Origin of the sequence: Nocardiopsis valliformis DSM 45023, from assembly GCF_000340985.1 — a bacterium.
GTDB lineage: Bacteria > Actinomycetota > Actinomycetes > Streptosporangiales > Streptosporangiaceae > Nocardiopsis > Nocardiopsis exhalans.
On the sequence record NZ_ANAZ01000007.1, the window covers coordinates 57,672 to 115,342 of the forward strand.

The 57,671-nt window shown below is 71.4% G+C and carries 44 protein-coding genes (2 of these 44 cut by a window edge); 16 read left to right on the plus strand and 28 right to left on the minus strand.

Going from position 1 to position 57,671, the window contains the following annotated elements; all coding sequences use genetic code 11:
• Nucleotides 1-148 carry the 5' end (the start) of a PH domain-containing protein gene (locus D457_RS0107610; protein WP_017580054.1) on the minus strand. 1,769 nt of this gene lie to the left of the window's left edge, so only the first 148 of its 1,917 coding nucleotides appear in the window; it begins with the start codon at nucleotides 146-148; its stop codon lies beyond the left edge, outside the window.
• Nucleotides 145-642, minus strand: coding sequence for a PH domain-containing protein (locus tag D457_RS0107615; RefSeq protein WP_017580055.1), 498 nt, complete (start codon nucleotides 640-642; stop codon nucleotides 145-147). The genes D457_RS0107610 and D457_RS0107615 overlap by 4 nt, the downstream gene beginning before the upstream one ends.
• A gap of 136 nt (nucleotides 643-778) precedes the next feature.
• Here D457_RS0107615 and D457_RS0107620 point away from each other — a divergent pair, with 136 nt between their 5' ends.
• Together D457_RS0107620 and D457_RS0107625 are read left to right on the plus strand one after the other, a co-directional pair.
• Nucleotides 779-1,687, plus strand: a complete 909-nt coding sequence (locus D457_RS0107620; RefSeq protein ID WP_017580056.1) for an SPFH domain-containing protein — start codon at nucleotides 779-781, stop codon at nucleotides 1,685-1,687.
• Between the two features lie 17 nt (nucleotides 1,688-1,704).
• Complete coding sequence (locus D457_RS0107625) at nucleotides 1,705-1,962, plus strand: hypothetical protein (RefSeq protein ID WP_017580057.1); 258 nt, start codon at nucleotides 1,705-1,707, stop codon at nucleotides 1,960-1,962.
• A gap of 52 nt (nucleotides 1,963-2,014) precedes the next feature.
• On the opposite strand, the gene D457_RS0107630 is transcribed toward D457_RS0107625, so the two are convergent.
• Together D457_RS0107630 and D457_RS0107635 are read right to left on the minus strand one after the other, a co-directional pair.
• Nucleotides 2,015-2,674 carry a Uma2 family endonuclease gene (locus tag D457_RS0107630; protein ID WP_017580058.1) on the minus strand — a complete coding sequence of 220 codons (660 nt, stop codon included), beginning with the start codon at nucleotides 2,672-2,674 and terminating at the stop codon, nucleotides 2,015-2,017.
• Between the two features lie 170 nt (nucleotides 2,675-2,844).
• Entirely contained in the window at nucleotides 2,845-4,509 is a 1,665-nt protein-coding gene (locus D457_RS0107635) for an FAD-binding dehydrogenase (protein ID WP_017580059.1), read from the minus strand.
• Nucleotides 4,510-4,796: 287 nt separating this feature from the next.
• On the opposite strand from D457_RS0107635, the gene D457_RS0107640 reads away from it, so the two are divergent.
• A complete protein-coding gene (locus D457_RS0107640; RefSeq protein ID WP_017580060.1) occupies nucleotides 4,797-5,663 on the plus strand; it encodes a hypothetical protein in 867 nt (288 codons plus the stop codon).
• A 26-nt stretch (nucleotides 5,664-5,689) separates the two neighbouring features.
• On the opposite strand, the gene D457_RS0107645 is transcribed toward D457_RS0107640, so the two are convergent.
• Nucleotides 5,690-6,784 carry a zinc-binding dehydrogenase gene (locus tag D457_RS0107645; RefSeq protein ID WP_017580061.1) on the minus strand — a complete coding sequence of 365 codons (1,095 nt, stop codon included), beginning with the start codon at nucleotides 6,782-6,784 and terminating at the stop codon, nucleotides 5,690-5,692.
• A gap of 249 nt (nucleotides 6,785-7,033) precedes the next feature.
• On the opposite strand from D457_RS0107645, the gene ddaH reads away from it, so the two are divergent.
• Both ddaH and D457_RS0107655 read left to right on the plus strand, forming a co-directional pair.
• Nucleotides 7,034-7,870 (plus strand): dimethylargininase, encoded by an 837-nt coding sequence (ddaH, locus tag D457_RS0107650; protein ID WP_026116438.1) that lies wholly within the window; start codon nucleotides 7,034-7,036, stop codon nucleotides 7,868-7,870.
• 206 nt (nucleotides 7,871-8,076) lie between these two features.
• On the plus strand, nucleotides 8,077-8,700 hold the full coding sequence (locus D457_RS0107655) for a TetR/AcrR family transcriptional regulator (protein WP_017580063.1): 624 nt from the start codon (nucleotides 8,077-8,079) through the stop codon (nucleotides 8,698-8,700).
• A gap of 26 nt (nucleotides 8,701-8,726) precedes the next feature.
• On the opposite strand, the gene D457_RS0107660 is transcribed toward D457_RS0107655, so the two are convergent.
• The 5 genes from D457_RS0107660 to D457_RS0107680 all read right to left on the minus strand — a co-directional run bounded on the left by D457_RS0107660 (nucleotide 8,727) and on the right by D457_RS0107680 (nucleotide 15,995).
• Nucleotides 8,727-10,160 carry an aminobutyraldehyde dehydrogenase gene (locus tag D457_RS0107660; RefSeq protein WP_017580064.1) on the minus strand — a complete coding sequence of 478 codons (1,434 nt, stop codon included), beginning with the start codon at nucleotides 10,158-10,160 and terminating at the stop codon, nucleotides 8,727-8,729.
• Nucleotides 10,161-10,222: 62 nt separating this feature from the next.
• Nucleotides 10,223-11,719 (minus strand): purine-cytosine permease family protein, encoded by a 1,497-nt coding sequence (locus D457_RS0107665; RefSeq protein ID WP_039831065.1) that lies wholly within the window; start codon nucleotides 11,717-11,719, stop codon nucleotides 10,223-10,225.
• Between the two features lie 107 nt (nucleotides 11,720-11,826).
• Entirely contained in the window at nucleotides 11,827-13,458 is a 1,632-nt protein-coding gene (locus D457_RS0107670; protein WP_017580066.1) for a thiamine pyrophosphate-binding protein, read from the minus strand.
• A 4-nt stretch (nucleotides 13,459-13,462) separates the two neighbouring features.
• Nucleotides 13,463-14,422 carry an agmatinase gene (speB, locus tag D457_RS0107675; protein WP_017580067.1) on the minus strand — a complete coding sequence of 320 codons (960 nt, stop codon included), beginning with the start codon at nucleotides 14,420-14,422 and terminating at the stop codon, nucleotides 13,463-13,465.
• A gap of 49 nt (nucleotides 14,423-14,471) precedes the next feature.
• The gene (locus D457_RS0107680) at nucleotides 14,472-15,995 is read right to left on the minus strand and encodes a sodium:solute symporter (protein WP_017580068.1); all 1,524 of its coding nucleotides are present in this window, start codon (nucleotides 15,993-15,995) and stop codon (nucleotides 14,472-14,474) included.
• Nucleotides 15,996-16,262: 267 nt separating this feature from the next.
• On the opposite strand from D457_RS0107680, the gene D457_RS0107685 reads away from it, so the two are divergent.
• Both D457_RS0107685 and D457_RS0107690 read left to right on the plus strand, forming a co-directional pair.
• Nucleotides 16,263-17,810, plus strand: a complete 1,548-nt coding sequence (locus D457_RS0107685) for a PucR family transcriptional regulator (protein WP_017580069.1) — start codon at nucleotides 16,263-16,265, stop codon at nucleotides 17,808-17,810.
• 278 nt (nucleotides 17,811-18,088) lie between these two features.
• Nucleotides 18,089-19,396, plus strand: coding sequence for a GAF domain-containing protein (locus D457_RS0107690; RefSeq protein ID WP_039831066.1), 1,308 nt, complete (start codon nucleotides 18,089-18,091; stop codon nucleotides 19,394-19,396).
• Between the two features lie 322 nt (nucleotides 19,397-19,718).
• Here D457_RS0107690 and D457_RS0107695 read toward each other — a convergent pair whose 3' ends face one another.
• A complete protein-coding gene (locus D457_RS0107695) occupies nucleotides 19,719-20,366 on the minus strand; it encodes a hypothetical protein (protein ID WP_017580071.1) in 648 nt (215 codons plus the stop codon).
• A gap of 556 nt (nucleotides 20,367-20,922) precedes the next feature.
• Here D457_RS0107695 and D457_RS0107700 point away from each other — a divergent pair.
• The 3 genes from D457_RS0107700 to D457_RS0107710 all read left to right on the plus strand — a co-directional run bounded on the left by D457_RS0107700 (nucleotide 20,923) and on the right by D457_RS0107710 (nucleotide 25,543).
• Nucleotides 20,923-22,155 (plus strand): aminotransferase class I/II-fold pyridoxal phosphate-dependent enzyme, encoded by a 1,233-nt coding sequence (locus D457_RS0107700; RefSeq protein WP_017580072.1) that lies wholly within the window; start codon nucleotides 20,923-20,925, stop codon nucleotides 22,153-22,155.
• 56 nt (nucleotides 22,156-22,211) lie between these two features.
• Entirely contained in the window at nucleotides 22,212-23,162 is a 951-nt protein-coding gene (locus tag D457_RS0107705) for a D-alanine--D-alanine ligase family protein (protein ID WP_017580073.1), read from the plus strand.
• Between the two features lie 161 nt (nucleotides 23,163-23,323).
• Nucleotides 23,324-25,543, plus strand: coding sequence for a molybdopterin oxidoreductase family protein (locus tag D457_RS0107710; RefSeq protein ID WP_017580074.1), 2,220 nt, complete (start codon nucleotides 23,324-23,326; stop codon nucleotides 25,541-25,543).
• 78 nt (nucleotides 25,544-25,621) lie between these two features.
• Here the strand turns inward: D457_RS0107710 and D457_RS0107715 are convergent, their stop codons facing one another.
• The 3 genes from D457_RS0107715 to D457_RS34015 all read right to left on the minus strand — a co-directional run bounded on the left by D457_RS0107715 (nucleotide 25,622) and on the right by D457_RS34015 (nucleotide 31,357).
• On the minus strand, nucleotides 25,622-26,629 hold the full coding sequence (locus D457_RS0107715; RefSeq protein WP_017580075.1) for an FAD binding domain-containing protein: 1,008 nt from the start codon (nucleotides 26,627-26,629) through the stop codon (nucleotides 25,622-25,624).
• A gap of 17 nt (nucleotides 26,630-26,646) precedes the next feature.
• Nucleotides 26,647-29,274, minus strand: coding sequence for a molybdopterin-dependent oxidoreductase (locus D457_RS0107720; protein WP_017580076.1), 2,628 nt, complete (start codon nucleotides 29,272-29,274; stop codon nucleotides 26,647-26,649).
• A gap of 106 nt (nucleotides 29,275-29,380) precedes the next feature.
• A complete protein-coding gene (locus tag D457_RS34015) occupies nucleotides 29,381-31,357 on the minus strand; it encodes a serine/threonine-protein kinase (protein WP_051072884.1) in 1,977 nt (658 codons plus the stop codon).
• Nucleotides 31,358-31,515: 158 nt separating this feature from the next.
• On the opposite strand from D457_RS34015, the gene D457_RS0107730 reads away from it, so the two are divergent.
• Nucleotides 31,516-32,733, plus strand: a complete 1,218-nt coding sequence (locus tag D457_RS0107730) for a serine hydrolase domain-containing protein (protein ID WP_017580077.1) — start codon at nucleotides 31,516-31,518, stop codon at nucleotides 32,731-32,733.
• A 39-nt stretch (nucleotides 32,734-32,772) separates the two neighbouring features.
• Here D457_RS0107730 and D457_RS34020 read toward each other — a convergent pair whose 3' ends face one another.
• The 6 genes from D457_RS34020 to D457_RS0107760 all read right to left on the minus strand — a co-directional run bounded on the left by D457_RS34020 (nucleotide 32,773) and on the right by D457_RS0107760 (nucleotide 41,869).
• Nucleotides 32,773-34,752: a serine/threonine-protein kinase gene (locus tag D457_RS34020; protein WP_051072885.1), complete on the minus strand. Its 1,980-nt coding sequence runs from the start codon at nucleotides 34,750-34,752 to the stop codon at nucleotides 32,773-32,775.
• Nucleotides 34,753-34,968: 216 nt separating this feature from the next.
• Nucleotides 34,969-36,411 (minus strand): NCS2 family permease, encoded by a 1,443-nt coding sequence (locus tag D457_RS0107740; RefSeq protein ID WP_017580078.1) that lies wholly within the window; start codon nucleotides 36,409-36,411, stop codon nucleotides 34,969-34,971.
• Nucleotides 36,412-36,700: 289 nt separating this feature from the next.
• Nucleotides 36,701-39,136, minus strand: a complete 2,436-nt coding sequence (locus tag D457_RS0107745) for a xanthine dehydrogenase family protein molybdopterin-binding subunit (protein ID WP_017580079.1) — start codon at nucleotides 39,134-39,136, stop codon at nucleotides 36,701-36,703.
• The gene (locus D457_RS0107750; RefSeq protein WP_017580080.1) at nucleotides 39,136-40,494 is read right to left on the minus strand and encodes an 8-oxoguanine deaminase; all 1,359 of its coding nucleotides are present in this window, start codon (nucleotides 40,492-40,494) and stop codon (nucleotides 39,136-39,138) included. Before D457_RS0107750 ends, D457_RS0107745 begins: the two co-directional genes overlap by 1 nt.
• Nucleotides 40,491-41,009: a (2Fe-2S)-binding protein gene (locus tag D457_RS0107755; protein ID WP_017580081.1), complete on the minus strand. Its 519-nt coding sequence runs from the start codon at nucleotides 41,007-41,009 to the stop codon at nucleotides 40,491-40,493. The genes D457_RS0107750 and D457_RS0107755 overlap by 4 nt, the downstream gene beginning before the upstream one ends.
• On the minus strand, nucleotides 41,000-41,869 hold the full coding sequence (locus D457_RS0107760) for an FAD binding domain-containing protein (RefSeq protein ID WP_017580082.1): 870 nt from the start codon (nucleotides 41,867-41,869) through the stop codon (nucleotides 41,000-41,002). Before D457_RS0107760 ends, D457_RS0107755 begins: the two co-directional genes overlap by 10 nt.
• Nucleotides 41,870-42,181: 312 nt before the next feature.
• On the opposite strand from D457_RS0107760, the gene D457_RS0107765 reads away from it, so the two are divergent.
• On the plus strand, nucleotides 42,182-43,765 hold the full coding sequence (locus D457_RS0107765) for a PucR family transcriptional regulator (protein WP_017580083.1): 1,584 nt from the start codon (nucleotides 42,182-42,184) through the stop codon (nucleotides 43,763-43,765).
• Nucleotides 43,766-43,813: 48 nt separating this feature from the next.
• A complete protein-coding gene (locus D457_RS0107770) occupies nucleotides 43,814-44,518 on the plus strand; it encodes a pentapeptide repeat-containing protein (RefSeq protein ID WP_017580084.1) in 705 nt (234 codons plus the stop codon).
• A gap of 194 nt (nucleotides 44,519-44,712) precedes the next feature.
• Here D457_RS0107770 and D457_RS37435 read toward each other — a convergent pair whose 3' ends face one another.
• From D457_RS37435 to D457_RS0107785, 3 genes are all read right to left on the minus strand, one after another.
• Complete coding sequence (locus D457_RS37435) at nucleotides 44,713-45,690, minus strand: helix-turn-helix domain-containing protein (RefSeq protein WP_026116442.1); 978 nt, start codon at nucleotides 45,688-45,690, stop codon at nucleotides 44,713-44,715.
• A 39-nt stretch (nucleotides 45,691-45,729) separates the two neighbouring features.
• Nucleotides 45,730-46,713, minus strand: a complete 984-nt coding sequence (locus tag D457_RS0107780) for an alpha/beta hydrolase (RefSeq protein WP_017580086.1) — start codon at nucleotides 46,711-46,713, stop codon at nucleotides 45,730-45,732.
• A 453-nt stretch (nucleotides 46,714-47,166) separates the two neighbouring features.
• Nucleotides 47,167-48,024 carry an SDR family oxidoreductase gene (locus D457_RS0107785; protein WP_017580087.1) on the minus strand — a complete coding sequence of 286 codons (858 nt, stop codon included), beginning with the start codon at nucleotides 48,022-48,024 and terminating at the stop codon, nucleotides 47,167-47,169.
• Between the two features lie 82 nt (nucleotides 48,025-48,106).
• On the opposite strand from D457_RS0107785, the gene D457_RS0107790 reads away from it, so the two are divergent.
• Nucleotides 48,107-49,063 (plus strand): AraC family transcriptional regulator, encoded by a 957-nt coding sequence (locus D457_RS0107790; protein WP_017580088.1) that lies wholly within the window; start codon nucleotides 48,107-48,109, stop codon nucleotides 49,061-49,063.
• Between the two features lies 1 nt (nucleotide 49,064).
• Here D457_RS0107790 and D457_RS0107795 read toward each other — a convergent pair whose 3' ends face one another.
• From D457_RS0107795 to D457_RS0107810, 4 genes are all read right to left on the minus strand, one after another.
• Nucleotides 49,065-50,054 (minus strand): alpha/beta hydrolase, encoded by a 990-nt coding sequence (locus D457_RS0107795; protein WP_017580089.1) that lies wholly within the window; start codon nucleotides 50,052-50,054, stop codon nucleotides 49,065-49,067.
• 132 nt (nucleotides 50,055-50,186) lie between these two features.
• Complete coding sequence (locus tag D457_RS0107800; RefSeq protein WP_017580090.1) at nucleotides 50,187-51,116, minus strand: aminoglycoside phosphotransferase family protein; 930 nt, start codon at nucleotides 51,114-51,116, stop codon at nucleotides 50,187-50,189.
• Nucleotides 51,117-51,231: 115 nt separating this feature from the next.
• Nucleotides 51,232-52,347 carry an endo-1,4-beta-xylanase gene (locus D457_RS0107805; RefSeq protein ID WP_017580091.1) on the minus strand — a complete coding sequence of 372 codons (1,116 nt, stop codon included), beginning with the start codon at nucleotides 52,345-52,347 and terminating at the stop codon, nucleotides 51,232-51,234.
• Nucleotides 52,348-52,364: 17 nt separating this feature from the next.
• A complete protein-coding gene (locus tag D457_RS0107810) occupies nucleotides 52,365-53,618 on the minus strand; it encodes a cytochrome P450 (RefSeq protein ID WP_017580092.1) in 1,254 nt (417 codons plus the stop codon).
• 287 nt (nucleotides 53,619-53,905) lie between these two features.
• On the opposite strand from D457_RS0107810, the gene D457_RS0107815 reads away from it, so the two are divergent.
• Nucleotides 53,906-55,747, plus strand: a complete 1,842-nt coding sequence (locus D457_RS0107815) for a serine/threonine protein kinase (protein WP_026116444.1) — start codon at nucleotides 53,906-53,908, stop codon at nucleotides 55,745-55,747.
• 188 nt (nucleotides 55,748-55,935) lie between these two features.
• Here D457_RS0107815 and D457_RS0107820 read toward each other — a convergent pair whose 3' ends face one another.
• Nucleotides 55,936-56,880, minus strand: a complete 945-nt coding sequence (locus D457_RS0107820; RefSeq protein WP_017580093.1) for a sucrase ferredoxin — start codon at nucleotides 56,878-56,880, stop codon at nucleotides 55,936-55,938.
• A 349-nt stretch (nucleotides 56,881-57,229) separates the two neighbouring features.
• Between D457_RS0107820 and D457_RS0107825 the strand changes: the two genes are divergently transcribed.
• Nucleotides 57,230-57,671 carry the beginning of an ABC transporter substrate-binding protein gene (locus D457_RS0107825; RefSeq protein WP_017580094.1) on the plus strand. Its footprint extends 509 nt past the window's final position, so the window shows 442 of its 951 coding nt (coding positions 1-442); the start codon lies at nucleotides 57,230-57,232; its stop codon lies beyond the right edge, outside the window.

Below are 57,671 nucleotides of genomic sequence, written 5' to 3' on the forward strand. Positions count from 1 at the left end.
CCGGCTCGGCGTTCGGCCGCACGTCCGGTTCCGGGTTCGGCTCCGGGTTCAGCTCGGCCTTCGGGCCCTGGTCCGGCGCCTGGTGCGGCTCCCTGTCGGGGGCCTCACGCGGCTCCTCGTCCGGGCGGTGGTCGTCGTGGGAGGTCATGTCGCATCCCCCGGAACCGCCTCGGTGCTGTCTGTGAGCTGGTCGGCCACCTCGGTCGCCAACTCGTGGTCCAGGCCGCTGATCTCGATGGGCCCGGCCGCCGAAGCGGTCGTCACCGTCACGCTGGACAGACCGAAAGCCCTCTGCAGCGGTCCGCGCGCGGTGTCCACGGTCTGGATGCGCGACATCGGGGCCACCCGCCACTCCTGCCAGATCCACCCGCTGGAGGTGTAGACGGCGGTCTCGGTGACCTCCCAGCGGTGGACGCGGTAGCGCCACTGGGGCATCACCACCGTGATCAGCAGCCCGAGCCCGCCGAGGACCCCGGCGGCGACCAGGAACCAGAAGCGCACCGGCTCCCAGATCAGGGCGGGGATCACGGGGATGACCGTGAGGACGACCGTCACCGCGAGGGACCGGGTCGTCCACCACCAAATGGCGCGCCGGTCCACGCGGTGGTGGGGCGGTCGCAGTCGCAGAGCGTCGGTGCTCATCGCGTCCACGTCTCCTCTCAGTCGGTGGCCCCGGGGGCGGGCCGTCTGTTAAAAGTGATATCACAATGCTATTCTCAAGTCATCACCTAAAAGGACGGGCGCCCCAGAGCATGGAAGACAAGAGGATGGAACACAGATGAGCGAGACACCGAGTGTCACCAGGCCGGCGCCGCAGTACCGGGAACGCGAGGCCTTCGGTTCCAGCGGAATCCCCATGTTCGCGGTGTCCGTTGTACTGTTCCTCGCCGGTGCCGGAATCGCCTCCCTGCCCCTGATCGGCCTGCACGCGTCACTGGTCGCGGTCGGGATCGTGATCGCCGCCGCCGGAGTGGTCCTGGCCGTCGGACTGACGATGGTCGCGCCCAACGAGGCCCAGGTCGTCCAGTTCTTCGGACGCTACGTCGGCACCATCCGCACCGACGGCCTGCGCTGGGTCAACCCGCTGACCGTGCGCAACGCGATCTCCACCCGTATCCGCAACCACGAGACCTCGGTCATGAAGGTCAACGACGCCGCGGGCAGCCCCATCGAGATCGCCGCGGTTGTCGTCTGGCAGGTGGAGGACACCGCGCGGGCCTCCTTCGAGGTGGACGACTTCATCCAGTTCGTCTCCACCCAGACCGAGGCGGCCGTGCGCCACATCGCGGGCAAGTACCCCTACGACTCCTACGGCGACGACGCCGTCCCGTCCCTGCGCGACAGCGCCGACGCCATCACCGAGCAGCTGTCCAAGGAGGTCGCCGAACGCGTCGACGCCGCGGGCGTGAAGATCGTGGAGTCCCGCTTCACCCACCTGGCCTACGCGCCCGAGATCGCCCAGGCCATGCTGCAGCGCCAGCAGGCCAGCGCCATGATCGCCGCCCGCGCGGAGATCGTCGAGGGCGCCGTCACCCTGGTCGACCGCGCCCTGGAGCGGCTCTCGGACGAGGACGTGGTGGACCTGGACGAGGAGCGCAAGGCGGCCATGGTCAGCAACCTGCTCGTGGTGCTGTGCTCGGACCGCCCCGCCAGCCCGGTCGTGAACACCGGGACGCTCTACCAGTAGATCCGGGTGAGGTTGCCGTGCCCGAGCGCAAGAAGGTGCTGCTGCGGCTCGACCCCGCCGTCCATGACGCGCTCGCGCGCTGGGCAGGGCAGGAGCTGCGCAGCACCAACGCCCAGATCGAGTTCCTCCTGCGCCGCGCCCTGGACGAGGCGGGGCGGATGCCCAAGGAGGCCGGGGACATGCCCAGGAGGGGGCGACCCCGCAAACCCAAGGCCGACGAACCCACCGCCGAGAGCGACGGCGAGGAGGCGTCGGAAGAACCAGAGCAGACATGACGGAGCCGGGTGCCCGAGGGGGACACCCGGCTCCGCGCCGTCGAGGTGAGAGCTACGCGTCGCTCTCCCACTTCTCCGTTTCCTCGACCGTCTTCGCATCGTCTGCCTCCTTCGGCCCGCCTATGTGCAGACGCCAGTCACCACCGGTACGCAACAGCCACTGGGGCACGACCTTCACCGGGAAGGGCAGCTCGGTGTCCAGCACTTCTTTGTCGAAGGCCGCGGCGACCTCGGTGTACTCACCGTCCTTCAACCGCATCTCGATAATGCTCGGGCCGTCGGGGTCGGGGGTGATCACCCAGTACGAGGGGATGCCGAAGGCCGCGTACTCGTGCTTCTTGGTGTGGTGGTCCCGGAGGACGCTCTCGGGGGAGACCACCTCCACCGCCAGGAGCGGGGGTTTGGTCAAGTACGGGCTCTCCGCCTCGTCGGCGCTGATGACCACCAGGTCCGGGATGCGGTGATGCGTCCTGTCCCCGTTGAAGTTGATGCCGGGTCCGGTGATGACCTCGCACTCCACCGGAGCCATAACGCCCAGGTGAATGCTGAGTCGGGATTCGACGCGACTGTGCAGGAACACGGGTGCGGGAGACACGTCAAGCCTCCCGTCGACGAGCTCGTAGCGCCGCCCGTCGTCCGGCATGCGTTGCAGGTCGTCCACGGTGAGCGGTGCCGGTCCCAGATCCGTCTTGCCGGTAGTCATGACACTCATGATGCCTCCTCGATCGCATGGGGACCAGCGTGTCGGAACCTTTGGGCGCCTCGGGCGGGAATCGCAGAACTCGCGAGTAAGTGCCCACATCATTCGCTTCTTGAGCCTGCCCGGAACTAGGTAGGGGCAGGGCACGCGTTAGTGCCTTGCCCCTACACGGCCGGTCAGCCCTACCCCAGGGCGGCCGCCGCGGCCCTTCCCGCGGTACGTCCCGAGAAGATGCAGCCGCCCAGGAAGGTGCCCTCCAGGGAGCGGTAGCCGTGCACGCCGCCGCCGCCGAAGCCCGCGACCTCGCCGGCCGCGTACACCCCGGGCAGCGGGGTGCCGTCGGCGCGCAGCACCCGGGAGTCCAGGTCGGTGTGCAGGCCGCCCAGGGTCTTGCGGGTGAGGATGTGCAGGCGCACCGCGATCAGCGGACCCGACTTCGGGTCGAGGATCTGGTGCGGGGTCGCCACCCGGGCGATCTTGTCGCCCCTGTAGTTGCGGGCCCCGTGGATCGCCATGACCTGGAGGTCCTTGGTGAAGGTGTTGACCATCTCCCGGTCGCGGGCCACCACCTCGCGGGTCACGGTGTCGGCGTCCAGCACGTCGTCGCCGGAGATCTCCTTCATCTTGCGGATCAGCTCGGGCAGCCTGTCCGCGACCACGAAGTCGGCGCCGTTGCGCTTGAACGCCTCCACCGGTCCGGGCGCGCCCGGCAGGACCCGCTTGAGGACCAGCTTGAGGTCCTTGTTGGTCAGGTCCGGGTTCTGCTCGGAGCCGGAGAGGCCGAACTCCTTCTCGATGATCTTCTGTGAGAGCACGAACCACGTGTACTCGTGGCCGCTCTTCATGATGTGGTCCAGGGTGCCCAGGGTGTCGAAGCCCGGGAAGTACGGGGCGGGCAGCCGCTTGCCGGTCGCGTCCAGCCACAGGGACGACGGTCCGGGCAGGATGCGGATACCGTGCTTGTTCCAGATCGGGTCCCAGTTCTGGATGCCCTCGGTGTAGTGCCACATCCGGTCGCGGTTGATGATCTCACCGCCGGCCTTCTCGGTGATGCCGAGCATCCGGCCGTCCACGTGGGCGGGCACCCCCGACAGCATGTGCTTGGGCGCGGTGCCCAGCCGCTCGGGCCAGTTCTGCCGGACCAGGTCGTGGTTGCCGCCGATCCCGCCCGCGGTCACGATGACCGCCTGCGCGCCCACCTCGAACTCACCGGCCTCGTCCCGGTTGCTGGCCTGCCCCCGCTTGATGTCGCTGGGGGCCAGCACCGTACCGCGCACCCCGGTGACCGTCCCGTTGGTCACCACGAGCTCGTCCACCCGGTGGCGGAACCGCAGGGAGATGAGCCCGCGTTCGGCGGCCGCGCGCACCCGGCGTTCGAAGGGTGCGACCACCCCCGGGCCGGTGCCCCATGTGATGTGGAAGCGGGGGACCGAGTTGCCGTGCCCGTCGGCGAGGTAGCCGCCGCGCTCGGCCCAGCCGACGATCGGGAAGACCTTGAGCCCCTGCTGGCGCAGCCAGGAGTACTTCTCCCCGGCGGCGAAGTCCACGTAGGCCTCGGCCCACTTGCGCGGCCACTCGTCCTCGGGGCGGTCGAAGGCGGCGGTGCCCATCCAGTCCTGGAGGGCCAGCTCCTTGGAGTCCTTGATGCCCATGCGTCGCTGCTCGGGGGAGTTCACGAAGAACAGCCCGCCGAAGGACCAGAACGCCTGCCCGCCCAGGGACTGCTCGGGCTCCTGGTCCAGCAGGATCACCCGTTTCCCGGCGTCGGCCAGTTCGGCCGCCGCAGCCAGTCCGGCCAGCCCTGCCCCGACGACGATGACGTCGGCCTGGTCGACTCCGGTACTCATGCGGTTCTCCTCGGGGGGTCGTCCGTGCCCCGGCGGACACGGTCTTTGCGGGCACGGTGTCTTTGCGGGCACAGCGTGCGCGATGATGACGACTGTGCCCCGGTCCGGCCCGCAGGACAAGAGCAGTGTGTGTCCCGCGCCACATCATTTGTCAGTGGGTGACAAGTGGTGGGGCAGGCGGGACGGCGAAAGGGACTGATGGGACATAATCGCGTTGTCGCGCTCCCGTGGCCCTGATCCTCAGGGCCATCGCAGGTCACAGCGTGCTCTGCCGAGAAAGTTCCCCCGTGCACTTCCCCCTGCCGACCTTCGTCCCCGGTCCGGTCGCCACCGTCATCGCCCTGATCCTTTTCGCCTACTACGTGGCCGCGCCTCCGCTGCTGCGCTCCTGGCGTGCACGACAGAAGCGCCGACTCGCCCCGAAGGACCGCACGCCCTACGCCACCGGCTTCCGGCACGCGGCCTGGTGCCTCCTGGCCGAGGTCCTGGCGGTGATGGCCTTCCTGGGCACCGCCCGGTCCGTGTCTCCGGTCGACATCGGATGGGCTCCGGTGGTCCTGGCCGATCCCGAACCCCTCGGTCTGCTCCTGGTGGGGGCGGGCGGGCTGGCCGTGTTCGTGCTCCTCGTCGTGACCGTCGCCCGGTCCAACCTCAAGCTGCTGCAGCACGTTCGCTCCGGGGAGTTGCCGCCCCAGGTGAGCCGGGAGGAGCTCCTGGAGCTTCCCCGGGAGCGGCGGGAGCTCGGGGCCATGGCCGGAGGTTACGCGGTGGTGGTGCTCTCGCACCTTCTCGTCGTCTACACGGTCCTCTTCCCGGTGCTGGCGCAGGCCACGGATTCCGCCCTGTTCGCCGCGCTCGCGCTGGGGCTCCTGGGCGGCTGGCAGTACGTGGGCCGGGGCGGCGGCATGATCTGGATGATGGCGATGCTGACCACCGCCGGTCTACTCGTCTACGCGCTGCTCCTGCCCGGCTCCCTGCTGGTTCCCGTGCTGCTCTGGGGCGGTTTCTGGACGGTGGTGCTGGGGACCGCCCGCGCCCTGACCGGGCTGCCGATCCCACAGAACTCCCGCCCCCTGCACCCGGTCGAGGTGACCATGCTCGACGCCGACGGCAACCCGGTCGAGCGCCCCGGCCAGGGAGCGCTCGACCGCTGAAACCCGTGTGCGGTCCGAGTCCCCGGTCAGGCGCCGAAGCGGACCAGGGATCGGCCGCCCTTGCCCTGGCGCATGCGCTCGAAGGCCTCGGGCAGACCCTCCAGGGAGATCTCGTCGGTGATCATCGCGGCGAGCTTCAGCTCTCCCGCACGGACCGCCTCGGCGAGCACCGGGATGTCCCGGACCGGGTCGCTGGATCCGTACACGCACCCCTGGACCGTGCGCGCCTGGTGGAACAGCTCCAAGGCGTTGAAGGACACCTCGTCCTGCTTCGAGCCCAGCCCCACCACCGTCACGGTGCCGCCCCGGCGGCAGGAGTTCCAAGCGGTACGCACCACCTGGGCCTTGCCGACCACCTCGAAGGCGTGGTCGACCCCCCGCCCGCCGGTCAGCTTGCGCACCGACTTGTGCACCTTCGGGTCGGAGACCAGGAATTCGGTGGCGCCCAGGGAACGGGCCAACTCCTCCTTCTCGGTGGAGACGTCGACCGCGATCAGCGGGTCGGCCCCCGCCATCCGAGCGGCCTGGAGGAGGGACAGGCCCACCCCGCCCAGCCCCAGCACCAGGGCGGACTGGCCCGCCCGCAGTTTGGCGGCGTTGTTGACGGCGCCCCATCCGGTGAGCGCCGCGCAGCCCAGCATCGACGCGACCGCCAGGTCGATCCCGTCCGGCAGCGGGACGAGCGCGCCGACCGGAACGACCGTGGCCTCGGCGAAGGCGCCGGTGTTCAGCCCCGGGTACACCGGGGTGCCGTCGGTGAGTTCGGCGTAGGGGGTGGCCATGCGGTCGAGGGCGTGCTCGCACAGGTGGGGTTCGCCCTGTTCGCAGAACCAGCACGCGCGGCAGGGCGGCGCCCAGTTCAGGATGACCTGCTGGCCCGGCATCAGCTCGGTCACACCGGGGCCGACCGCCTCGACGGTGCCCGTGCCCTCGTGGCCCAGGACCGCGGGCAGGGGCTGGGCCAGGGTTCCGTTGGACAGGGAGATGTCGGAGTGGCACACGCCGGCCGCGACCATCCGGACCCGGACCTGGCCCGGGCCGGGGTCGGGCAGGACGACGTCGCGGATCTCGGGGGGAGCATCGGTCTCGTGGAAGACGGCTGCCTTGACGGTCGTACTCATGAGGAGGTCTCCAATCGCGGAACTGCGGAGACCTTAGCAATACCGGCCGGTCGGTCGGTGGTGCGGGGCGCCCTCCGCCAGGCAGGGCCGCACGGTTTCGGCTGACAGCGGTCGACTTTATGCAAAAGCTTATATTGGCGGGCCTTCCGCGCGGGTATCCCACTTTTGTCCGCCGGATAACGCGGTGTGGTAAATGCCTGTACCACTGCGGGCCGTACGGCTTCCGGTGCACCTCAACGGGGAGGTTTCATGGCTCGACCTGTCGACTCTGCGGCCGCGGTGACACCGCGGCACTACCTGATGTGCAGACCCACTTACTTCGCGGTGGAATACGCGATCAATCCGTGGATGGATCCGGCAGCGGGCGTCGACCGGGCACGCGCCGTCCGTCAGTGGGAGGGGCTGCGGGACCTGTACCGGTCCCTGGGTCACAGGGTCAGCGAGATCGCGCCGATCGAGGGGCTGCCCGACATGGTCTTCGCGGCCAACGGCGCACTGGTCGTGGACGGGCGCGTCTACGGTGCCCGGTTCGCCAGTGCCGAACGCACCCCGGAGGGCCCGGCCTACCTGGACTGGTTCCGCAAGGCGGGCTACACCGAGGTCCGGGAGCCCAAGCACGTCAACGAGGGCGAGGGCGACTTCATCACCCTCGACGACGTGGTCCTGGCCGCCACCGGCTTCCGTACCGAGGCCGCCGCCCACCAGGAGGCCGAGCGTCTCCTGGGCCGCCCGGTCGTCACCCTGCAGCTGGTCGACCCGCGCTTCTACCACCTTGACACCGCGCTGTTCGCACTCTCCGGCGACCAGGTCGCGTACTACCCCGGTGCCTTCTCCGAAGGCAGCCGCAGGGTACTGCGCGCCCTGTACCCCGACGCGCTCCTGGCCACGGAGGAGGACGCGGCGGTGCTCGGGCTCAACGCGGTCTGCGACGGCCGCAACGTGGTCATCGCCGCCGAGGCCACCGCGCTCGCTGGGCGGCTGCGCGCTCTGGGATTCGAGGTCCACCCGGTGGAGCTCGACGAACTGCGTAAGGCCGGCGGCGGGGCCAAGTGCTGCACCCTCGAGCTGAGGGGCGTATCGGAATGACAAACCGCGGGCGGGTTCCGCGCACTCCTGTGCGGAAACCGCCCGCCTAAACAACTCTGAGTGTGGGATGCGCCACGTTCCGAATTCGCCTCGGTCGCGGCCCCACAGGTCACGTACGCCGGGGTGCCGAACCCGTGGATCGGCCGAGGAAACTCATGTCCGGCGGCCTCTGGCCAAAGCCGCCGATCCCACTAGGGTCGGTTTCCGTGAAGACCAAACAGCGCAGACTTCCACGTCATGTCAGGGAACGACAGCTGATCGACGCCGCCGTCACAGCGTTCTCCCGTGGTGACTACCACACGGTCAGCGTTGAGGAGATCGCCGAGGTCGCCGGGACGTCCAAGCCGACGGTGTACCACTACCTGGGTTCGAAGGAAGGGATCTTCACCGCCTGCGTGCGCAGGGAGATGGAACGGCTCGTCGAGACCATCCGGGCCGCCGTGCACGACCCCGCCGCCCCGCTCGGCGACGACCCGCTGCACCGCGGGATGCAGGCCTTCTTCACCTTCGTGGTGGACAACCGGGAGAGCTGGACCGTTCTGTACCGGCGCGCGGCCGTGCAGGGAGAGCCCTTCGCGGGCGAGACCACCCGCATGCGCGACCGCGTCACCGAGGAGATGGCCGAGCTCATCACCGCCTGTACCAGCGGGGACTTCGGAGCCCTCGACCCCAGGGACGCCCAACTGCTGGCCCGGGTCGCGGTGAGCACCGCGGACGCCTTCGTGGACTGGCTGCTGGAGAACCCGGACGAGACCCCCGACACCATGGCCGGACACGTCACCGAACTGACCTGGTCCCACCTGAGAGCCCGTCGCCCGGCCGGGGTCTGAAGCAGCCCCGGCCGGGCAGCCGGACGCTAGTCCAGGGAGCTCATCACGTGCTTGACGCGCGTGTAGTCCTCCAGGCTGTAGGCGGACAGGTCCTTGCCGTAACCCGAACGCTTGAACCCGCCGTGCGGCATCTCCGACAGCAGGTCGCCGTGGGTGTTCACCCACACCGCACCGAAGTCCAGTTCGCCGGAGACCCGCAGCGCACGCGCGTGGTCGCGGGTCCACACCGAGGACGCCAGGCCCTGCTCGACGCCGTTGGCCAGCTCCACGGCCTCGGCCTCGTCGGCGAACCGCTGCACGGTGACCACCGGTCCGAACACCTCCTCCAGGACGATCTCGTCGTCGGCGCGCAGCCCGGAGACGACCGTGGGGGCCAGGAAGTACCCGGTCTCGCCGACCCGGTGCCCGCCGGTCTCCACCTTCGCGTGCGCGGGCAGGCGCTCCAGCAGCCCGGTGACCCGGGCGAACTGGTCGGCGTTGTTGAGCGGCCCGAAGTCGCTCGCCTCCGCTGAGGGGCGCCCGGTCACCTGTTCGGCGGCCAGGCGGGACAGCTCGGTGACGAACGCGTCGTGGACGGAGTCGTGCACGATCACGCGGGTGGCCGCGGTGCAGTCCTGCCCGGCGTTGAGGAAGCCCGCCGTGACCACTCCGGCGGCGCTGTCGGCCACGTCGGCGTCGTCGAAGACCAGCACCGGGGCGTTGCCGCCCAGTTCCAGGTGCAGGCGCTTGAGGTCGTCGGAGGCGCTCTTGGCCACCTGCGCCCCGGCGCGGGTGGAGCCGGTGACCGACACCAGGCGCGCTGTCGGGTGCTCCACCAGGGCGCGCCCGGTGCCGCGGTCGCCCACGACGGTGTTGAGCACGCCCGCGGGCAGTACCTCGGCGGCGATCTCGGCGAGCAGGACCGTGGTGGTCGGCGTGGACTCGGCGGGCTTGAGCACCACCGTGTTGCCCGCGGCCAGCGCCGGGCCGATCTTCCACACCGCCATCATCAGGGGGTAGTTCCACGGGGTGATGCCCACGCAGACCCCGACCGGCTCACGGCGGATCCAGGAGGTGCGGCTCTCGGCGTACTCGGCGGCGGCCTTGCCCTCCAGGTGGCGAGCGGACCCGGCGAAGAACTTGAGGGTGTCGACGCAGAAGGGGATCTCCTCGTCCAGCATGCTGGTGCGCGGCTTGCCGGTCTCGCGGCACTCGGCGTCGGCGAACTCCTCGGCGCGCGCGGCCAGGGCGTCGGCGATGGCCAGCAGTGCCTCTTGTCGCGCTGCCGGGGTGGCCTTGCGCCAGGTGCGAAAGGCGCGCGCGGAGGAGTCCAGGGCGGCCGCGACCTCGTCGGGGCCGCAGATCCCGGCCAGGCCCGCCACCTGCCCGGTGGTCGGGTCGACCAGCTCCAGGGTTCGGCCGCCCGTCGGGTGCAGGGGCTTGCCGTCGACCACGCTGTGCAGGGTCTCGTGGCTGCTCATGATGTCCTTCGCTTCTCGTCGGGTGTGTGCGGTGGGGTGTTCGCTGATGGTGGGTCGAGGTCTCAGCGCGCCGCGGTGGCCGGGGCCTCGTCGGTGACGGGCCGGGCTGGCTCCTCGCGGGTCGGGACCAGTCGCGGCCCCTGGGGCCCGAACACGGAACGCGGTTCGGGGAACAGGAACAGGGCGGCCGGGTAGACGACCGCGGCGGTGACCAGCGCGGCGGGCAGGCTCAGGTCGATCCCCGCGGCCAGGTTCCCGAGCGGCCCGACCAGCAGCGGGGTGTTGGCGAACAGCAGGCCCGCCAGCGCGGCCAGCAGCCACGCCGACATCGCCCGCCAGTTGACCCCCGCACGGAACCAGTACGCGCCGCCCCGGCGTCCCTCGTTGAACACCTGCAGGTCCTCGACCAGGTAGAACCCGCGCCGGAACAGGTAGCCCAGCATGAGGATCACCATCCACGGCGAGGTCAGCAGAACGATCAGGATCGCGAAGGCGTTGATGGTCTCGACGAAGTCGAACAGGAACGTGCCCACGAAGACCAGGGCCAGCGCCAGGCAGCCCACCACGACAGTGCCCTGGACGCGGTTCAGCCGCGGCACCAGCGAGGAGAAGTCCAGGCCGGTCCCGTACAGCGCCGTGGTCCCGGTCGACAAGCCGCCCACCAGCGCCACCAGCAGCAGCGGCAGGGCGTACCAGAGCGGGGACAGCTCCGAGAGCCCGGACACGTACTGGTTGGGGTCGGCGACCAGGGTCGCGGTGGCCAGTCCGAACACGAACGGCAGCAGCGTGCACACTTGAGCCAGGAACGGGGCGGCCAGCATTCGACGCGTGGAGGTGGCGGCGGGGATGTACCGGGACCAGTCGCCGAGGAAACCGCCGAAGGAGACCGGGTTGGCCATGATGGTCAGCACCGCGAGTACCCAGGTGGGCCAGAAGCCACCCAGGATGTAGTCACCGCTCCCTGCGAACGAGGGATCGAACGAGCCGCCGTAGGCGAACAGGCCGAGCAGCATCAGCGCGCTGCCCGCCACCACGGCCACCTTGTTGATCAACAGCATGAACTGGTATCCGTACACGCACACCACGAACACTGCCACCGCGATGACACCGTAGGCGGCCGCGCGCAGGGCGTCCCCGCCGTGCACCCCCAGCCGCGCTGCGGCGCCCACGATCGCGTCACCGCTGACCCACACCGAGATGGAGAAGAAGGTGACGGCGGTCAGCAGGGACAGCAGCGAACCCAGGGAGCGGCCTACCACGCCGAAGTGCGCTCCAGAGGAGACTGCGTTGTTGGTGCGCGTACGCGGTCCGAACAGCGCCATGGGGGAGAGGATGAGCGCCCCGACGACCACCCCGACCACGGTGGCGGTCAACGCCGCGGTGAACCCGAGGCCGTAGGCGATGGGCAGGGTGCCCAGGATGATGGTGGCGAAGGTGTTGGCGCCGCCGAAGGTGAGTCGGAACAGGTCGAAGGGGCGTGAGGTCTGGTCGGTGACCGGGATCGGGGCGACCCCGTGGGTCTCGACCTCCGTCACTGGGGCGGGCTGGGGGTGGGACACGGCTGGACTCCTGAGGGCTCAAGGCGGGAGCGGGGGATGGGTGGGGGACGGGGACGCGCGGCGCCGTTGACGCGCGCCCCCGGAACGGACAGCTGAGGCTGGTGCGCTCAGCCGTCCAGATGGGTCGGGGCGAACAGACCCACGAACATGGGGAGAACGACCACGCTGGGACCGGGCTCTGCCAGGGCGGCGGCCAGGTCCTCCTCGACCCTCTCGGGCGTGGTCAGGGTGGCCGGTACCCCGAAGGAGGCGGCCAGGGCCACGAAGTCCGGGCGGGTCAGCTCGGTGTGCGTGGCCTCGCCGAAGGCGCCCTCCATGTACTCGCGGAGGATGCCGTAGCCGCCGTCGTCCACGATCAGCCAGGTCACGTCCAGGTCGTGCTGGCGGGCGGTGGCCAGCTCCGCGATCGAGTACATGGCGCCGCCGTCACCGGAGACCGCCATGACCGGGCCGCGGCCGGTCGCCGCCGCGCCCAGCGCCGCCGGGAAGCCGTACCCCAGACCGCCCGAACCCTGCGCGGAGTGCGCCTGGCCGCCGCGCGGGTCCCAGGCCGACCACGCCCAGTAGGCCAGCACCGTCATGTCCCAGAAACTCGGAGCCCCGTCCGGCAGGGCGGCGCGCACCGAGGCCAGCAGGGCCTGCTCGGCGGCCAGGTCCTGCTCGGCCAACCGTCGGGCCACCCGAGCCTTCACCCCGGCGACCTCGGCCGCGACCTCCGGGTCCCGGTCGCGCGGGCTCACCCGCTCGGCCAGGGCGGTCAGGGTCAGTGCCGCGTCGCCGTGGATCCCCAGCGCCGGGACGTTGGACTCCAGCTTGCCGAGGTCGGCCTCGACCTGCACCACCCGGCCCTTCGGCACGAACGTGTGGTAGTTGCTGGACAGCTCGCCCAGCCCCGAACCCACCACCAGGAGCACGTCGGCGCCCTCCAGGTAGTCGGTGGTGTGCCGGTCCTCGATCCACGACTGCAACGAGAGCGGGTGCTCCCACGGGAAGGCGTCCTTGCCGCCGAAGGTGGTGGCCACCGGGGCCTGGAGCGCCTCGGACAGCTCCAGCAGCGCCTTCTGCCCGCCCGAACGGCTCACCCCGCCGCCCGCGAGCACCACCGGCCGCCGGGCCTCGTCCAGCAGCCGCGCGGCCTCGTCGACCAGCTCCGCGCGCGGCGCCAGCGGCGCGGGCACGGGGTTCACGTCCGCGACCGGCGGCACGACGGTCGGCTCCAGCAGCACGTCCTGCGGGATCTCCACCAGAACCGGGCCCGCGGGTGCCGCCGCGGCGGTCCGCCAGGCCTCGGCCAGCGCGGACGGGATCTGCGAGGCGTGTCGGACAGTGACCGCCGACTTCGTGACGTTGGCGAAGCTCGCGGACTGCTCCGGCAGCTCGTGCAGGTAGCCGCGGCGGCCCCCGCCCAGCCCCGCACGCGGGATCTGACTGCTGATCACCAGCACCGGGGCGCTGGCCGCCCGCGACTCCTGCAACGAGGCCAGGGTGAGCAGCGCACCGGGTCCGGTGGAGACCAGCAGCGGTGTGACCTCCCCGGTCAGCCGGGCGTGCCCGTCGGCGGCGAAGGCCGCGTTGTTCTCCACCCGGCTTGACACGAACCGCAGCTCCGGGGCCCGGCGCAGCGCGTCGAACAACCCCAGTGCGTGCTGACCGGGGATGCCGAAGGCCACCCGGGCTCCCAACGCGGTCAGGGTCTCGGTCACCAGGTCACCGCCGTTGCGCGGTGCGCTCCCACCCATGTGTCTAGTTCCCCGTCTTCCGCTGGTGGTTCAGGGCCAGCAGGCTGACCAGGTCGTAGGCCACGTGCGAGGCGGCCGTGGAGGTGATCTGCGCGTGGTCGTAGGCCGGAGCGACCTCCACCACGTCGGCGCCGACCAGGTTCAGGTCGGCCAGCCCGCGCAGGATCTCCAGGAGCTCGCGGCTGGTGATACCGCCCGCCTCCGGGGTGCCGGTGCCGGGCGCGTGCGCCGGGTCCAGGACGTCGATGTCCACGGACACGTACAGCGGCCGGTTGCCGATGCGCTGGCGCAGGGAGTCGGCGATCTCGTCCACGCCCTTGCGCAGGACGTCGGCGGCGGTGACGATGCCGAACCCGAAGCGGCGGTCCTCCTCCAGGTCGCGCTTGCCGTACAGCGGGCCGCGGGTGCCCACGTGCGCGATCGCCTCGGTGTCGAGGATGCCCTCCTCCACGGCCCGGCGGAACGGGGTGCCGTGCGTGTAGGGCTCACCGAAGTAGGTGTCCCAGGTGTCCAGGTGGGCGTCGAAGTGCAGCAGGGCGATCGGACCGTGCTTGCGGTACAGCGAACGCAGCAGCGGCAGCGCGATCGTGTGGTCGCCGCCCAGAGTGACCAGCCGGGTCCCGGCCTCGACGAACTTCGAGGCGCCCTGGTCCAGGGTCTCCACGGCGTCGCCGATGGAGAACGGGTTCACGGCGATGTCGCCGCCGTCGACCACCTGAAGGCGCTCGAACGGGGCCACGTCCAGACCCGGGTGGTAGGGGCGCAGCAGACGGCTGGCCTCGCGGATCGCGGAGGGGCCGAAGCGGGCGCCGGGCCGGTAGGACACCCCGGTGTCGAAGGGCACGCCGATGACGGCGACGTCGGCGCGCTCGACCTGGTCGATACGGGGCAGCCGGGCGAAGGTCGCCGGGCCCGCGAAGCGCGGGACGAGGCTGGAGTCGGTGGGTCCGATCGGGCTGTTCATCTGGTCCGTTCCTGTCATCGGTGCTGTCGGTGCTGTCGGTGCTGTCGGTTCAGTTGGTTCGTTCGGCCTCGGCCTGCGCCGGGGACAGAGTTTCGGTGCCGGCTGTGGCGGCTTTGGTCGGCGCCTCGTCCTCGAGGGCTTCCTGGCCGCGCAGGCGCCGCTGCCAGAGGTCGAGGACCGCCGGGGCGGTGGGCTCGGTCATCAGGCTGACGACCACGTAGACCACCAGCGCGGTGCCCAGGCCCACGTAGACGGGTTCGTTGGCGAGCAGGCCGGTCAGCGCCATGGTGACGATGACGGCCACGGACCCAGCCAACATGGAGGCGAGCGCGCCCGCACGGGTGCCGCGCCGCCAGACCAGACCGCCGAGGATCGCGACGAGCAGACCGCCCACGAGGATGTTGTAGGCCAGGGTGAGGGCGGCGACCACGTTGTCGACGGCCAGCGCCACGCAGATGCTGGCCACACCCAGGACCAGGGTGAAGATCCGGTTGGCGGCGACCTCGTCGCCGTCCCTGGCCTCGGTGCTCGGGCCGCGCCCGAAGAGACGGCGCACCTGCGGCCACAGGTCGGTGGAGGTCACCGCGGAGCAGGCGATGAGTGCACCGCTGGCGGTGGACATCACGGCCGACAGCGCGGCGGCGATGACCAGACCGGCCAGGCCCACGGGCAAGGTGGCCTCCACCATGAGGGTGAAGGAGTCGTCGGGGTTGGCCAGGTTGGGGAACATGACGGCTGCGGCGGTACCGATGAGCGCCCCGCACACGCCGTAGATCAGGCAGTACACGCCCGCGCCGAGACCGCCGACCTTGGCCACCCGGTCGTTGCGGCCGGTGAAGACCCGCTGCCAGATGTCCTGGCCGATGAGCAGCCCCAGCGAGTAGATGACGAAGTAGGTCAGGATCGTCTCGCCACCGATGTTGGTGGGGCTGAAGTAGGCGGGGTCCAGGGACTCGCGCATCCCCGAGAAGCCGCCCGCCGACCAGACCGCCACGGGGGTGAGGATCATGACCAGGCCGACGGTCTTGATCGCGAACTGCGCCATGTCTGTCATGGTCACCGACCACATGCCGCCCATCGTGGAGTACAGCACCACGATGGAGCCGCCGATGATGATCGCGGCCACGCGCGGCAGCCCGAACAGGCCGCTGAAGATGGTGGAGAAGGCCAGGGTGGAGGGCACGATCAGCATGAAGGTGTAACCCCACATGACCAGGCCGGAGATCACCCGGGAGTTGCCGCCGTAGCGCAGGTCCAGCATCTCCGAGACGGTGTAGACCCGCAGCCGGGAGATGCGCTTGGCGAAGAACAGGTGCAGGACGAGGATGCCGACACCGATCGCGACCACCAGCCAGGCCCCGGAGATGCCGTAGGTGTAGCCCAGACCAATACCGCCGACGGTGGACGCGCCGCCCAGGACCACGGCCGCCATCGTGCCCGCGTACATCAGGGGGCCGAGCCGGCGCCCCGCCACCAGGTAGTCGGACTTGTTCTGCGTACGGCGCATGCCCCACCAGCCCAGGGCGATCATGCCCAGGAGGTAGGCGGCGATCACCGCGAGGTCGATGAGCATGGTGCTCCTTACGAGGGGAACGCGCTCGGGGGAGGGCGTGCAGACTGGGTGGTGGCCGACCGCGGCAACGTTGACGCAGGTCACAGTGCTTCGGTCAGCGTAAGCAGCCGATAAGCTCCGTTCCAGTGGCCGAACCGCACGATTGGGCGCCGTTTTTTGGCCGAATCATCTACGAAGTGCGCCTGGCGTACCCGTGTACGCAATGTCCAGGACACGCGGTGGCAAGCGCCGGTTCAGCGGCGAAGCGATAGCGAGGCGGGGGAGAGCATGGTCGACGGCACCGGCGGGGCGGACAGCCACGACGTACCCCTGAGCGTGGTCACGGGGCGCCGCGACCTGTCCCTGACCACCGTGGTCGCGGCGGGCGACCCGGCGATCACCTGGGCGGTGGCCAGCGAGATGGTCGAACCCGCCGCCTATCTGCGCGGCGGCGAACTCCTGCTCACCGCGGGCGTCAACCTGCCCGCCACCGCCGCTGGTGTGCGCGCGTACGTGGACTCCCTGGTGCGTACCGGGGTCGGCGCCATCGGCTTCGGGGTGGCGCCGGTGTACGACACCATCCCCGAACGGCTCATCGAACAGTGCCACAGCCAGGGCCTGCCGCTGTTGGAGGTCCCCCAGGCCACCCCCTTCGCCGCGGTCAGTCGCGCGGTCGGCGAGGAACTCGAGGAACGCCACCTGCGCGACGTGCGCCGCCTGGGCGAGGCCCACCAGGCGCTGGCCCGCGCCGTCACCGCCACCGCACCCGTGCAACGGGTCCTGTCGGTGCTGGCTGACTCCCTGGGCGCCTGGGCCGTTCTGGAACCCTCTGACCCCGGTACCCCCGCCCACCGCACCACCGGAGCGCCCCGCTCCACCGACCCCGAACTGCGCCCCCTGATCGCCAAGCTCACCGACCCTGCAGGGCCGCGCGGCGCCAAGGCCCCCAGCGGTACCGACGAGGTCTTCCTGCACACCGTCGGCGTCCCGCCCCAGGAACGCGGCGTGGTCCTGGTGGGCCGCCCCGAACCGCTCGGCATCACCGACCGCGCGGTCCTGCGCACCGCCACCGCCCTACTCGACCTGCTCTCCCGCACGGTCGAGGACGCCCCGCCGGTCCCGGGGCGGCTGCTCACCGGGCTCCTCCTGGACGGCGGCCTGGACGAGGCGACCGCGCCCCTGCTTGCCGAACTCACCGACACCCGCGGCCGGACCGGCGCGACCGGCGCCTACCGCGTCCTACGGGCCAGGCCGCTGACCCAGGACCGCCGCACCGCCCCTGGCGACCTCCCCCTGGGCACCCACCTGGTCGACCGGGCCGCGCCCGACGCGGATGCGGGGGAGTACGTTCGCGCCGTTCTCGCCGACCGGGGCGAGCAGGCCCACCGCGAGCATCTGGACCTGCTCCGGGCCCACGGGTGGATCGCCGCGCTCAGCGCGCCCGCAACCGCTCCGGAGCTGCCCGAAGCCGACCGCCGAGCGGCCGCCCTGCTGGTCCGCGCCCGCGCCTCGGGTGAACCTCTGCTGTGGGGCGAGGGCACCGACCCCTTCGCGGTCCTGCTGGACCCCGCCGGCACCAGCGGCCTCAGGCGCGAACTGCTGGGTCCGCTGGCCCGCGACACCGGGGCAGCCCGCACCCTGCGCGAGACCCTGCGTGTCTGGCTGGCCCGCCACGGCAACTGGGACCGCGCCGCCGCGGACCTGGGCGTGCACCGCAACAGCGTCCGGTACCGGATCGGGCGGATCGAACGGGACCTGGGGGTGGACCTGGCCGATGCCGAACAGCGCATGCGCCTGTGGTTCGCCCTGACCCGCACTGAAGCGGGACCCCGCTGACCGTTTCGCCCATGAAGGTTCGCCGCTGAAGGCCGCCGATACCAGAGCTATCCGGCTCCGCGGTGCCGGTGACCGCTACCGGCCACATCCATGTTCGCTCCGGGCACCTGTCGAATTCTGGGAACGCTGCACCACCAGGGACGCTGATCCCCACAGGAAACGGAAGGGCTCGCCGGAAAGACCTTCCGAAAAGAACGCTTCTCCTGGTTCTGTTGGCCCTGCCGAAGCCGAGGCAGGAAACTTGGGGCTCCGCGACGAACATGAGATCTGGGGGACCGATGACGTTTCCGCCGTTGGACACGGCTCTCCCCTCCGGGACGGACGCACGTGAACACGCCGTCCTGCTCCGCCGTGCTCACGATGCACAGCTCAACGGGCGGCCCACGCCCGCGCCGCTGCGCCCGGTGATCGAGGACTCCTGGGGGAGGATGCGCGGCTTCGGCATCGACCCGGACAGTGCCCCGCCGCCCAAGGTGGCCCGGCTGGACGAGCTCCAGCGCTACCGGGACGCCTCACCGATCGCCGAGGTCCTGCCGCTGATCCGCCGTTCCCTGGTTTCGGTGGCCGACGAGGCCGAGCACATCATGCTGGTGACGGACGCCGCCGGGCAGGTTCTGTGGCGGGAAGGATCTCATCGGATACGCACAATCGGCGACCGGGTCGGCCTGGTCGAGGGCGCCTACTGGAACGAGGGCAGTACCGGTACCAACGCCATCGGGACCGCGCTCGTGGTGGGACGGCCGGTCCAGGTCTACTCGGCCGAGCACTACGTGCGGAACCTGCACACCCTCACCTGCGCCTGCGCCCCCGTGCACGATCCCCGGGACGGGCGGCTGCTCGGCGCCATCGACGTCACCGGCCCGGTATCCACCATCCACCCGGCGACCCTGGCCCTGGTCAGCGCGGTCGCCCAGCTGGCCGAGGCACACCTGCAGGGCATCCACCACACCCATCTGGAGCGGCTGCGCTCGGTGGCCGCGCCGCTGCTGGCCGGGCTCACCCGGCCCGCCCTGGTCGTGGACGACAACGGTTGGACCGCGGCGGCTGTCCACATGGAACCGGTCCGGCGGGTCCTGCTGCCCAAGCAGTGCGAGAGCGGGACCACCTGGCTTCCGGCGTTGGGGGAGTGTGCCCTGGAACCGCTGCCCGGCGGCTGGTTGGTCCGGCCCCGACCCGAGGAACAGGCCGCGCCCTCCACCGTGACCCTGGACCTGCTCCGACCCGGTGCCGCCTCGGTGACGGTTGCCGGGGACAGCGGGGAGTGGGTTCAGCACCTGTCCCCGCGCCACACTGAACTCCTCCTGCTGCTGGCGGTACACCGGGGCGGGCGTTCGGCGGTACAGCTGTCCCGCGACGTGTTCGGCTCCGACAAGCACGTGGTGACTGTGCGGGCGGAGTTGTCCCGGGTGCGGCGCAACCTGGGCGGGGTGATCGAGAGCCGCCCCTACCGGTTCTCCGACGAAGTGCGGGTGCGGGTCCTGACCCCCGAGTCACCGCTGAACCTGCTGCCCGGTTCACTGGCGCCCGGGGTGCGGGCACTACGGGACCGTACTCGCGCAGAGGACCTGTTCGATTTCATTGGGTGATGACATCGCAACCTGTTGCAACCGTTGCCGCTCTGGCCTGGATGGGATCAACTGGTGCTGCGCGGCCCGCCTACCGGTGGGCGGCCTCCGGGCAAGAGAGGGCACGGCGGCTGCTCACCGGTGCGGGACGCGTCCGCGACCTTCGCGCCTTGAGGGGGGTGACGGGGGATGAGAGCGGACGCGTCCGCGGGCTGGTGCCCCGTGAGGATCGGGGGAACCTCCGGGGCCATCGCGCACACGACGGTACGGCCCGAAGACACTAACGCCTTCGGGCCGTACCGTTGCCTGCTCCGCCGGTCGGCCCGGACCCGTGGCCCGTTGGTCAGTCCGTGTCGGCGGCCGACTCCGAGGGTTCGTCGTCCTGACCCTTGGCTGACTCCGGCTCGGCGGGCTCGGCGTTGACCGGGGAGCACTGGAAGCAGTCCATGGTGAAGACCTCCTCCTCCCCGACCAACCCGGTGAAAGCGCCGCGCAGGCTGTCGTCGCCCACCTCGCGTCCGGCCAGGGCCTCGCGCAGCAGCTGACCCTCGAAGCGCAGTTCCTCACCGTCGCGGCTGTGCCCGGTGCAGAGCACGGCCAGTCGGCCGCCGCGCTTCTCCTGGGTGTCCTCGCCGGGGCCGTCCTCGCGGGGATCGTTCGTGTCGGTATCGTCCGCGACCGGATCCTGCTCGGCTTCGGTCCCGCCCGCGGTCACCGAGTTCTCCTCGCCTTGGGCCAGCTCCTCCGAGGGTTCGTCGCCGGAAACCGCGGTACAGGTGAGCGGGGCCGCCACGGGGTGTCCCTTGCGGGCGAAGGCGCGTTCGGCGCCGGGGCGCAGGATCGTCACCGACAGCGCGTCGGCGGCGAGCTCCAGCTCCAGCAGCGCGGCGTCGACCTCCTCCTCGGTCGCCCCGTCGGCCGTGCACGAGGTGAGCGAGACGCACAGCAACAGTGCCAGTGAGGCGGTGACGGTGGTCGAGCGGACTCCCATGGCTTCCCCCTCGGGATGGTGGTGTCGCCGTGCACGGCGAACGCGGGTCCACTGCCCCAACGTCCCGGATGGCCTCTAAGTAACCAATGTCCGACTCAGGGTTAAAGGGTGAAAAGTGAGTCATGTTCTGGTCATCCACATGTGAGTCGAAACACCTGACTGGGTACCGTGCCCGGTGGGGCACCGGGATACCCAAGGTGTTCGGCGGAGCGGGGACGGGAGGGAAAAGCCCTGCTGGAACGCGCGAACACCGCCACTGGGCTACACTCGGGGCATTTACCGAACCGTGCTCTGGCATGGTTCACACAGACCGAACGCAGCACCGGACTCCTCACGCGGCCCAGCCGAACCAGGAGAGTCCGGTGAACCAGGGGACCGCTCGAAGCGTCGAACCAGGCATCAACGATGATCCTGGATCATCCCGCACCGACGGCCCCACAGACCGTCCTTCCTTCGGAGGTGGATCGTGTCCGCTGACCACCGAGAGCAGCAGCCCAGCCAACAGGGTTCGCGTATCGACCCGCACGTCGGCCGTTACGCGCTCCGAGCAAAGGGCATGGTCGCATCGGAGGTCAGGGCACTCTTCGCGGTCGCGTCCCGGCCGGAGATCGTCTCCCTGGCGGGCGGCATGCCCAACGTCGCCGCCCTGCCCCTGGAACAGCTCGGCGACTTGGTCAAGGACGTCGTCTCCGAGGAGGGCGCCACCGCCCTCCAGTACGGATCGGCCCAGGGCGACCCCGTCCTGCGCGAACAGATCTGCGACTACATGACGCTCGAGGGCGTCCATGCCAGCCCCGACGACGTCATCGTCACCGTCGGCTCCCAGCAGGCCCTGGACCTGCTCACCCGGGTCTTCGTCGACCCCGGCGACGTCGTCCTCACCGAGGCGCCCACCTACGTCACCGCGATCAACACCTTCGCCGCCTTCCAGGCCGACATCCGCCACGTGGGCCTGGACGAGCAGGGCGTCATCCCCGAGGAGCTGGAGGAGGCGCTGGTCCGCGCCGAACTGGACGGGAAGCCGGCCAAGTTCTTCTACACGATTCCCAACTTCCAGAACCCCGCGGGCATCACCATGACCGCCGAGCGCCGCGCCCAGGTCATGGAGGCCTGCGAGCGCCACGACGTGCTCGTGATCGAGGACAACCCCTACGGGCTGCTCCGCTACGACGGCGAGGCCGAGCCCACCCTGTACTCCCAGGGCAACGGCAACGTCATCTACCTCGGCTCGCTCTCCAAGACCCTCTCCCCGGGGCTGCGTATCGGCTGGGCCCTGGCGCCCTCGGCCGTGCGCGCCAAGCTGGTCCTGGCCGCGGAGTCGGCGATGCTCAGCCACTCCACGTTCAACCAGCTCGTGGTCCGTCGCTATCTGAACACCTTTCCCTGGAAGGAACAGATCAAGGCGTTCAACTCCATGTACAGCGAGCGCCGCGACGCGATGCTCGGATCCCTGGCGGCGATGATGCCCGATGGGTGCACCTGGACCAAGCCCGAGGGCGGGTTCTTCGTCTGGGCCACCCTGCCCGAGGGCATCGACGCCAAGGCCATGCTGCCGCGCGCCGTCAACGAGCGCGTGGCCTACGTGCCCGGCACCGGCTTCTACGCCGACGGCCGCGGCCGGGACAGCATGCGCCTGAGCTTCTGCTACCCCACCCCCGAGCAGATCCGCGAGGGCGTACGCCGCCTCGTGACCGCGATCGAGGGTGAGATCGATCTGCGAGACACGTTCGGTAGTACCATCGCCCCGCCCACCGAAGGCAGCCAGGCACCCACCCCTGACCTGCCCTGACATTCCCTCGTAAGGGCAAACGCACCATGACAGCAGCACAGAAGGAGGTTCGCGCCGTGGCTGACCTTGACCGGGTTCTCGTTCTCGCCGGAGGCCTGTCCCCCGAACACGAGGTGAGCGTCCACTCCGGCCGCAGCGTCGCCGAGGCCCTGCGCCGACTCGGCGTCGAGGTACAGGTCACGGATGTCGACTCCGGTCTGTTGGACCGCCTCGCCGCCGACCCGCCCCAGGTGGTCTTCCCCGTCCTACACGGGTCCGCCGGTGAGGACGGCGCGATCCGCGAGGTCCTGGAACTGGTCGGGGCGCCCTACGTGGGCGCCCGTCCCGACTCCTGCCGCCTGGCCTACACCAAGCCCGCCGCCAAGGCCCTGCTCGCCGAGAAGGGCGTACGCGTGCCGCGCGGCGCCACCCTGCCCAAGTCGGCCTTCCACGACCTGGGCGCCCCTGCGCTGCTGGATCGCCTCGCGGACCGGCTCGGCCTGCCGCTGTTCGTCAAGCCCGACCGCGGCGGCTCGGCCTTCGGCGCCACCCCGGTGACCTCGGTCAGCGACCTTTCCGCCGCCCTGGTCTCCTGCTTCGCCTACAGCGACTCCGCGCTCGTGGAGGAGCAGGTGCAGGGCACCGAGCTGGCCATCGGCATCCTGGACACCGGCGACGGCCCCGTGGCTCTGCCGCCGGTGGAGATCGTCCCGGACGGCGGGGTCTACGACTACGCGGCCCGCTACACGGCCGGTCGCACCGAGTTCTTCTGCCCGGCCCGCCTGGACGAGTCCGTGGTCGCGGCCGCCACCGAGGTGGCCCTGACCGCCCACCGCACCCTGGGGCTGCGCGACTTCTCCCGGACCGACATCATCGTCGACGCCGACGGTGAGGCGATCTTCCTGGAGACCAACGTCGCCCCCGGCCTGACCGAGACCTCCACGTTCCCGATGGCCGCCGCGGCCGCGGGGCTGGACTTCGCGGTCGTGTGCCGCGAGCTCGCCCACCAGGCCTACCTGCGCGGGTAGCACCGGCCGGGAACGGCAGAGCCAGCGGCACCGGCGCCGGTGCCGCTGGCTCCTCTCTTCTCCGACTACCCGCCCGACAAGGGGCCCGGCCTGTACGGAGGAAGGTGCGACGAGTAGGATCCATCACAAACCGACTGTTCGGTATGTGAAAGGTATCCCTCATGCAAACGGCCCTGCGGATCTGCCCGCTGTGCGAGGCCACCTGCGGCCTCACCCTGACCATCGACGCGGGACGGCTCACCGGTGCGCGCGGCGATCGCCAGGACGTGTTCAGCGCAGGGTTCGTCTGCCCCAAGGGCGCCACCCTCCCCGCTCTGGACAACGACCCCGACCGGCTGCGGCGGCCCATGATCCGCGACGGAGAGCACTGGCGCGAGGTCGACTGGCCCGAGGCCTTCGCCGCCGTCGACGCCGGGCTCACCGGAGCGGTCGAACGGCACGGCCGCCAGGCCGTGGCCAGCTACCTGGGCAACCCGAACGTGCACACCCTGGCCGGACAGCTCTACTCGGGCCTGCTGGCGCGCACCATCGGCAGTACCAACGTCTACAGCGCCAGCACGGTCGACCAGATGCCCAAGCACGTCTCCTGCGGGCTGATGTTCGGCGATCCGTTCGCCATCCCGGTCCCCGACCTGGACCGCACCGACCACCTGCTGATGCTCGGAGCCAACCCGCTGGAGTCCAACGGCAGCCTGTGCACCGCCCCGGACTTCCCCGGCAGACTCAAGGCACTGCGTGCCAGGGGAGGCCGTCTGGTCGTGGTCGACCCCAGGCGCACCCGGACCGCCGACCTCGCCGACGAGCACGTCCCCGTGCGCCCTGGCGGGGACGCCTTCCTGCTCTTCGCCATGGTGCACACCCTGCTGTCCGAGAACCTCGCCGACCTCGGGAACCTCGCGGAGCACACCCGCGGCCTCGACGAACTCCGCACCCTGGCCAAGGACTTCCCTCCTGAGGCCGTCGCCGCGGTGTGCGGGATCGAGGCCGAGCACATCCGCGCCCTGGCCCGGGACCTGGCAGCGGCGCCGACCGCTGCGGTCTACGGGCGCCTGGGCACGACTGCCGTCCAGTTCGGCACACTGACCAGTTGGCTGGTGGACGTGCTCAACCTGCTCACCGGGAACCTGGACCGGCCCGGCGGGGCGATGTTCCCCCAACCGGCGCACCGCGGTCCCGACTCCGTCCGCAGCAGCCCCTTCCAGATCGGGCGCTGGCGCAGCCGGGTCCGGAACCTGCCTGAAGCCAAGGGCGAGTTCCCCGCCGTGACCCTGGTGGACGAGATCGCCACCCCCGGCCCCGGACAGGTCAGGGCCCTGGTCACCGTCGCCGGGAACCCGGTGCTGTCCACCCCGGGCGGAGAGCGCCTCGCCGAGGTGCTGCCGGACCTGGAGTTCATGGTGAGCGTGGACCCCTACCTCAACGAGACCACCCGCCACGCGCACGTCATCCTGCCGCCCGCACCGCCCAGCCGCTCCAGCCACTTCGATCTGGCCTTCAACGAGCTGGCGGTGCGCAACAACGTCCGATACTCGCCTCCGGCACTGCCGCTGGGCGAAGGAGAGGCCGACGAGGGCGAGATTCTGCGCCGTCTCGTGCAGATCGCCGCCGGGCAGGGGCCCCACGCCGCCCCCGACGCCGTCGACGAGGCCGAGATCGCACGGCTGCTGTCCCGAGCCGTGGCCGACCCGGACTCCCCCGTGCATGGGCGCGACCCCGCCGAACTGGCCGCCCGCCTGCACCCCGGCGGCTGGGCCGAACGCCGCGTCGACCTGTTCCTGCGCCTGGGCGCCTACGGCGACGGCTTCGGGGTCCGCCCCGAGGGCCTGTCCCTGCGTTCCCTGCTGGAGGCGCCGCACGGTATCGACCTCGGAGCGTTGCGCCCACGCGTGCCCGCTGTCCTGGCCACCGCCTCCGGCCGCATCGAGGCCTGCCCGCCGCCGATCGCCGAGGACGTCGCCCGGCTGCGGGCCGGACTCGCCGAACGCCGCGAGTCCCTGGTACTGGTGGGACGGCGGCACCTGCGCTCCAACAACAGCTGGGGACACAACGTGCCCCGGCTGAACGGCGGCAGCAACACCTGCACCCTGCACGTGCACCCCCAGGACGCGGCCCGCCTGGGTCTGCTGGACGGCGTGACGGCCACGGTGCGCAGCGGTGCGGGCGCCGTCGAAGCCGTCGTGGAACACACCGACACCGTCGCACCGGGAGTGGTGAGCCTGCCCCACGGCTGGGGACACGGGGTACGGGGCACCCGGTTGTCCGTCGCGGCCCGGAACCCGGGCGTGAACGTCAACGCCGTGACAGACCCCTCCATGGTGGACCCGCTCTCCGGCAACGCCGTCCTGAACGGAGTCCCCGTCGAGGTACGCCCCCGGGAATGATTCGAGCAGGGGCGAGTGGGTCGCCACGCCACGGCGGCCCACCCGGCCCTACCCCGGATCACTCGCTCCGAGCCCGTGTCACCGGTTCGGAGCGTCCAGGGACCGTTCGATTACATCCCGTACGGTCGCCTGGAGCAAGGGGACCTTGTACCCGGTGGCGGGCAGCGGGGAGCAGATTTCGGTGAGAGCGTCCAACGCCTCCGCCACCGCCGTACCCGGATCCCGGCCCGGAACCGAACCCACCAGGGCCCGCTCCACCCCGGCCAGCCGCAGCGGGGTACGGGCCACCCCGCCCACCGCCACCCAGGCCCGGACGACCGGGCCGGTGCCGCCGTCGGCACACTCCAGCCGGGCCACCGCCTCTACCAGCGGCCACTCCGCGCGCGAACGCCCCGCCGTGCGCAGGTGGGCGGCCCGTTCCCCGGGCACGGGGGCGGGCAGGTCCACCGAGACCAACAGCTCCCGGGCGCCGAGCACGTGGTCACGGGTGGGATCGGCGCCCTCGTACAGCTCCGCCATCCCTCTTTCGGTCTCCGTATCCGAATCCTGCCCAGAGTCGTGCCGGACCCGCACGGTCGCTTCGTAGGTCAGCAGCGCAACCGCCAGCGACGACGGGTGCGGGGCCACGCACGGCCCCTGGTCCACGACCACACCGCGCAGGTGGTCACCGGCGCGGGAGGGGCACGAGTCACCCCCGGTCTGGAAGCAGTCGAAGGCGGGATTGCGCAGGTAGGAACAGCGGTTGCGCTGCAACAGGTTGCCGCCCACCGTGGCCGTACCCCGGATCTGCGGGGTCGCCAGGGCCCGCGCCGTGGCGGCCAGCCCTGGATAGGCCCCGGCCAGGCGGGGGTCGGCCCCCAGCTCGGCGACGGTGGTCATCGCGCCGATGCGCGCCGCGCCGTCCCCGGCCCATCGCACTCCACGCAGTTCGGGCACGTGCAGCAGGTCCACCAGCGGGCCGGGCGCGAGCGCGCCGACCTCCAGGCAGGCGGCCAGGTCCGTGCCCCCGGCGCGGGGGCGCGCACCACCCCCGGACAGTTCCCGGGCGGCCTCGGCGGCACTCGTGGGACGGGTGACGGTCAACATGGGCTGTGGCGCCGCGGTCAACGCTGGCCCCCCTTCGGTCGGTTGGAGCTGATCAGTCGGTCCGGGCGGAGCGGAAGGTCGTGCGGGCGCCAACCGGTGGCGTCGTACACGGCGTTGCCCAGGGCCGCCGCCACACCCACCACCGACACCTCTCCCAGGCCGACCCCGCCGCCCACGACGTGCTCGAACCCCTGCTCGTGGAAGTACACCTCGGTCTCGGGCACGTCGCCCATCCCCGGGATGCGGTAGTCCTCCAGGTTGTCCGAGAGCACCACCCCGGTGGCGAGGTCGTCGCGCCGCTCCTCGAAGAGCGCGTAGCCCACGCCCTGCACCACCGCACCCTCGCACTGGTTGCGGGCCAACCGCTCGTTGTAGATGCGCCCGGCGGCGATCCCCGCCCAGCAGCGGGTGGGCCGCACCCGACCGAGCAGGGTGTCCACCTCCACCTCCATCACGTGGACGGCGCCGCTCATGCCGCGCCCGACGGCCAGGTCGCCCAGGTTCGGGGTCAGCTGACCCCAGCGGTCCCGGCCGCGTTCGCCGACCACGCTCACGCCCTCGGCGGCGGCCAGCGCCTCCTTGAACACGTGCTCGGGGACGGGACCCGCGGCGGGCACGTCGGGGCAGAGCTCGCGCAGGGCCTCGCGCAGGCGGTCGGCGGCGTCGGCGGCGGCCGGGCCCATGGAGGTGGTGGTGCGGCTGCCGAAGGAACCGGTCCCGTGCACCGAGGAGCTCTGCCCGATCTCCACCCGCAGGTCCGCGGCGTTCACCCCGAACCGGTCGGCGACCACCTCGCCGAGCAGGGTTCGGATACCGGTGCCGATGTCCTGGGTGGCCGAGCGCACCACCAGGGCGCCGCCCTCCACCACCAGCTCAACCCGGGCGTCGGGCGCCAGCAGGTAGGGCCAGCCTGCGGCGGCCAGCCCCACCCCGCGCCGGAACCGGCCGGTGCGCTCGCCTCGCGGACGGTCCCGCCACAGCGCAAGGTCGGCGACCCGCTCGTACAGGGCCTGCCGCTTGGGGTTGCCGTCCCAGCGGCGGCGCAGGGTCAGCGGGTCCTCGCCGAGCCGCTCGGCCACGGTGTCCACGGCCTGCTCCAGGGCCCAGGCCATCGGCGGCCCGCCGGGCCCGCGCATGGGCTCACCCGGCGGCCGGTTGGTCACCACGTCGAAGTCGCGCACCCGGCGCGGCGAGCGGCCGTACATCAGCGCGGCCAGCACGGCGGCGTTGGAACCCACCGATACCCCGCCGTCGCCGTGGGAGTCCACGGACAGCGCCCGCAGGGAACCGTCCTGACCGGCCAGGAGCGCCACCCGGGTGCGGGTCCCGGGCCGGTGCCCGGCGTCGGTCAGCTCCTCGGCCCGCTCCAGGCTCACCTGCACCGGGGTGCCGGTCAGCCGGGACAGCTCCACGGCGGCCACGACGTCAGCGGACAGCGAGTTCTTGGCCCCGAACCCGCCGCCGACGTACTCGGTCACCAGGTGGACCCGCTCCCGGGGCAGGTCCCAGCGCTTGGCCGCCTTGGCAGCGATCTTGCTGACCGACTGTGTGGACACGTACAGGTGCAGGTCGCCCCGCTCCCACCGAGCCACGCTCACATGCGGCTCCAGCGGGCTGTGCACCTGGGTGGCGGTGGTGTACTCCTCGGCCACCAGCAGGGGGTCCCGTCGGCGGGAGGCCGCCCGCAGCCGGGCCACGGCGGTGGGCCCGCGCCAGCTGAGCACCCCGGGTCCGCGCACGTTGCCGTTCCAGGGCGCCGCGGGAGTGGGCGCCTCACCGTAGGTGGGCGCGGCGGCGCGCTCCTCCTTGGTGGGGTAGAGCACGGGGGCGCCCGGGGCGCGGGCCGCCTCGGGGTCGGTCACCGCGGGCAGGGGTTCGAGGTCCACCCGCACCGCCCCGGCCAGCTCCCTTGCCGCCGCCCGAGTGGGCGCGGCCACCGCGGCGATCGGCTGGCCCACGTAGCGCACCACACGGTCCTCACCGAGAAGGTCCACCAGCGGCGGTGCGGCCCCGCCGGGGCCGGGGTCGACGCTCACCTTGAGTACACGGGCGTGCGGCACGGTGGAGCGCACGATCACGCCCTCCCAGGTGCCGGGCGGGGCGAAGTCCGCGCTGAACCGTGCGCCACCGGTCACCTTGGCGGGGGCGTCCGCGCGCGGTGGGGCCTGGTCGGGTTCGGTGTCGAACTCACCGGCGCAGGCGGCGGCCACGGCCGCGAAGATCCCCTCGTAGGCGCCGCAGCGGCACAGGTGACCGGCCAGGGCGTCGGCGATCCGGCCGCGCCCTGGGCGGGTGTCCCCGTGTTCGGCGCGCCAGGCGTCCACGAACACCGAGGCCTCCACGGCGAATCCGGGCGTGCAGTAGCCGCACTGGAGGCCGTCATGGGCGGTCAGGGCGCGCTGCACGGGGTGGACGCCGTCCAGCCCTTCGACGGTGGTCACGGAGCGACCGGCCAGATGGTCGGCGGGCAGCAGGCAGGAGGCGGTGGGCGCTCCGTCCACCAGGATCGTGCAGGCCCCGCACACACCGGAGCCGCAGGCGATCTTGGTGCCGGTCAGCCCGAGCCGGTCGCGCAGGTGGTCGGCGGCGCTGAGGCCTGGGGCGTCGGGTGCGGGGGAGGGTGCGCCGTTGACGCGCGTGTCCATGGGCGGCTTCCTGGGTGGAGGTGGAAGTTGTCATTGACAACTTAGGTGGCCGCAAAGCCCGGTGTCAAAGACTTTCTGTGCACCGGCGCACACTTCCCGCCAGAGCTCACCTGCCGAGCGCGTTCTGGTACGACAGGTCCAGCTGTGCCTGGGCGTGCTCCAACTGCTCGGTGAGCCGCAGTACCGTTGCCTGCACGCCGTCCGCCTCGACCACAACCCACTCCGGGGGCCTGCGCCTGCGCCAGCCGCGTAGCGACCACGAGATCAGCTGCTGCAACGCCAAAGGCACCGCCATTAGTGTCAACATGACCATGCCGGGCTCGTTTGCTTGCTCCGGATTCTGGGTGAGGATCAAAACCACCCCCACCCCTAGTGCGCCCAACACGGCCAGGGCCTCGAAGCCCTTGGCCCGCCCGTACCGGCGCAGCTCTTCCAGTTGAGGACTGGTCCTGGCCTCCTGCTCGCTCAGCTCGACCAGCGCCAGGGACACCCGGAGATGGACCGCCTCCACCCCGGCAGCCTCGGCGAGGTCCCCCGACACCTTCGCCGCGGGGGCCAGCCCGGCCCACCGCCCGTGCACCCGGGTGGCCTCGCGCATGCGCCCGCGCCACAGTTGGGGCGCGAGCAGCGCGGTCACCAGCTGACCGATGAACCCCGCTGATGTCGGATGCACGGGGCCGGAACCGATCCAGCCCAGCCCGCCCAGCCAGGGGTTGTACCGCTGGGCCGCGCGTTCGGCGCTCCTGAGCGCAGTACCCAGGTCCGAGGCGAACTCGCGGTAGCCCTGGCAAGGGAACCCGCGGCAGTCATGCCCCGGCTCGGCGCAGTGGTGCCCGGACAGCGCCTCGACCACCTCGACCGTCAGCCCCGCTTCCAGGAAGGGGCTGTCCGCTGCCCGGACCCGGCCGGTCAACGCGGTCAGTGTCATGTCCCGGCCGCGCAGCAGCGGCGGCAGGTCTGGTCGCAGCCGGGCCAACAGCCGTACCAGGGCCAGCTCTGGGTCGGTCCGGGCGTCGGCGGCCACCTGCGCCCCGGCCTGCTCCTGCCCGTGCAGGTCGATCAGCCACGACCCCAGGATCCGGCACTGCCGGGGCTGGGTGAGGAACGCCACCGCGGTCTCCCAGCGCTCACGCATCGCCTCGGCCAGCGCGTCCGGATCGGAGAAACCGGAACCGTCAAACCACAGCGGTGGGCCGCCCGCCGTCCGTACTGGTGCCGATGCCTGTGCTGGCGCCGGTTGTGCGACCGGAGGCGGAGCGGCTGCCGGGACCGCGGCCGCAGCCCCGGAAACACCGGTGAGCAGGTCGATGAGCTCCCGCGCGCTGGGTCGCTCCTCGGGCTCCTTGCTCAGGCACCGCTCCACGATCCCGCGTAGCCGGTCGGGCAGCGCCGAACAGTCCGGGGTGTCCACGAGTACGCTCTTGACCAGCGCCCGCTGGCTTCCGGCGTCGAAGACCGGCCGCCCGGTGGCGGCGTAGACCATCACCGCGCCCCAGGCGTACACGTCCAGGGCCGGGGTCAGCCGCGCCCCGTCCTCCAACTGCTCCGGGGCCATGTACTGCAGGGTTCCGATCACCGCGCTGGCGGTCAGGGAGGTGGCCTCCTCGAAGGGCCGCGCGATCCCGAAGTCGATCACCCGTGGACCGTCGGCGGCCAGCATGATGTTGCCCGGCTTCAGGTCGCGGTGCACCACCCCGGCCGCGTGGATCGCCGAGAGAGCCGTGGCCGTGGACACCGCCAACCGGTCCAGGTCCGTCCCCGTCCTGGGGCCGTTCTCCCGTACGTCCTGGGAGAGCGTGGGCCCGTCGACGAACTCGCTGACGATCCACGGCTGTGCCGCCTTGGGGTCGGCGTCCAGTACCTGGGCCACACAGAAGGGGCTGACCCGCCGGGCCGCCTCGACCTCGCGGGCGAACAGGTCGAAGAACCGCGGGTCGGTGCCGGGTCCGACGTGCAGCAGCTTGACCGCGACCCGCCTGCCCCGGGCGTCCTCACCGAGGTGGACCGAGCCGAAACCGCCACGGCCGACCTCCTTGAGCAGACGGTAGCCGCCGACCTCGACGGGCGCGGATGTGGGGGACACGGGGCCTCTTCCTGGTGTTTTCCGGCGGGCCCGGGGGGTGGGCCCGCCCTGTGGGACGCACATGCGTCCCGTCCGGTTTTTACCTGCCTTGGGTTACCCTGGGCACCGCTGACGCTACTTCTTCCTCCTCCCCCTTCCCAAAGGACCCCGAGGATCTCATGCACGTCGCCTTACAGCCCCGCGTTCACGGCTGGACAGAACCGGCCTTCACGCCCGTCCGCGAGGCCTTCCAACGCAACTTCACCGAACACGGTGAGCTGGGCGCCGCCGTGGCCGTCCACCATCGCGGCCGACTGGTGGTGGACCTGTGGGCGGGGGTACGCGACCAGAGCACCGGCGCCCCCTGGGAGTCGGACACCCTGGCCATCGTCTTCTCCGCCACCAAAGGCGTGACCTCGATGGTCCTGGCGCACGCCCACTCCCGCGGGCTGTTCTGCTACGAACGCCCGGTCGCCGACTACTGGCCCGAGTTCGCCCAGCACGGCAAGGAACACGTCACCGTCCGCGAACTCCTCTCCCACCGCGCGGGCCTGCCCTACCTGGACGCCGAACTCAGCCCCGCCCTGCTGGCCGACCACGACCGCCTCGCCGAGGCCCTGGCCGCCCAGTCGCCGGCCTGGGCCCCGGGCACCCGGCACGGCTATCACAGCGTCACCATCGGCCTGTACGCGAGTGAACTGCTCCGGCGGGTGGACGGGCGCACCGTCGGCACCTATCTCGCCGAGGAACTGGCCGGGCCGCTGGGCCTGGACCTGTACGTGGGGCTGCCCGAGGACATCGACCCCGACCGGCTGGCCCCCATGGCTGGGGGCACCTGGCGCGACCTGGCCGCCGACCCCACCGCCGTACCCCTGGGACACGTACTGGCCCGCTCCCTGCCCTGGACCACCGCCGCCCGCACCTTCGCCAACCCGCCGCTGAAGTCCGCCAACCAGCTGGCCGGGCCGGACTACCGGTCCGTGGAACTGCCACACGGCAACGGGTTCGCCACAGCCCGCTCCCTGGCCGTGCTCTACGGCGAGTTCGCCCAGGGCTCACCGGTGCTCGGAGTGGACCAGGACAGCCTGCGCGCCCTGGAGGAGCAGCCCACCGAGCCCTCCGGCGGTGAGCGCGACGTCAACCTCAAGGTGCGCACCCGCTACTCGCTGGGCCTGTGGAAACCCTTCCCCGGATGGCGGTTCGGCAGTGACGGCCGCGCCTACGGCACACCCGGCGCAGGTGGCTCCTTCGGGTTCGCCGACCCGGCCACCGGGACCGGGTACGGGTACGTGCCCAACCGGATGGGTCTGCGGATCTGGGATGATCCGCGCGACGTCAACCTGCGCGAGGCCCTGGCCGACTGCCTGCGGTCCGCGACGAACGACAGCTCCGCCTGAACTCGCGGGGCCCGCCGGCCGCGCGGCGGGCAGGAGAGGTCATTCGGTCTCCGCGCCGCCCTCTGGATGCGGGTCCGCGCCTCCGTCGCCACCGCTCTCGTCCGTGCCGGCGCCGTTACCAGCACCGCCACCGCCACCGCCACCGTTACCGCCACCGCCGCCCTCGCCGCCGTGACCGCCGTCGCCGCCACCCTCGGGCTCGCAGGCCTGCGGGTCGTAGTCGCACACGTCAGGCTCGACCGGTGCGCAGCCGGGGGCGTGCGGATCGGTGTGGCAGTCCACCTCGGGAGGCGTCCACTCCGTTTCGGGGGGAGTCCATTCTGTCGGAACGCCCTCCTCTTCCACGGGTTCCTCGGTTCCGCCTCCGTCGCCTCCGGCCGGCTCCTCCTCCCGGACCTCGGGCTCTTCCCCTTGTTCCGGTTCGGTGACCGGCTCCGCGGGTTCGGTGGCGGGTACGGAACGGGCGGGCTCCATCTGGCTCGGTGCTCCCTGGCCGGTGGCCCAGATCAGCAGCGCGCCGAGCAGTCCCAGGAACGCCACGGCACCCACGGTGAGCAGCCCCGCCTTCGAACGCCGCCGAGCACGGCTCCGCCTGCCCGGGTTCGGGGAGGGTTGTGGTGGCACCTCCGGAACGGTGCCGCCTACGGGCGGGTAGTCGCCGGTCTGCTCCCCGACCCCGGCGGTGCCTTCCTCCGGAAGCGTGCCTCGTACGTTCGGCGCGGTGCTGTCGGTGGGCGGGTAGTCGCCGGTCTGCCACGGAGTGCCGGCGTTCTCCCTGAACCTGGCTGCTCCGATGCCCTCATCTGGGAACGGGCCTCGCGCATCTGGAGCGATGCTGCCCCTGCCCGGGAGCGGATTCCGAGCGAACGAAGCGGGGTTGTCCGTGGGCGGGTAGTCGCCGGTCTGCCACGGAGCACCAGTCTGTTCTTCGCCCGTGCCTCCGAAAGCGCCCGAGTGGATGGTGCCCCCGCCCGGTTCCTGGCTCTGGGCGGGGATCGTGTTGGCTGGCGGTAGGGGCGGGGGAGTCTGGGCGGGGATACCGGCCACGGGCGTCTTCACAGACACCTCCGAAGGCGCCGGGGCGGTCGATCCCCACGCGCCGCCCCTCTGCGAGGGCACATAGCCGGCGACCGGCAGGACGCGGATACGGGCGGTGCCCTGGACCACGGTCGCGGACGCCTGCTCCAGCACGGCGGTCGGCTCCGTCTTCGAGGCTGCCGGAACGCGTCCGATCAGGCGGTCCAGGACCTCCACCGCGGTGGGCCGGTCCGCCGGGTCCTTGGCCAGGCAGTGCTCCAGTACGGGCAGCAGCCGGTCGGGCACGCCGGTCAGGTCCGGTGGGTCCGAGAGCACCTTGTCGATCACGGCCACGGTGGTCTCGCCGGGGAAGGCGTGTCGGCCAGAGGCCGCGTAGGCCATCACGGCGGCCCAGGAGAATATGTCGCCGGAGGCCGCAGCCGCGTCGCCGCGGATCTGTTCCGGTGACATGTAGGCGGGGGTGCCGGTCACCGCAGTGGTCTGGTGGGTGGCGTCGGTGAAGCGCGCGATACCGAAGTCGATGACCCGCGGTCCGTCCGGTCCCAGGATGACGTTGCCGGGTTTGAGGTCGCGGTGGACGACCCCGGCCTCGTGGACGGCGGCCAGCGCGGTGATGGTGGCGATCGCCAGTCGGTCCAGCGCGGCTCCGGTCCGAGGCCCTTCATCCGTGACCGCGGTGCGCAGGGTGGGGCCGGGAACGTACTCGCTGGCGATGTAGGGAACGTCGGCGTCCATGTCCGCGGCCAGGACCGCCGCGGTGCAGAAGGGGGCGACTTTGCGTGCCGCCGACAGCTCCCGGGCGAAGCGCTCGCGCTGGCGCTGGTCGTCATCCCAGAGTCCGGCGAGCACTTTGACCGCGGCGGGGGACCCGTCCTCCCCGTGCCCGAGGTAGACGACCCCCTGCCCTCCGCTGTCGATCCGAGCGGCCAGGGTGAACGGGCCGATCTGTTCCGGGTCGGTACTGGTCAGAGGAGTGGTCATGGTTGCGCCCCATCGGAAGGGAGTCGCCGGTTGCGTGCTCCTTCATGGACTATGACGTCGCGGGGAGCGGGAACGGGCCTTGCCCCCAGGTAACATTCTCCTCCTTTTTTCCCGACAGAAGGGGAGGCCGAAGTACAAATGTGTGCAATCGGCCTCCCCTGTCAGTCACCTGCGAGTGAAGGAACTACAAACCTGGTGCCTGTGACGACCCTTGCTTTACAACCCGAAAGCGTGCATCGCGAAGTGGAAGGCGAACACCGCGCTCAGGATCCACATCAGCCAGCCGACCTCGCGGAAGCGGCCCTGCGCCGACTTGATGAGGGTGTGCGCGATGATCCCGATCCCGATGCCGCTGGCGATGTCGTAGGCGAACGGCATGATCGCGATGGTCAGGAACGCGGGGATGGCCACCGAGATGTCCGTCCAGGCGATCTGACCCACGTGCATCATCATCATGGCGCCCACCAACACCATCGCCACGGACGCCGCCTCGGCGGGCACCATGCCGAAGACCGGGGCGAAGAAGATCGCGCTCAGGAACAGCAGGCCGGTCACCACGCTGGCCAGACCGGTCCGCGCCCCCTCGCTCACCCCCGCGGTGGACTCCACGAACACCAGCGTCGCCGAGGAGCTGGTCAGACCACCGGTCACCGCACCGGCGCCGTCGGTGACCAGGATCTGGTTGACCCGGGGCATCTGCCCGTTCTCGTCGGCGATGTTGGCCTTGGTGCCGATCGCCAGGATGGTGCCCAGCGCGTCGAAGAACCCGGCCAGCACCAGCGTGAACAGGATGACCCCGGCCGTGGTGGGTCCGGCGCTCGTCCAGGCGCCGAACAGGTCCACCTGGAACAGCAGGCCGAAGTCGGGTGTGGCCACCGGGCTGGAGGGCAGTTCGGGGACGCCGCCACCCCAGGCACCGGCGTCCAGCCGGAACACGAAGTGCAGGGTCACGGCGAGCACGGTCGCGCCGATGATCCCGTAGAAGATCGCGCCGGGCACGTTGCGGGCCAGCAGCACGCTGGCCAGGATCAGCCCGGCTACGAACACCAGGATCGGCCAGCCGTTGAGGTGCCCGCCGCCGCCCGCGACGCCGAGCTGCAGCAGGCTGCCGCCCTCGCTGGCACTGACGAACCCGGCGTTGGCCAGGCCGATCAGTGACACGAACATGCCGATACCGACGCCGATGGCCAGCTTGAGGTTGTGCGGAAGCGCGTTCATCACCGCGGTGCGCACCCCGGTGACCACCATCAGGATGATGGCGATGCCCTGCCAGATGACCAGGCCCATCACCTCGGGCCAGGACATCACCGGGGCCGCCTGGTAGGCGACTACCGCCATCACGCCCAGGGCCGCGGCGCAGGCGATCGGGGCACGGCCGATCACGCCCATCATGATGGTGACCAGCCCGGCGGCCAGGGCGGTCATCGTGGTCAGTTGGCCAGCGGAGAGGTGGTCGCCGTTCACGTCGGCCACGCCGCTGAGGATGATCGGGTTCAGGACGATGATGTAGGCCATCGCCATGAAGGTGGTCAGGCCGCCGCGGATCTCCCGCCCGAAGGTGGAGTTCCGCTCGCTGATGAAGAAGAAGCGGTCGAGCCAGGATCGATCCGTACCGGCCTGCGGCCGCGGCCGCGAACCGGTGTCGTTGAGTTTGGTCACGTCCCCTCCTGGAGGGATATGAGCACAGCGAATATCGCCATGTGTGGGGGGTTTGCTACTTTGAGTAGTCAAACTTGGGTGGTGCCAGGACGGCACTGTCCTGACGGCCCGCCCCGGGGCCGAGGGCGTCGGATGTCCGGGGCGGGCGTCTGGGGGCGGGGCCGGCGGCGGGCGTTGCCGCCACCGCCCCACCGGTTCAGGGGGTACTTACTACGTGGAACCGGCCGCTACACGGCCAAGGCGCCCTGGACCAACCTGGAATCATCAAACCGGAATCATCAACCCGAGATCACAGGTCGATGCCCACGATGTCCTCCGGGCGCACCGGCGCGTGTGTCAGCGGACGCTTGGTGGCGTCGCGCACCGCGGCCACAACCGCCGGGGTCGACGACAGGGTCGGCGGCTCGCCCGCGCCGCGCAGCCCGTACGGGGCGTGCGGGTCCGGGTGCTCCAGCACGTCGATGCGCATCGGCGGCATGTCCAGGATGGTCGGGATCAGGTAGTCGGTGAAGGACGGGTTGCGGATCACACTGTCCTTGACCTGGATCTCCTCCATCAGCGCCAGCCCCAGGCCCTGGGCGGAAGCGCCCTGGATCTGACCGGCCAGCTGCTGCGGGTGGAGTACCTTGCCCACGTCCTGGACGGCGTCCAGGGCCACCACCTTCACCAGGCCCAGATCCACGTCCACGTCCACCACGGCACGGTGCACGCACATGCCGAACTGGGTGTGCGAGGAGCCCTGGCCCAGCGTGGGGTCGAGCATCTCGGTGGGCCGGTGGTGGTGCTCGCGGGTCTCCTCCACGACCGTGCCGCCACTGGCGGACTCGCCCAGCAGGTCGGCCAGGGACACCAGGGCCCCGGCGGTCTCGGACTCGATCTTGCCGCCGGTCAGCGACAGCTCGGCGTCGGCGATGCCCTCCGGGATCACGCCGCGCTCGCGGGCCAGTGCGAACACCGCCTCGCGCACCGCCTCGCAGGCCATCTTCACCGCGCCGCCGGTCATGTACGACTGCCGCGAGGCCGACGACGAACCGGCCGAACCCACCTGGGTGTCGGCGGGGGCGATGGCCACCTTCTCCACACCCAACTCGGTCCGCGCGATCTGCCCCTTGACGGTCACCAGGCCCTGGCCGACCTCGGCGGCGGCCGTGTGCACCAGCACCACCGGCTCACCGGCCACGATCTCCATCCGGACCCGGGCCGTGGAGTAGTCGTCGAAGCCCTCCGAGAAGCACAGGTTCTTCAGGCCCACGCCGTAACCCACACCGCGCACCACACCCTCGCCGCGGGTGGTCCCGGCCACACCGCCCGGCAGGGTGCGCTGGTCGGAGGGGTCCTCCAGGCCGGTGCGCTCCACCGGCATCGGCAGGTCGCGGGCGCGCTCCAACATCTCCGCCATCGGCAGCGGCATGTCGATCTCCTGGCCGGTGATGATCCGGGAGCCCTGCGCCATGGCGTTCTTGACCCGCAGCGCCACCGGGTGCATGCCCAGCTTCTCCGCGAGCTTGTCCATCTGCGACTCGTAGCCGAAGCAGGCCTGCACCGCGCCGAAGCCGCGCATGGCACCGCACGGCGGGTTGGTGGTGTACACGCCGTAGGCGTCCACCAGTACGTTCGGCACCTCGTAGGGGCCCACGCCCAGCGAGGAGGCCACGCCCACCACGGCGGGCGTCGCCGAGGCATAGGCGCCGCCGTCGACGATGATCTCCATCGTGACGTACAGCAGCGTGCCGTCCGCCTTGGCGCCGTGCTCGAACTTCATCTTGGCAGGGTGCCGGTGCACGTGGCCGTAGAAGGACTCCTCGCGGTTGTACACGAACTTGACCGGCTTGCCGGTGCGCAGCGCCAGCAGCGCCGCGTGGATCTGCATGGACAGGTCCTCGCGGGCACCGAACGCGCCGCCCACGCCGGCCAGGGTCAGCCGCACCTTGTCCTGGGGCAGGTCCAGGGCCGGGGCGATCTGCTTCTGGTCCACGTGCAGCCACTGGGTGGCCACGTACAGGTCCACGCCGCCGTCCTCGGCGGGCACCGCCATGCCGGACTCCGGGCCGAGGAAGGCCTGGTCCTGCATGCCGACCTCGTACTCCTCGGCCACGATCGCGTCGGCCTGGGCGCGCAGGCGCTCCAGCACCTGGCGCTGGCCCTCGTCCGACTCGGCCACCCCGACGAAGTCACCGGTGCGGATCGGCTGGTGGCGCACCCGGTTACCGGCCTGGCGGTACTCCTCGTGGATCTTGAGGGAGCCCTCCTCGTGCACGAGCGGGTACTCGGGGTCGTGGGCGGCCCGCACCGGGTCGCTCACCGGCTCCAGCACCTCGTAGTCGACCTTGATGCGCTCCATCGCCCGGCGCGCGGTCTCGGGGTGGTCGGCGGCCACGATCGCCACCGCCTCGCCCTTGTACCGCACCTTGCCGTAGGCGAGCACCGGCTGGTCCTGGTACTCCAGGCCGTACCGCTTGTTGCCGGGTACGTCCTCGTGGGTGAGCACCGCCTCCACCCCGGGCACCTTGAGCGCCTCGGTGATGTCGATGCCCAGGATGTTCGCGTGGGGGTGGGGGCTGCGCAGGGTCGCGCCCCACAGCATCCCCTCCATCCACAGGTCCGAGGAGTAGGCGAACTCGCCGGTGACCTTCAGCGTGCCGTCGGGGCGGCGCGGGCTCGCGCCCAGTCCGTCCTTGGTGGTGCTGGACAGGTCCGTGGTCACGGTCTTGGTGGTCGCCGTCATCAGTGGTTCGCCTCCTGCATGAGGGATCGGTGCGCCGCACGGCCCCGCGCGGCGGCGGTCTCGGCGGACAGGGTGCGTAGCTCACCGCGGTCGACGACGGTGTTCCCGCCGACCAGGAGCCGCTCCAGGGGCGGGACGGGACCGAAGGTCAGCGCCACCACCGGGTCGGCGATCACGTCGAAGCCGAAGCCGTCCACGCGCCACAGGGCCACGTCGGCCTGCTTGCCGACCGTGAGCGAGCCCAGCTCCGCGTCGCGGCCCAGGACCCGGGCCCCGCCCAGGGTGGCCAGTTCCAGGGACTGACGGGCGGTCAGCGCCTGCGGGCCCTTGCGGGCACGGGCCATCAGCAGTGCCTGGTGCATCTCACCGGCCATGGTGGACAGCTCGCTGGAGGCGGGGCCGTCCACACCCAGGCCGACGTTCACGCCGGCCGCCAAAAGCTCGGGCACCCGGCAGATACCGGCGCCCAGGCGGGCGTTGGAGGTCGGGCAGTGCGCGATGCCCGTACCGGTCGCCGCGATCCGGCCGATCGCGGAGTCCGACAGGTGCACGGCGTGCGCGAACCACACGTCATCGCCCAGCCAGCCGAGCTTCTCGGCGTACTCCACCGGGGTGCAGCCGAACTCGGCCAGGCACTTCTCCTCCTCGTCGAGGGTCTCGGCGAGGTGGGTGTGCAGGTTCACGCCCTTGTCCCGGGCGAGCGCCGCGCCCTGCGTCATCAGGTCCCGGGAGACCGAGAACGGCGAGCAGGGGGCCACCGCGATGCGGGTCATCGAGGAGGCGGAGGCATCGTGGTGGGCGTCGATCGCCGCGGCCGTTCCGGCCAGCGCGCCCTCCAGGGTCTCCACCACGCTGTCCGGCGGCAGACCGCCCTGGCTGTGCCCGCGGTCCATCGAACCGCGCGCCAGGTCCAGGCGGATGCCGACCTCGCGGGCGGCCTCGACCTCGGCGGCGACGATGTCACCGCGCCCGGCCGGGTAGATGTAGTGGTGGTCCGAGGCGGTGGTGCACCCGGACAGCGCCAGGTGGGACAGCCCGGCCGAGGTCGTCCCGGACACCACGTCGGCGTCCAGGCGGTGCCAGATCTCGTAGGAGCCGACCAACCACTCGAAGAGCGTGCCGTCGGCGAAGAGCCCCTGGGTGGCCCACTGGTAGAGGTGGTTGTGGGTGTTGACCAGACCCGGCGTGGCCACGCAGCCGCGGCCGTCGATCCGCTCGACCTCACCCTGGACCTCGGGAGCGGGACCCGCGCCCACCGCGGTGATCACACCGTTGCGGGAGACCACGTGACCGTCGGCGTACTCGGCGCCGTCCACGGTCACCACGTGGGCGCCCTCGATGATGACGGTCCGGCTCATGAGTTGCTCCCGGCTGCCTCGGCGCGCCGCTCGGCGGCCAGGTGGACGGCGTCGATGATCTTCTCGTACCCCGTGCAGCGGCACAGGTTGCCGGCCAGGGCCTCGCGGATCTCGGCGTCACCGGGGGCGGCCTTGCCGCATCCCACCGTGCGCTCCAGCAGGTCGTCGGTCTGCACCAGCAGGCCCGGCGTGCAGAACCCGCACTGGACCGCGCCCGCCTCGACGAACGCCTCCTGGACCACGCCCAGAGCGCGGTCGCTGCCCTTGCCGGTGCCCTCGGCCAGGCCCTCCACGGTGCGGATCTCGCGGCCCTCGGCCTGCCCGGCGGCGATCATGCACGAACACGCCGTCACACCGTCGAAGTAGACCGTGCACGAACCACATTCGCCCTGCTCACAGGCGTTCTTGCTGCCCGGGAGGCCCAGTCGCTCACGCAGCACGTACAGCAGGCTCTCGCCCGGCCACACGTTGTCGGCGCTGACGTCCTCGCCATTGACGTTCATGTTCACGCGCATCGCGTGGACCCCTTCCGGTAGTCGGTGACGGACCAGCTCAGCGCACGGCGAGCCATGACCGACAGAGCGTGCTTGCGGTACTCGGCGGTGCCGCGCTGGTCGTCGATGGGACGGGCGGCCGCGGCCACGAGGTCGCCGAAGCGGCGGACCACGGATTCGGCGAGCGGGCGGCCGTCCTCCCAGTCGAACTCGTTCGCCAGGAACTCCTCGGCGGCCTCCGAACGCAGCGGCGTCGGACCGGCCGAACCGATCCCGGTGCCCACCGCCCGCTTGTCGGTGTCCAGCGCCAGGCTGAACGAGGTCACCGCGATGACCATGGCGTTGCGGGTGCCGATCTTGGCGAACTGCTGCGGGCCGGTGGCCTCAGGCAGCAGGACCGCGGTGATCAGCTCGTCCTCGCGCAGCGCGGTGGTGCGCAAGGAGAGGTAGAAGTCGCGTGCCTTCACCCTGCGGGTGCCGCGGATGGAGGCGAGCTCGATCTCGGCGTCCGTGGCCAGCAGCGGCGGGTGGGACTCACCGGCGGGGGAGGCCCCGCCCAGGTTGCCGCCGACCGTGCCGCGGTTGCGGATCTGGGGGGATGCCACCGACCGGGAGGCCTTGGCCAGAGCGGGGGCGCGCCCCGACAGGTGCTCGATGATCCGGGTGTAGGGGACGCCTGCGCCCAGTCGCGTCCGGCCGCCGTCCACCCCCCACTCGGTCAGCTCGGGGACCCGGGTCAGGTCGATCAGCGCCGAGGGGCGGCGCTTGTCGAAGTTCAGCTCCACCATCACGTCGGTGCCGCCCATGATGGGCACCCCGTCGGGGTGGGCGCTCCTGGCCTCTAGGGCCTCCACCAGTGTGGATGGCCTCAGGAATTCCATGCTCGTCCTCGTCCTGGCAGTGCGGTCTGGTCGCGTCGAATCCGGCGCGATCCCTCGTTAGTAGGGCGATCTTGTGAAGTACAACACTCGAAAGGCTTCCTTAACCAGCGAGTGAAGACATGAAGTGATCATGGAACGAACGGCAGGTGTTGGGCGTTTCCTACAAGTGTCGTTGGTGAGAAACTCCGGGACCGTCGGCACTGTCATTCCGGGCTGTCTGATCAGGGCACACTGTCCTGGTACGAACACACTGACACCCACACCGGCCACCACTGGTGGGCAGTGCCCCACCCGACCAACAGAGGGACGTTCATGCAGATCAGTGAGCTGCTCGCCGTCAAGCGACTGCACCTGCGGTTCCTGGCGGGCGCGGAGCACGCCCATCGCGACATCCGGTGGGCCTACACCACTGACCTGCTCGAACCCGCCCGGTACCTGCGCGGCGGAGAGCTCGTCCTGACCGGGATGATGTGGCGCACCCGCCCGGCGGACTCCGAGGTCTTCGTGGCCTCCGTGGTCAGTGCCGGGGCCTTGGCCATCGGCGCGGGCACCGCCCTGGGCGAGGTCCCCGAGGACCTGGTCAACGCCTGCCAGGCGCACGACATCCCCCTGGTCGAGATCCCGCCCGAGACGTCCTTCGGTGTGGTCACCGAGGAGGTGCTGCGCTCCCTCACGCAGCGCCGCTTCACCACGATCGCTGAGACCCGGGACCGCCAGCGCCGCCTCATGGCCGAGGTCGCCTCCGGTGCCGACTTCCCCGAGGCCTTCGCCTCGGCCGCCAGACAGGCCGGAGTCACTGCCTGGGTGATCTCCGCCTGCGGTCGCCACGTCGCCTCCTCCGGTGCCCCGCTGTCCGCCGAGGAACGGGAGAACCTTGCCGCCAAGGCCCTGACCTGGTCGGCTTTCCCGCGCACCACCCGCCTGCACTCCGGCGGGGAGGGGCGGGTCATGACCATCGTCCCCGTCCAGACCAAGGAGTCGCACTCGCTCTCCAACTGGCTGCTGGTCTGTGGCGGCGACCACAACGCCTGGAGCGAGGAGGAGCACGAGGCCGTCGCCGAACTCGTCTCTGTCAGCGTCCTGGCGCGCAGCCGTGACGAGGAACGCTCCCTGACCACCGCCCGCCACCTGGAAGGGCTGCCCCGCCTGCTGGCGGCCCAGCGCTTCGACGAGGTCACCGCCCTAATGCGCGGCACCGGCGACGGGGACACCGCCGAACCTGACGAGCGCGCGCACGTGGTGGTCAGTGCCATGATGCTCCCCGAACCGCGCGTGCCCGACCTGGCGCGCCGGGTGATCGCCGAACTCGTCGCCGACCACACCGGCGCCGTGGTCACCGGCGACAACGACGCCCTGGCCGTCATCCCGGTCGAGGGGACCGAGGAGCAGGCACGCGACAGGGCTGAGAAGATCCGCGCGGAGCTGGTCCACCGCGCCCGCGTCCTGGAGGGCGGCCTGCTCGACTACCGCCTGGCCGTGGGCCTGAGCTCGGCCGCCCGCGGGATCCCCGAACTGCGCGGCGCCGCCGTGGAGGCCCGGCACGCCCGCCGCCTGGCCGAGCTGCGCGGCGGCCGCTCCCGGGTGATCGCCGGGGCCGAGATCGACTCGCACGAACTCCTGCTGGCCTCGGTGCCCGAGGAGGTGCAGACCTCCTACCGCGAGCGCCTGCTCGGGCCGTTGGTGGACTACGACCGCGACCACCGCTCCGAGCTCGTGGACACCCTGGAGCAGTTCCTGGCCCACTCGGGGTCCTGGCAGCGCTGTGCCGCCTCCATGCACGTTCACGTCAACACCCTGCGCTACCGCATCGGCCGGGTCGAGGAGCTCACCGGCCGAGATCTGAGCAGCCTCGAACACCGCGTCGACCTCTTCCTGGCCCTGAAGCTGCGGGACTGAGCCGGGACCGGACGCGCTTTGTCGGTGCCGACCGTTAGGGTCCGGGGCGTGAGCACCGACCTCCTCGCCCAGGGCGAGATCACCGACGCCGACCTGTCCGAACTCGACCTGCGTGACGCCCTGGCCAAGGACCCGGGCGCTCCGCGCGTGCTGACCCGCTGCGACCTGAGCGGTGCCGACCTGCGCGACGCCCACCTGGTGGACGCTCGGCTGGTCGACTGCCGCCTGGACGGGGCTCGTCTGGACCGGGCGGTCCTGGAGGGTGCGGTGTTCACCCGGGGAGGGGCGCCGGCGGCGAGCTTCGCGCACGCCGAGTGCACCGACACCCGTTTCGAGCGCACGGACCTGGCCAACACCCGCTGGCAGGGCGCCCTGCTCACCGACACCGTCTTCACCGGTTGCCGGATGACCGGCGCGGGGCTCACCTCCCTGCGGGGGATCGGCTACACCTTCTCCCAGTGCAACCTGATGCTGGCCCGCTGTAAGGGACTGGTCCTGCGCGGCCAGACCCTGGAGGGGCTGCGCATGGACGAGGCGGACCTGGCCTCGGCCGACCTGCGCGAGACCGTGTGGACGGAGTCGCGCCTGCGCGGCGCCAACCTGGTCAACGCCACGTTCGCCGGAGCGGACCTGCGCGGCGCTGACCTTGGGGAACTCGAACTCCAGCAGGCCGGTTTCCTGCGCGGGGCCACCATTGGGCCCGCCCAGGCCGGGATCATCCTGGGTTCCCTGGGCATCACGGTCGCCGAATAGGATCCGCTCGGAGCGGACCTGCGCTGGGCCCCGTCACCAGGCCAGACAGGCGCCGGTAGCTGTGCGCGGGAGGCCGGGCCTGTCCTGCCGGAACGGCTCGCCGACTACCGGGAACGGGAGGCCGACTCCGCCGGGGTGTGCGTGCGGGCCGTGTTCTGCCGGGGCGCGCCCGGTGTGAAACACCGCTGCGGGCCTCACGCGTTCCGGTGCAGCCGCCGCAGGGCCAGCGCCACCTGGAGGCGCAACCTTCCCGGCACGTCCCGCACCGACCACCCCAGCACCCGCTCGGCGCGCTCCACACCCTCCTGGAGCGTGGAGTGGTGTACCCCCAGCGCGGCGGCGGCAGCGCGCAGGCTCGGCGAGGCCGACACCGCCTCCAGACTCTCCAGCAGCGCGACTCCCTCGCGTCCCACCTCTTCCAGGGAGAGCACGTCGGCCACGGGGGCCGTGCCCCGGGTCACGGCGTCCGCCAGCAGCAGGAGGCCACCGAGTCCCTCGGCGCGGACCACGCGCGGCCCCGGATCGGTCCCGGTGCCCTCGGCGGTGAAGCGCAGCGCCCGCTGCGCGTCCTCCCACGAGGCGGGCAGCCCCTCCACGCCGACCACGGGGCCGACCCCCGCGCGCTCGGAACCCCGCACGGGTGGCTCGGGGTCCGACACCACCCGTGCCGCCTCATCCGGTACCGCCACCGCGCGCACCCGGGCACGGTCGGCGATCCCCAGCCTGCGGGCCGCCCGTACCCGCACGGCCTCGGACACCCGTGCGTCGACCAGAACCTCGGTCAGCGCGGTCCGGCTGCCGGCCACCGGACTCGTCAGCTCCAGGTGGGCGCGCAGGGCGGCCGAGGCGCGCTCCAGCACCATCGCCTCGACCGGACCCGGCTCCCCGGAACGCTCCAACCACAGCACACCCCCGGACGCTCGGACCGGGACCGAACACCAGGACGGGTCGGGGTCGGACGCGGCCCGCTCCACCCGGCCGTCCGGGGTGACGCGCAGCGCCAGCCCCCGCGAGCGGTCCACGAACCCGGCGGGGACGCCGGTCAGGATGGCCGCGCCCCGCACGAGCGGTTCGACACCCGAACCCGCCAGGGAGTCGAAGTAGGCGATCACCTTGACGGCCTCGCCCGCCTCGGGATCCAGTGCCGAAATCCTGCCCAAGAGCTCCCTCATGGGATCATTCTGCCCCTGATCACGCGCGGTGGGCGCCGATCACGAACCCAGGATCCGACGCAGCCAGGGAAGGCGCTGCGAGATCGCGCTCACGCTCAGCGCGGCCTGGGGTGCGAAACCGTCGAAACCGTGGAAGCCGCCCGGCCACACGTGCAGCTCGGCCGACCCTCCTGCCGCCCAGATCCGTGACGCGTACTCCACCACCTCGTCCCGGAAGGTCTCGGCCGAACCCACGTCCAGGAACGCCGGGGGCAGCCCCGAAAGGTCTTCGGCGCGAGCGGGTGCCGCGTACGGGGAGACATCCGGCCCACCGCGGCCCTTGCCCAGGAGCGCCGTCCAGCCCGTCTCGTTGGAGACCCGGTCCCACACGCCGACCCCCGCCATCTGGTGCGCGGACACCGAGTCGTTGCGGTCGTCCAGCATCGGGCAGAGCAGGAGCTGGCCGACGAGCCGGGGCCCGCCGCGGTCGCGCGCCAGCAGTGCGGTCGCCGCCGCGAGCCCGCCGCCCGCGCTGCCGCCGGCGACCACGACGCGGTCGGGGTCGATGTTCAGCTTCTCCGCGTTCTCGGCCACCCACACCAGACCGGCGTAGCAGTCCTCGACCGGCGCGGGGTGCGGGTTCTCCGGGGCCAGTCGGTAGCCCACCGACACCAGGGTCGCGCCGAGCTCTCGCGCTGTCTCCAACAGGGTGGGGAGCTCGTAGCCCCGGTGCGAGCCCAGCATCATCCCGCCTCCGTGGATCCAGTACAGGGCGGCGGTGGGCGCGGGCGCGTCCGTGGGCCGCCACACGATCACCGGTACGTCGGGTGCGCCCTCGGGGCCGGGGATCTCGTGGGCCTCCTCGGCGAATGCCCCGCCCAGGGTCAGGTCGTCGGGGGCCTGGAGCATCGGGGAGTCGTCCATCCCCGCTGCCCGCATCTGCTGGACCATCTCCGCGGTGATGCTCGGCGGGATCTGGTCGTTGATCACCGCGAGGGCGGCGGCCAGTTCGGGGTCGAACGGGGGACGGACGGGTGTCGTCATGGGTGTCTCCGGACGTCGGTGGTGCGTGGTGTGCGCTACGTCACCATTGTCGTCCGGGGCGGACCGCACGGGCAGCGCCGTGTGGCGGGGCACGCCCGCCACACGGCGGGGGCTACGAGGTCAGGGCTTCGGTGGTCACCAACGGCACCTCCGGCAGCCGGTCGTCGCCGCCCTGTCTCGGCCACACCCCTGTGCCGCCCGTACCAGGGTCCAGGACCGGGCGCGGTCCAGCCCGGCGCCCTCGGTCAGGGAGGTCGAACCGGCGCCGCGTGGGTGGAGCCGCGCCTGCGCGGCGCCGACCTGGTCAACGCGAAGTCTCCCGGGGCCGGCCTGGGCGGCGCGGCCCCGGGGAGTTGGAGCTCCAGCAGGCCGGTTTCCCGCGCACGGAGAAGGTTCTGTCCCGTTTGGTGTTGATCTACGTCGTCAAGGTGGCCTTTGGGTTAATGCAACCCTTCAGGTGTTCCAGTCGCCCGATACGAACGCATCTTTGACGAACTCCGAGAAGTCCCGGGGCTCGCGTCCCAGCGCCTCCCGGACGCCGGGGGAGACCTTGGCCTCCAGGCCGCGGCGGATGGCCGAGAGCGCCGAGACCAGTTCCTGGGCCCCCTCCTCGGGCCAGCCCTGCTCCACGAGACCCTTCACGTACTCGTCCACCGGAACCGCCTCGTAGCGGATCGGCCTGCCCAGGGCCTCGGAGATCTCCACCAGGGCCTCCGCCACGGTCAGCGCCCGGGGGCCACTCAGCTCGTAGGTGCGCCCGTGGTGGTCGGGTTCGGTGAGCGCTGCCACCGCCACGGCGGCGATGTCCTCGGTGTCGATCCAGCTGGCCGCGGCCTCCCCGGTGGGCAGTCGCAGCACCCCCGTGCGCGCCCCCTCCGTCAGGAACCCCTCACTGAAGTTCTGCGCGAACCACCCCGGGCGCAGGACGGTCCACTCCAGCCCGCTGGACTTGACCGCCTCCTCGCCCTCCACATGCGACGGGACGCCCTCCACACCCTCGAAGTAGCCGGGCTGGTCGACCCCGCGCGCGGACAGCCGCACGATCCGCTCCACCCCGTGGGCCACCGCGCGCTCCACGAACTCCGGGGTCCGCGGGTTGGTGTCGTCCTGGACCAGGTAGACCGCCCCGGCGCCCTCCAGCACCGTCTCCCAGGTCTCCGGCTCGCTCCAGTCGAACCGCCACTCCGAGGAACGCGAGGCCGCCCGGGTCGGCACCCCCAGCTCGCGCAGCCCGGCCAGGACCCGGCTGCCGGTCATTCCCGTCGCGCCGGTCACCAGGACCGGTCGCGCAATCACGTTGTTCTCTGTCATGGCTCCGATTCAACCGCCCAAGGCTGAGACGATCCATGGCCAGGAAGCTCATGAACATGTCCCATCGTCTACGCTGTCGGGTATGGACGCACTCGCCGACCTCCTTGAGGGGGTCCGCGCCCGAGGGGCGCTGTTCAGCAGATCGGTCATGGAACCGCCCTGGGCGATCCGCTTCGCCCACGGTGCTCCGCTGACCCTGGTCACCATGGTGCGCGGGCGGGCCTGGATCGTCCCCGACCACGGGGAACCCCTTCTCCTGGTGGCGGGGGACACCGTCATCCTGCGCGGACCCGGCCCGCACACCATCGCCGACCCCGCCGACGCCCCCACCAGCTGCACCGTCCTGGACGGGGACCAGTGCCTGGGTCCGGACGGCGAACCCCTGAGCGAAGAGGCCACCCTGGGTCTGCGCACCTACGGCCACTCCCTGGACTCCCCGGACCTGTTGCTCAGCGGCTCCTACGAAGTCTCCGGGGACCTCAGCCAACGCCTGATCCGCGCCCTGCCTCCGGCCCTGGTCGTCCCGGCCGACGAATGCCACGAACGGCTCGGCGAGATGATCGCCGCCGAGATCGACTGCCCCGCACCCGGGCAGCAACTGGTCCTGGACCGCCTGCTCGACCTGGCCCTGATCACCAAACTGCGGGCCTGGTTCGACCGTCCCGGCGCCACCCCGCCCGCCTGGTACACCGCCATGGCCGACCCGGTGGTGGGCCAGGCGCTGCGGCTGTTGCACAACCAGCCCGCCCACCCCTGGACCGTGGCGCTGCTGGCCGAGCGCTGCGGGGTCTCCCGGGCCACCCTGGCCCGCGATTTCCGCGCCCTGGTCGGCGTTCCGCCCATGACCTACCTGGCCGACTGGCGGGTGGGCCGGGCCGCCGACCTGCTCCGCGAGACCGACACCACCGTCGAGACGATCGCCCGCCGCGTCGGCTACTCCAACGCCTTCGCCCTGAGCAGCGCCTTCAAACGGCTGCGCGGAACCACCCCCACCGATCACCGCCGCGGTTCGGCCCCGGCCGAGCTCAGCCGGGCCTGACTCACTCCGGTCGGGTCCACCCCGCCAGGATCCGGCGCAGCCACGGCAGGCGCTGGGCCGAGGCTTCCAGACTGAGCGCGGCCCCGGGCGCGAACCCGTCGAATGAGTGGAACCCGCCCGGCCACACGTGCAGCTCCGCCGCCCCGCCCGCCTGCCAGATCCGTGACGCGTACTCCACCACCTCGTCCCGGAAAGTCTCGGCCGAACCCACGTCCAGGAACGCAGGGGGCAGCCCGGAGAGGTCCTCGCACCGAGCCGGGGCGGCGTAGGGCGACACGTCCGGCCCGCCCCGGTCCGCGCCCAGCAGCGCGCCCCAACCGGTCGCGTTGGACACCCGGTCCCACACCCCGACCCCTACCATCTGCCGCGCGGAAACCGAGTCGTTGCGGTCGTCCAGCATCGGGCCCAGCAGCAACTGACCCAGCAGCGAGGGACCGCCCCGGTCCCGGGCCAGCAGACAGGTGGCGGCCGCCAGCCCGCCCCCGGCGCTGGCCCCGCCGATGACCAGCCGATCCGGGGCCACACCCAGATCCCCGGCCTGATCGGCCACCCACAGCAGACCGGCATAGCAGTCCTCGACCGGGACAGGATGCGGGTGCTCCGGCGCCAGCCGGTAGTCCACCGAGACCAGCACCAGGTCCAGCTCCCGGGCGAACTCCAGCAACCGGGGGACCTCCCAGCCGCGGTGGGTGCCCGCGACCATCCCGCCGCCGTGGATCCAGAACAGCGCCCCGGTAGCCGCCGTGGTCCGCTCCGGCCGCCACACCAGCAGCGGTACCTCGGTGCCGTCCGCACCCCGGGCGGCGTGCTCCTCCTCCCGGAACACCCCGCCCAGCGTCATGTCCACGTCGGCGCCCGGCGCGCGTTTGGCGCCCTCCGACCGCAGGAGCGGGATCATCTCCGGGGTGATGGCGGGCGGGATCTCCCCGCCCACCTCGACCAGAGCGGCGGCGAGTTCGGGATCGAAGGGAGGACGAGGGGGAACGGACACGGTGGCCTCCGAAAGGGGGTGAGGGGGCGGCGGTGCAGGCCCCATCATGCCCCTGGCAGCGCACGGAACTCCAGGGCCTGAACTCTCCCTCCTTGCCGCTTGCGACCCTCCCCACCGTCGACCCCGAGGCCCTCAACCCTCCATGGCCTGGTCCATCAGGGCGTGGAAGCGGGGCACCCCGTGGCGGGCGGCCTCCATCCACAGGCAGTCCTGGAGCAGGCGCACGCGGGTCCAGGCACGGGCACGGCCCCGGTCGATCCCGGCGACCTCGGTGATCAGGTCGAAACGGTGCCGCGTGGCGCGGACCGGGTCACCGGTCCCCTCAGCCTCCGCCCAGCGGTTGCGCAGCGCGGGCAACAGCTCGAAACCCGGATCACCCGCCAGTGGTTTGGGGTCGATGGCCAGCCAGGGACCGCGCCGGGCGGCGGCTGAGCCCTCCAACGGGGCCAGGATGTTCTCGTAGTGCAGGTCCCAGTGCAACAGGCGATCACCGGGCTGGGCGGCCATCTCCTCGGCGATGGCCGCCCAGCGTTCGTACACCGGGCGCCAGACGCTCTCGACCCGGTCGAGTTTGGCTCGGCCGCGCTCGGCGATGTCGCGGGTGATGGGTCCCAGACCGCGTACCCCTTCTGGTGCGGGGTGGGCGTTCAGCCGTGCGAGCAGACCGCCGATCACCTCCAGTGCCTCGTCCAGGGGCTCCTGGTCCAGCCTGCGTCCGGCCTCGAGGGGCTCCAGCAGCATGGCCGCGGTTTCGGGGTCGTGCTCCAGCAGGCGCACGGCCCCGTCTCCGTCCCAGGCGCGCAGCGCGACGGGTTCACCCTCGGTCTCGGCGTCCTGCGGCTGGAGCTTGAGGACGGCCGGGCTCCCGTCCGCGCGCTCGACCGGGAGTACCAGGGCCAGGGCGCCGTGCATCGGCTCCCCGGTCTGACGCAGCCCCCACCGGTCGCTCTGGCGCCGGACCAGAGCTGGCAGCTCATCAGCCCAGGCCGGGCCAAAGAACCCGGTGACGCTCTCGATCAGCTCCCGGGGCACATCGACCGGGCGGATAGCGCTGTTGTCCATGGTGGGACTCCTGGGTGAAAGAGAGCACGTGTGGAAGCGCCCAGGATGGCGGGTGCGGGCCCCGGCCCGCACCCGCCATCCTGGGCCTGCCAACCGGGGCCGGGGACGGGGGCGCTCAGCGTCGCGCGCGGCGGCCGTTGCGGCTGAGCGCCTCCACCATCCCGCCCAGCGCGGGCTTGGGAGCGTAGTCCTCGTCGAAGGGCAGCGCGGCGGTGTAACCGGGGAACCACTCCGGGATCCAGGAGTGCGCGTCGGTCACACCCCACACCGACACCCCGACGCAGCGCGAGACCGCCAGGCAGGACTCCAGGACGTGCCGGTACTCGTCGGCCTGGGCGGCCAGGTCCTCCGGGGTGACCGGTTCGGGGATACGCACGTCCAGCTCGCTGATCTCCACGTCCAGACCCAGGTCGGCGAAGCGCTGCATGTTCTCGGCCAGGTCGTCGGGGACGCTGCCGTGCACGAAGTGCCCCTGGAAACCGATGCCGTGCAGGGGTACACCGCGCTCCAGCAGGCTCGAGGAGAGCTCGTACAGGGCGTCGGCCTTCTCCCCGCTGCCCTCGGTGTTGAACTCGTTGATGTACAGCTTGGCCTCGGGGTCCGCCTCGTGCGCCATCCACAGGGCCTCGGCGATGTAGTCCTCGCCCAGGGTCTGGTACCACAGGTTCTCGCGCAGCTCGGGGGAGTTCTCCTCGAAGGGCTCGTTGATCACGTCCCAGGAGTCGATCCTGCCCTCGTAGCGGCCCAGCAGCGCCTCGGTGTGCTCGCGCATGACCGTGCGCAGCTCGTCGGCGTCGAAGAACCCCTGCGCCAGCCAGTCGGGCTGCTGGTTGTGCCACAGCAGCGTGTGCCCGCGGACGGACAGCCCGTTGTCCTCGGCGAAGTCCACCATGAGGTCCGGTCCGCTCCAGTCGAACTCGTACCTCTCAGGCTGGACGTGCTGCCACTTCATTGTGTTCTCGGCCGTCACCGACGTGTAGTGGTCGGTGACCAGGTCCCGGTACACGGCATCGTGCGCCAGCGGGTTGACCGCCACCGCCACGCCCAGCTTGATCCCGTGGGCCTCGGCCAAGCCGGGAAGCTCACTCGCAGGTTCCTCGACCGGCCCAGGAAGGAGCAGCACCAGAACTGTTACCACCACGAAGATGACCACGCACACCGCCCCCGCCGACAGCAGAACACCCCGCCCGCGCGTGGCCGAACGCCAGCCGTCCTGGACAGCTTCATGCACCCTTGCGGCCCCGCCCTCTACCGGCGCCCGGCGGTGACCGGGAACGCGGACAGGGACCGTACCGTCAGGGTGCCCCGCCGGGTGGGCATCGCCGTGGGACGCAGCCCCGGGGCCCGCTGCGCCAGGGCTCGGAAGGCGATCTCCCCTTCCAGCCTGGCTAGTGGCGCCCCCAGGCAGTAGTGGGCGCCGCCGGAGAAGGCCAGATGCTCAGCGGAGTCGGACCGGGTGATGTCGAACCGGTCCGGGTCCCCGAAGTGTCCGGGGTCCCGGTTGGCCGATCCGATCAGGCATATCACCTGCTCACCGGTGCGAACCCGGACGCCCTCCACCTCGGTGTCCCGTCGGGCCCAGCGCCCGGTGAGCTGGACCGGGGAGTCGAAGCGCAGGACCTCTTCCACCGCTCCGGTTGCCAGCTCGGGGTCGGCGACCAGCCGCTCCCACTGTTCCCGGTGGCGCAGCAGGGCCATCACTCCGTTCCCGATCAGGTTCACCGTGGTCTCGAACCCGGCGAGCAGCAACAGACGGCACATCGAACCCAGCTCGGCCGCGGTCAGCTCCCCGTCGTCGGACTGCTTGACCAGGGTGGAGACCACGTCCCCGCGCGGGTTGGTGCGGCGTTCGGCCATCAAACGCTCGAACAACAGGTCCAATTCTGCCGTCGCGTCCCTGATTTCCCGCAGGTGACGCGCCGAGCCGGCCCCGTCCAGGGCCCCGCCGATCACGTATCCGATGCGGACGAAGTCGGCGTTGTCGCGTTCGGGGACCCCCAGCAGTCGGCTGATCACCGTGATGGGCAGGGGCTGGGCGAAGTCGCGCATGAGGTCGAACTCCCCGCGCGCCAGGGCCGTGTCCAGGAGTTCGGCGGTGATCTTCTCGATCTCGGTACGGTACTCGGCCATCCGCCGGGGGCTGAACGCGGGCCGGGCGAGTGTGCGCAGCCGGGTGTGGTCGGGCGGGTCCATTTGGAGGAAGGACAGTTCGACGGCGTTGAACTGCTCGGGGAGCTCCAGGTCGCCGGGGGGTTCGACACCGAAGTCGCGGGAGCGCAGGACCTGGTCGACGGCGGCGCGGGTGGTGGCGGTCCGGAAGGGCAGACGGCTGGAGACAACCGGGCCCTGTTCCCGCAGCCTGCGGTAGGTGGGGTAGGGGTTCTCCCGCCAGGGCCAGTGCAGGAGGCGGCTGGGATGGTCGCCGCTCTGCGCGGTGAGCCACGACACGCCGTGGGCCACCCGCAGTCGGGTGTCGATGCGGAGGGTGTCGAGAATCTGCATGGGCGTCGAATCCTCTCGGTGGCGCTTTCGACCCTAGGGGGCCCTTCCCCTCCTGCCTGGTCGGAGCTCTGAGTTGGCCGTCTGTGGCCAGTCGGGAACTCTGTGCCCGGGTCCGGACGTTCCGGCCTCACGCCGATCCCTCTTCTGGGAACCTCCGCCGCCTTCCCGTGAACCCCGGCGCACCGGCGCGGATCACACATGGTCACGATGGTCCGTACGGGGAACCGGGGCCCTAGACTGGGGCCCCGTTCGGTAGGAACACGCCGCAGAGCCGGAGGTTGAGGACGTTGGGGCCGCTAGAGAGCACTGATCCGGAGCGGGTCGGTCGGTATCGGCTGATCGGGCGCTTGGGCGCCGGTGGCATGGGTCAGGTGTTCTTCGGGCGCTCGGCCGGTGGCCGCGCGGTCGCGATCAAGCGCATCCATCCGCACCTGGCCACGGACCCTTCCTTCAGGCAGCGGTTCGCCCGGGAGGTCAACGCGGCCCGGCAGGTCAGCGGGGCGTTCACCGCCCCGGTCATCGACGCCGGGCCCGATGACGAGGTGCCCTGGCTGGTCACCTCCTACGTGCCCTCTCTGCCGCTGGACGAGGCGGTGCAGGCCCACGGCCCGCTGCCCGAGGCCAGCATGATGGTGCTGGCGGCCGGTCTGGCCGAGGCCCTGGGCGAGATCCACCGGGTCGGGCTGATCCACCGCGACCTCAAGCCCGGCAACGTGCTGCTGTCCGAGGACGGGCCGCGGGTGATCGACTTCGGTATCGCGCGGGCCACCGACGGCACCGCGGCCACGCAGTCGGTGATCGGCACCCCGGGGTTCATGAGTCCCGAGCAGGTGCAGGGGACCGAGCTCACGCCCGCCAGCGACCTGTTCGCCTACGGTGCGGTGCTGGCGTTCGCGGCGGCGGGCACCGGGCCCTTCGGTGAGGGCAACATGCCCACGATGGTCATGCGCATCATCAGCAAGGAACCGGACCTGTCCGCGGTCCCCGAGTCGCTGCGGCACCTGATCGCGGCCTGTCTTTCGAAGGACGTGCGCGGGCGGCCGGGCCCGGGCGAGATCCTGGACTACCTGGGCGACGTGCACGCCGGTGCCTCCTGGCTGCCCCCGGCGGTGATGATGGGCGTGCAGGAGCAGGTGGCCAAGGTCAACAAGGCTCTGGCGACCTCGGCGGGCGACCCCGGGGCGACCGGTGGCCACCAGCGGACCGAGGTGCTGGGTGCGGGCGGCGCGGCGGCGCTGGGCGGCGCCGCTGGTGCGGTGGCCGGTGCCGCGGCCGCGGGCGCCTTCGGCGACGACCAGTCCACCCAGGTGGCACCGTCGGGCGGTTACGGTACCCAGGACCCCTCGGCGGGTGCGACCTCGGTGCTGGGCAACCAGCAGGGCGCTCCCTACCAGCCCACGGCTCAGTTCCCCGGAACCCAGTCCGGAACCCAGGCGCCGGGGCAGCCGGGGCAGGGGCAGGTTCCGCCCACGTCCCAGTACCAGCAGCCGCCGAACCAGGGTGGGTACCAGCCCACCCAGCAGTTCGGCCAGGGCCAGGGACGTCCGGTCGACGACGACCCCTACGCCGACCTGTACGGCGAGCGCCGCAGTCCGCAGACCGCCCCCCGCCAGCAGCAGGAACAGCAGTACCGGCAGGCCGAGGAACAGCGCCAGCGGCAGATGGCGCAGCAGCGAAGGGCCCAGGAGCAGCAGGAGGAGCAGCGGCGCCGTCAGGAGGCCGAGCGCGCCCACCGCGAGCGTGTGCGCGCTGAGCAGGACGCCGCGCGGCGGGCCCAGTCCGAGGCGCGCCGGGCCGACCAACCGGGCCTGTGGGGCTTCGTCAAGCTGCTGCCGTGGATGATCATCCCGATCATCCAGATCCCGCTGGGGTACGGCGCGGCGCTGGCGTGGTCGTGGTTCACCACCGAGACCGACGTGTGGACCGGGTCGGCCTACTTCTTCGAGCCGTGGAACCTGGACTCGTTCTGGCACGGGATGATGCTGGGGTACTTCATCCTCAACAACCTGCTGTCGTTGGAGTTCCTGGTGCGTTCGCTGCGGACCTCGTTCGTCACCGGGTCGGTGCTGGCGCTGGGCGCCATCGCCGCCACCAACTTCCTGCTGTACAACTTCGGTTTCTGGGCCTGACCGGCCGGGACCGACACGAACGACGACACACGAACCACCATGAGGGGGCGGGCCCGACCGGGCCCGCCCCCTCATCGGTGTGACCAGTGCAGGTGTGTCTCTGCCCGATGGCGCCGTCCTGCGGGCAAGGAGGGACCGGCCCCGCGCCACGGGGCCGGTCCCTCGGCCTTCGAAGATCAGGAGCGGCTTTACACCGCGGCGCCTCTGGTCAGGCCGCCGCGAATCTCTCTTACCCGGTGGTGCACCGGGCGGGTGGGGGAGAGCGCCGAGCAGGTGGTGGGGCACTCCTGGCCCTCCACGGTCTCCACCGACACCGAGTACAGGCCGCCGTCGTGGCCCAGGGTGAGCCGGACCCCGTCCTCGCTCTCCTCCTCGGCCAGGTGGGTGATGGCGTTGACGCCCACGGGGGCGACGATGTGGGCGCGCAGTGCGGCCTCGGCGGCCTGGGCGGACCCGGAGTCGGTGCAGCGGCCCCGGTAGTTCTCCGGCAGGACCAGCCCACGCTCGAAGGCGGCCACGGTCGACTGTGCCGACTCCGGGTCCAGGCGGCCGAAGTACACGCCCTGGGGCAGGGTCACCAGGTTGGCGGCGAAGCGGTCCCCGCCCACGTGGGTGGTTTCCCAGACCTCGGCCTGGCCCTCGGACAGCGCGGCGGCGACCGGGCGGCCCAGCATTGCGCAGCAGGGGTCCTTCTTGGCGTGGGTGCACACCAGGTAGAGGGTGTGGTCCACCGCGGTGCCGAAGGAGGGCGGTTCGGGGCGCTCGGCGGCGGTGACGTCGATCTCCAGCAGTTCGGCCAGGTTGTGGAAGTCGATTCGGCGCGTCCAGGGGCGGGTGCGGCTGGTGTGGACGAGGTAGGCGCGCAGCGGGCCGTCGGCGGGGGTGCGTTCGTTGGCCCCGGGGCGCTTGATGAGCTGCGGCCTGACGGCGTGGCCGGCGATGCGTTCGGCCAGCTGGGAGACGACCGCCTTGTCCAGGCCGGGGCTGGCGAAGCCCGGGTGACGCCAGGGGCCGTTGTGTTCGACCAGGAGCCAGCCGCTGCTGGAGCCCGCGGTGCCCGCGATCTGCTCGTCGGTGTAGCGGGCCAGTGCCGAACAGCCTCGGCGGCCGTCCGGGGCGGTGGGAAGCCGCACGGGTCCACGTCCAATCGGGTGGTGCTCACTGCTGGGCTCGCGTGAGGACGCCGTCGATGCGGGCGTTCACCTCACGTGGCGGTTTGGTTAGGCAACCCTATCCTGTTCCGCTCGGCCCGGGCGCTCCGGGGTGCGGGTGGGGTCTGTCCGGGCTCTGGTCGCGCGCGAAAAGGCCCTGACCAGGCGTGGTCATCCGATCCTCCGCTGTTCACGTGTTCGAAATGTGCCCCGGGCACACCTTGACCCGGTGATGCGGATCACCTATGTTCACTTTCAGAACACATGTGCGCTAAGCGTACAAATCTGGGTGGTCGCGTCCCACCCCGCCCCCTCACCAGTTGGAGTTGCGATGCGCCCGATCCCGGCCGCCCTGACCGCGGCGGTTGCGCTGCTGGCCGCCACGGCCTGCGGCACCGCCACTAACGACGACCCCGACGGCCTGACCAGCGTCACCGCAGGGGTCATCCCGATCGTCGACGTGGCCCCCGTCTACCTCGGTGTGGAACAGGGGTTCTTCACCGACCGCGGCATCGACCTCCAACTGGAGTCCGGATCCGGCGGGGCCGCGATCGTCCCCGGGGTGATCAGCGGCGAGTTCGACTTCGCCTTCAGCAACGTGGTCTCGCTCATCGTCGCCCGCGAACAGGGCCTGCCCCTGACCACCCTCACCAACGGCGTCACCAGCGCAGGAGAGCAGGGAGGCGACTTCGGTGGGGTGTTCGTCCTCTCCGACAGCGACGTCACCAGCGCCGCCGAACTGGAGGGCCTGACCGTGGCCGCCAACAACCTCA

Coding starts and splice junctions, on each gene's coding strand:
- D457_RS0107635 (WP_017580059.1), bottom strand. CDS start 4,509: ATGAGTACCGGAGTCGACCAGGCCGACGTCATCGTCGTCGGGGCAGGG.
- D457_RS0107710 (WP_017580074.1), top strand. CDS start 23,324: ATGCAAACGGCCCTGCGGATCTGCCCGCTGTGCGAGGCCACCTGCGGC.
- D457_RS0107720 (WP_017580076.1), bottom strand. CDS start 29,274: ATGGACACGCGCGTCAACGGCGCACCCTCCCCCGCACCCGACGCCCCA.
- D457_RS37435 (WP_026116442.1), bottom strand. CDS start 45,690: ATGAGGGAGCTCTTGGGCAGGATTTCGGCACTGGATCCCGAGGCGGGC.
- D457_RS34020 (WP_051072885.1), bottom strand. CDS start 34,752: ATGACCACTCCTCTGACCAGTACCGACCCGGAACAGATCGGCCCGTTC.
- D457_RS0107660 (WP_017580064.1), bottom strand. CDS start 10,160: ATGAGCAGCCACGAGACCCTGCACAGCGTGGTCGACGGCAAGCCCCTG.
- D457_RS0107715 (WP_017580075.1), bottom strand. CDS start 26,629: ATGTTGACCGTCACCCGTCCCACGAGTGCCGCCGAGGCCGCCCGGGAA.
- D457_RS0107645 (WP_017580061.1), bottom strand. CDS start 6,784: ATGAGTACGACCGTCAAGGCAGCCGTCTTCCACGAGACCGATGCTCCC.
- D457_RS0107750 (WP_017580080.1), bottom strand. CDS start 40,494: ATGAGCCGGACCGTCATCATCGAGGGCGCCCACGTGGTGACCGTGGAC.
- speB (WP_017580067.1), bottom strand. CDS start 14,422: ATGAACAGCCCGATCGGACCCACCGACTCCAGCCTCGTCCCGCGCTTC.
- D457_RS0107760 (WP_017580082.1), bottom strand. CDS start 41,869: ATGGAATTCCTGAGGCCATCCACACTGGTGGAGGCCCTAGAGGCCAGG.
- D457_RS0107785 (WP_017580087.1), bottom strand. CDS start 48,024: ATGACAGAGAACAACGTGATTGCGCGACCGGTCCTGGTGACCGGCGCG.
- D457_RS0107800 (WP_017580090.1), bottom strand. CDS start 51,116: ATGGACAACAGCGCTATCCGCCCGGTCGATGTGCCCCGGGAGCTGATC.
- D457_RS0107685 (WP_017580069.1), top strand. CDS start 16,263: ATGGTCGACGGCACCGGCGGGGCGGACAGCCACGACGTACCCCTGAGC.
- D457_RS0107670 (WP_017580066.1), bottom strand. CDS start 13,458: ATGGGTGGGAGCGCACCGCGCAACGGCGGTGACCTGGTGACCGAGACC.
- D457_RS0107765 (WP_017580083.1), top strand. CDS start 42,182: ATGCAGATCAGTGAGCTGCTCGCCGTCAAGCGACTGCACCTGCGGTTC.
- D457_RS0107700 (WP_017580072.1), top strand. CDS start 20,923: ATGGTCGCATCGGAGGTCAGGGCACTCTTCGCGGTCGCGTCCCGGCCG.
- D457_RS0107695 (WP_017580071.1), bottom strand. CDS start 20,366: ATGGGAGTCCGCTCGACCACCGTCACCGCCTCACTGGCACTGTTGCTG.
- D457_RS0107630 (WP_017580058.1), bottom strand. CDS start 2,674: ATGAGTGTCATGACTACCGGCAAGACGGATCTGGGACCGGCACCGCTC.
- D457_RS0107690 (WP_039831066.1), top strand. CDS start 18,089: ATGACGTTTCCGCCGTTGGACACGGCTCTCCCCTCCGGGACGGACGCA.
- D457_RS0107620 (WP_017580056.1), top strand. CDS start 779: ATGAGCGAGACACCGAGTGTCACCAGGCCGGCGCCGCAGTACCGGGAA.
- D457_RS0107790 (WP_017580088.1), top strand. CDS start 48,107: ATGGACGCACTCGCCGACCTCCTTGAGGGGGTCCGCGCCCGAGGGGCG.
- ddaH (WP_026116438.1), top strand. CDS start 7,034: ATGGCTCGACCTGTCGACTCTGCGGCCGCGGTGACACCGCGGCACTAC.
- D457_RS0107730 (WP_017580077.1), top strand. CDS start 31,516: ATGCACGTCGCCTTACAGCCCCGCGTTCACGGCTGGACAGAACCGGCC.
- D457_RS0107780 (WP_017580086.1), bottom strand. CDS start 46,713: ATGACGACACCCGTCCGTCCCCCGTTCGACCCCGAACTGGCCGCCGCC.
- D457_RS0107745 (WP_017580079.1), bottom strand. CDS start 39,136: ATGACGGCGACCACCAAGACCGTGACCACGGACCTGTCCAGCACCACC.
- D457_RS0107810 (WP_017580092.1), bottom strand. CDS start 53,618: ATGCAGATTCTCGACACCCTCCGCATCGACACCCGACTGCGGGTGGCC.
- D457_RS0107680 (WP_017580068.1), bottom strand. CDS start 15,995: ATGCTCATCGACCTCGCGGTGATCGCCGCCTACCTCCTGGGCATGATC.
- D457_RS0107755 (WP_017580081.1), bottom strand. CDS start 41,009: ATGCGCGTGAACATGAACGTCAATGGCGAGGACGTCAGCGCCGACAAC.
- D457_RS0107615 (WP_017580055.1), bottom strand. CDS start 642: ATGAGCACCGACGCTCTGCGACTGCGACCGCCCCACCACCGCGTGGAC.